Consider the following 56989-nt stretch of genomic DNA (forward strand, 5'->3'; position numbering starts at 1 on the left):
TAACGCGCTCTGTGGAACACGTTAGCTCCCTACCGCCGAAGATACTGGTGATTACTGCAGAGCTTCTGCGGTTCTCTAGCCGGGAGGTCGGAGAGCTTCTTCATGACGTAGGCCATCGTGATATCGAGGAACATCTCGTCAACGAACTGCTCGAGTTCACAAAGGGACAGCCAGCACTCTTGGTTCTCTGCATCCCGTACGTCCTTTGCCTGCAATCGACAGGCGAGCTGAAGCAACAGCAGGAGTGGCGCTTCTCAAGTGTTGCTTCCCACCTGCGTTGGCTGGCCAACTGTCAGCTTGAGCGAGATGATCGCATCGTGCTGTATGCGGCGGCACTTCTAGGTAAGGGAAGCATAGGGCAGCTCTGCAAGATTACGAACCTTGCAGACAGGGTGCGCCTCAAGAGGATTGCTGAGGTTGTGCCCCTTGTGACTCTTGCTAGCGATAGTACGTATTCTATGCATTCTCTTGCCCAGGACGCTTTCATGTCAGTCGAGTTTGTGCTATTGACACTGGATGAACAGCATCATCTCATAAAGTCTGTCCTCCGAGAGCTTCTTGTCGAGGGCCGATACGTTCGACTACTGGCCATTCTGAGATTCTGCCCCGACCCTTACGAGCGCTGCGCGATGCTCTCAGAGTACGGCGATGTTCTGTTCGCTCGAGGCCTACTTACCGGAATGAGGGATTGTTTGGAGCAACTGCCACCTGCTGTCCTGCTTTCTTCGCCACATGCTATCTACTTGCTGGCTCAGATTCTTCAAGAACAGGGTTGGAATGAGGAAGCTCAATCGAAAGCTGCTGTGGCGAAGAGCCTGGCAGAAGCAGGAGAGAATGATGCTCTCGTGGGTGAGATAACTCTGTACATGGCCATGTCTTGGATGGACTCTGGCCGCTTACTGCAAGCCGTGGAAGCGTTTTCGGCCTTTCTTCAGAGACCAGACTCCACTGTGCCAACGGAGGTTAGAGTTCTTGTTCTCAGTCTGCATGCTGTCTGCGCGGCACTCATCGGGCAGAGGGTAGCATCGGAGGTCAGTCTGGCGCGGATTCAGGAACTCTCAATGCGTGGTGATGCAACCCTCGCCGACGACATTGTAGCCCGTGTGCACCTGTCCCGCGGACTAATCTCTGCACTAGCGGATGGGTTCTGGAGTGAAGCGAGCAAGGAGTGGACGAGAGCCTTAGAGAGCCCTCGAATCGCAGAAGCCCTGCGATTGAGCATAATGGGCAACTTGGGATGTAGCTACTGTGAGGTAGGACGACTGCGTTGTGCAGAGTCTGTGATATCTGATGTGTTGGCGAGATCACGCGAGCTGGGCTTCGTCGGACACTACAACTGCTTTCTTGCCGATAAGGGCATGGTTGCTGCTGCTCGATGTGAGTATGAGCAGGCAATCTCGTATGTTAGGGAGTCTATTCGTGAGTGTGAAATGGCTGGCGGCGACAGTTATGGCCATCAAGGACGGCTGTATCTTGTTGCAATCCTTAGGGCAATGGGCGAGACAGAGGATGCGGTACTCGAATGTGACCTCCTGCTCCAGAAGCTGGCTAGTCACCCTAATGTAGTCTTTCGCAACTCTGCCTTCCTTGAGACAGCAGCTTCGCTGGCTGTCTGCGGAGAATACGAGTCTGCTAGGAAGCTTGTTGATCGTCTGACCGATGAAGTCGGCGAGTCGATTGGGCTGCTGCAAAGGCTCAAGGCGGAGCTGATTCTGGCAGTTTGTGAATCGGTCAAGAGTGGCAAGGACATCAGGATCAACGGTTATGGCAAGCTGAGTGAGTACGTTGAGTCCGGGAGTGCGAACTGGCAACTGACGATGTACTTGCGGGCGTTCCCCGGACTTGTTGAGGCTCTTGCGGACTCATGTGGTGGTCTTCACGCGCTGCCCATAGGGCTCCTCAGGATGCTGGCACTCGATGGGTGTTCAGTCGTTGGCCGAAGGGTGCGGCAGCATCTGGATGCCCGGAAGTGTACACATGCATTCTTGGCAAGTACGGGGTTTCATCCTCGTCGTGTCTGCATAATCAGCGTTCTTGGTGCCTGCGAGGTCGTCACTCCCCAAGGTCCCGTCCCTGCCCGTGCCTGGCGTAAGCGCAAGGCGCGCGTGCTCTTCGCGATGCTCGTCGTCAAACGGGGCCAGGACGTTCCTCGGGACCAGATTCTCGAACACCTGTGGCGGGACATGGACGAAGTGCGCGCTCGCAACAACTTCTACGTGGTATGGAGCGCGATGAAGTCGGCCCTCATGGGAGTAGTATCGCGGAGTGAGCCCTGCCCCTATGTGGAGAGCATCGGCGGCGTTTGTCGGGTCGTCCGGGAGAACCTGCACACCGACCTCGACGATTTCGACGAGCAGCTCGAGCAGGCGCGCGTCGCCGAGGGTTCGGGACGTCCTTCGGAGGCCATCGCGGCGTACGAGGCTCTGATGGGCATCTACCGTGGCGATCTGCTCCCCGGTGACCTCTACGACGACTGGTTCAGTTCCGCACGTGAGCACTATCGCCAGGAGTTCACCGACGCGATGCTCAGGGGAGCGGCTCTCCACGAGCAGCATGGCATGCCCGATCAGGCGTTGCGGATGGTGCGAGCGGCACTAGCGTTCAACAGCTGGCGGGAGGACCTCTACCGGGCGGCGATCCGGTACCAGATGGCCACCGGACAGCGAGGCGCGGCGATCGAGACATACGTCGCCTGTCGCACGAAGCTCTCGGAGGACCTCGGACTGGATCCTTCTGCAGAGACGCGGAGGCTCTACGAGGACATCCTTGCCATGGAGGAAGCGTCGGACAACGCGTTCGCGTGACGCCGGAGGGACCGGTCGCCGACTCGAAGGTAGTATCGGTAAGTAGCTGTACAGATCTGGGTAAGTCCGTGGGGCTACGCTCGTCGTGTCCTCGCCCGGCCGCTAAGCGCCGACGGGGACCGGCGGTTCGTCGGGCTTCCCGGACAAGGGACACCGCGACTGCGCGGGTACAGGCCCATAGGTGAGGAGACGGGAGACTCCTGAGGGGCACCGTATGAGGCTGAGGCGACCTGCCTGTCGAGCCCGCTGGGCTGTCGGGAAGGGAGCCGGGGAGGGCATCCTCCTCGGCTCCCTCCATCGTGCGAGCCGCGTACGCTGCGGCCCTGCTCGTCCCACTGCCCGCCGCGGCCCGCGAGCGGCTCGCTACGGCACGCTCTATGCTAGAATCGGGAGGTTCGGCCGAGGACTTTTCTTGCTGGCTACCAGCTACTTCTTGAGGTGTTGACACTCATGGCCAACGTGCTCACGCGGCTGCTCACGATGGGCGAGGGCCGCCAGCTCCGCGAATACCAGGGGACCGTGGCTCGCGTCAACGAGCTCGAACCCGACATACAGAAGCTCTCCGATGAGGCGCTGAGGGGCAAGACCGAGGAGTTCCGCCGCCGGGTGGCCGACGGCGAGACCCTCGACGACCTGCTCCCCGAAGCGTTCGCGGTATGTCGCGAGGCAGCCTGGCGCTCGCTCGGGATGCGCCACTTCGACGTGCAGCTCATCGGCGCAATGGTGCTGCACAGCGGCCAGATCGCAGAGATGAAGACCGGTGAGGGCAAGACGCTGGTCGCCACGCTGGCAGTCTACCTCAACGCGCTCGCGGGCGACGGCGTGCACGTCGTCACGGTCAACGACTACCTGGCCAAGCGCGACTCCGAGTGGATGGGGCGGGTCTACCGCTTCCTCGGCATGGACGTCGGCCTGATCCAGGCGCAGATGCCGAACTCCCAGCGCGTGCCGGCCTACCGCGCGGACGTCACGTATGGCACGAACAGCGAGTTCGGCTTCGACTACCTGCGCGACAACATGGTCGTGCACCCCGGCGACCGAGTGCAGCGGGGCCATCACTACGCCATCGTGGACGAGGTGGACTCGATCCTGATCGACGAGGCGCGCACCCCGCTGATCATCTCCGGCGCCGGTACCAAGTCGGCCGACACCTACAAGCAGTTCGCCAGGGTCGTTCCTCGGCTGCGCCTAGACGTCGACTTCGAGCTCGACGAGGCGAAGCGCACCGTCGCCGTTACCGAGGAGGGTCTGGCCAAGGTCGAGCGCGAACTGGGCATCGAGGACCTCTACATGGACCCGTCGGGCCAGCTCGTGAACCACCTCCAGCAGGCGCTGCGCGCGCAGTTCCTGTTCAAGAAGGACGTGGAGTACGTCGTCAAGGACGGCGAGGTGCTCATCGTAGACGAGTTCACCGGCCGCCTGATGTACGGCCGACGCTACTCGGAGGGCCTCCACCAGGCTATCGAGGCCAAGGAGAAGCAGCACGTCCGCGAGGAGAACCAGACGCTCGCCACGATCACCCTGCAGAACTACTTCCGCCTCTACGGCAAGCTCGCCGGAATGACGGGCACCGCGGTCACGGAGGACGCCGAGTTCCGCGAGATCTACAAGCTGCCCGTGATGGTCATCCCGACACACATGCCGATGATCCGCGACGACCGCGACGACCTCATCTACCGCACGGTGGAGGCCAAGTTCGAAGCCGTCGTGAACGAGGTAGCCGAGCGGCACGCCGCCGGGCAGCCGTGTCTGGTCGGCACGATATCGATCGAGAACTCCGAGCGCCTCTCGCGTATGCTCGCCAAGCGGGGTATCAAGCACAACGTGCTCAACGCCAAGTTCCACGAGATGGAAGCGCACATAATCGCGCAGGCCGGACGGCTGGGCGCGGTGACGATCGCCACGAACATGGCGGGCCGAGGTACCGACATCGTTCTCGGCGGCAACCCCGAGACGCTCGTCGACGACCTGCTGATCGAGCGGGGCATCAAACCCGAGGAGGCCACCGAGGAGCAGCGCGCCGAGGCCCTCGAAAGCGCGAAGCGCGTCACCGCCGAGGAGCACGTCAAGGTGGTCGAGGCCGGCGGACTCGCCGTCATCGGCACGGAGCGGCACGACTCGCGGCGCATCGACAACCAGCTCCGGGGGCGCTCGGGCCGTCAGGGCGATCCCGGCTTGAGCCAGTTCTATCTCTCGCTGGGCGACGACCTGATGAGGCTCTTCGGCGGAGACCGTATGGACCGCATCTCGCGGTTGATGGAGCGCACGCAGATCCCCGACGACATGCCGATACAGGCCGGGCTCGTCAGCAAGGCGATCGAGAGCGCGCAGCGCCAGGTCGAGGCGATGAACTTCGCCGCGCGCAAGCACGTGCTCGAGTACGACGACGTCATGAACCGGCAGCGAGAGGTCATCTACGGCGAGCGCAACCGTGTGCTGGACGGCAAGGACATCCATGGGCGGGTGCAGGAGATGATCCGGGAGCGCGTGGAGGCGGGCGTGCTCGAGTTCTGTCCGGAGCGCGTGTACCCCGAGGAGTGGGACTGGGACGGTGTGGAGGGCTGGCTGCACGAGCTGACGGGTACCGAGGGGCTGGCCGCCCGGATGCGGGACGCTTCGGGCGACACCGACAACCCCCACGAGCTGGCCGACCTGCTGGCCGAGGAGGTGCAGCGCCTCTACGGCGCCAAGGAGGAGGAACTGGGGCCGGAGAACCTGCGCGAGCTCGAGCGCCAGGTCATGCTGCGCGTCATCGACACGCGCTGGATGGACCACCTGCTGGAGATGGACTACCTGAAGGAGGGCATCGGGCTCCGGGCGATGGCCCAGGTGGATCCGCTGGTGGCGTACAAGGGTGAGGCGTTCGAGATGTTCGGCTCGCTGGTCGCCAGCGTCAACGAGGACTTCCTCCGCACGCTCATGCGCATCCAGGTCGTGCGCGAGGAGCGGCCCGAACCGGCCGTGCGAGACGTGTCCTACTCCGCCCCCAGCGAGCAGAGCATCTTCGCGGGCGCCCAGCGGGCTGCCGCTTCGGCGGTCAGCGGGCCGAGCCCCGATGCGATCTCCGCGGCCTCGGCTGCGGCCGGCGGGTCCGCGGCGGCGGCGACGATCGTCAAGGACAAGGAAGACCCGTTCGCCGACGTGGGGCGCAACGATCCGTGCCCCTGCGGCAGCGGCAAGAAGTACAAGAAGTGCCACGGCGCGATCGCGTAGAGGCACGGAGGGCACAGGCGAGACATGGCCGAAGACCGCCACAACGACATAGCCGTTCTGCGCGAGCGGGTCCAGCGGATGGGCGAGTACCTTCATCTGGGCGACAAGCGCGTCGAGGTCGAGGCGCTGGAGGTCCGGGCCTCAGAGCCCGGCTTCTGGGACGACCAGTCGGCGGCCCAGGCGACGATGGCCAAGGCCGCCGAGCTGCGGGATGAGATCGCGGCGTACGAGTCGATCGTGGCGGAGCTCGAGGAGGCCGAGGTCGCCAACGAGCTCGCTGTGAGCGAGGACGACGAGGACTTGGCGACCGAGACCTTGCGAATGCTGCGCGAACTCGTCCGACGCATCGACGACCTCGAGGTCTCGACGTGGTTCAGCGGCGAGTTCGACTCGCGTGACGCGATCGTCACGATCATCCCGGGGGCGGGGGGCCTGGAGGCGCAGGACTGGGCCGAGATGCTCATGAAGATGCTCGTCAAGTATGGCGAGTCCCGTCGCTGGAAGGTGGACCTGCACGAGGCGCCACCGGGAGTGGAGCTGGGCATCGAGCGGGCGGTCTTCACAGTGCACGGCCGGAACGCCTACGGCATGCTCCAATCCGAGATGGGGGTGCACCGGCTCGTCCGCATCAGCCCCACTGACGAGAGGAAGCGGCGCCACACGACCTTCGCCAAGGTCGACGTCCTGCCGGTGCTGCCCGCCGAGATCGAGGTCGAGATCCGTGACGAGGACCTTCGAGTCGACGTCTACCGTTCGTCGGGTCCGGGAGGTCAGTCGGTGAACACGACCGACTCGGCCGTCCGCATAACACACTCGCCGACCGGCATAGTCGTGACCTGCCAGAACGAGAAGAGCCAGACCAAGAACAAGGAGACCGCCCTGACGATCCTGCGGGCGAGGGTGTACGAGCTGGAGAAGGCTAAGCGTGAAGCTGAACTAGAGGAATTGCGCGGGGAGAAGCGCGACATCGCGTTCGGCAGCCAGATCCGCAGCTACGTGCTGTACCCGTACCAGATGGTCAAGGACCACCGCACGGAGATCGAGACGGGCAACGTGAGCGCCGTGCTGGACGGCGAGCTGGAGGAGTTCGTCGTGGGCTTCCACCGGTGGCGTGTGGGGGAGGAGGGCATCCGTCCGACCGCCCCCGCGGCTGCGGGGAGCGGCGAGTGATGCGCGTCCTGGCAGACCTGCACACCCACACCGTCGCGTCCGGACACGCTTACTCCACGGTGGCGGAGCTGGCGGCGAGTGCCGCCGCCAAGGGGCTCGAGCTGATAGCGGTGACCGACCACGGGCCCGGCTGCCCCGGCGGCGCTCATCCGTACCACTTCTGGAACCTGAAGGCGCTGCCGTCTGTCCTGGGCGGGGTGCGGCTGCTCAAGGGCGTGGAGACGAACCTCGTCGACAGCGACAACGGTCTCGACCTGCCCGACGAGATCCTCGCCCAGCTCGACTACGTCGCGGTCGGCTTCCACCCTGCCGGCGGTTTCGACGACGGGGACGCCGGGCGTAACACGCGGGCACTCGTGCGCGTGATGGAGAACCCTCTGGTGGATGCGGTGACGCACCCGGGTAACGGCCACTACCCGGTCGACGTACACGAAGTCGTGGAGGCCGCAGTCCGTCACCGCGTCGCGCTCGAGCTCAACGACTGGACCTTCTCGGGCACGAGCTCACGGACGCAGTTCGCCGAGGGTGAGCTGGAGGTCGCTCGGCTGGCCAAGGCGGCCGGCGCCAAGGTGGTGGTCGGCTCGGACGCGCACTTCCACTTGCACGTCGGTCGCTTCGACGCGGCGCTGGCCGCCGCCGAGGCGGCGGGGCTGACCGAGGACGACGTCGTGAACACGACGGCCGATCGCGTGCTGGCCCATCTGCTCGAGAAGCGGGAGCGGCCGCGACTGGATGCGGGGGGCGAGTGGTGACCGCGGGGTAGCGGTGCGGCCGGATTCGCGGGGTAGCGTTCAGCCGGAGCGGCCAGAGGAGCCTGCTCCGCCGGGCGACCGGCTTCGCGTGTCTCGGGGGCTCGTACCCAGCGGGAACGGGGTCGTACTGTATACTCGCGTCGCCGACGATCGACACCGGGGAGGTCTTCGATGACGACGACCGTGGACGTGCCGAGCATCGAGCAGACCGCGCGGCGCGTGCGATGCCTCATCGTCGAGATGACCGCCGCGGCCGGTTCAGGCCACCCGGGCGGCTCGCTGTCGGCCGCCGACATCGCGGCGACGCTGTACCTCGGCGTCATGCGCCACGACCCCGCCTGCCCGGACTGGCCGGAGCGCGATCGCTTCATCCTGTCGAAGGGGCATGCGGCGCCGCTCATCTACGCGGTGCTCGCCGAGGCCGGCTACCTCCCGGTCGAGGAGCTCTCCTCGCTGCGCAAGCTCGGTTCCCGCCTGCAAGGCCATCCCGACAGCACGAAGCTGCCCGGCATCGAGGTCTCCACCGGCTCGCTCGGCCAGGGACTGTCCGTAGCCGCCGGGATCGCCCTCGGCTTGCGCCTGCAGGGCAACGTCGCGTCTCGCGTGTACTGTCTGCTCGGCGACGGCGAGTTGCAGGAGGGGTCGATCTGGGAAGCCGCCATGTTCGCCGCTCACCACGGCCTCGACAGCGTCACGGCCGTCGTGGACGCGAACGGGCTGCAGATCGACGGTCCCGTGGACGAGATCGTGCGCGTGCAGCCCATCGCCGAGAAGTTCCGCGCGTTCGGCTGGGAGGCCATCCCGGTCGACGGCCACGACATCGCCGCACTGCTGGAGGCATTCGCGCGCGCGAGGAAGACGGTAGGTCGGCCGACGGTGCTCGTCGCGGACACGGTCAAGGGCGCCGGCGTGTCCTTCATGGAGGGCAGGTGCGAGTGGCACGGCGTCGCGCCGACGGCTGAGCAGGCGGAGCGGGCGCTGGCCGAGCTCTGGGGCGCGGAGCCCCCGGGAGAGGAGGCCGGCAGGTGAGCGGGGCGCGCGCCACGCGGGAGGCCCTCGGACAGACGCTGCTCGAGCTCGCCGAGGAGGGGCGCGACGATGTCGTGGCGGTGGACGCCGACCTCGCAAGGTCCACCACCACGGCCAAGTTCGCGGCGGTCCACCCCGAGCGCTTCTTCGACGCCGGAGTCGCCGAGCAGAACATGATCGGCGTCGCCGCGGGGCTGGCGGCGGCAGGGCTGACGCCGTTCACCGGAAGCTTCGCCGTCTTCGCCGCGGGCCGCGCGTATGACCAGGTGCGCAACACCGTGTGCTACTCGAACCTCGGGGTGAAGCTCTGCCCTACTCACGCCGGGGTCACGGTGGGTCCTGACGGAGGCAGCCACCAGATGCTGGAGGACATCGCGCTGATGAGCGTCCTGCCTCGCATGCGCGTGCTCGTGCCGGCCGACTATCATGCCGCACGGGCGGCGATACGGCTCGCCGCATCGACGCCGGGTCCGTTCTACGTCCGTCTCGGGCGAACCGCGGTCCCGTACATCTACGAAGAGAGCGTCGAGATCGAGCTCGGGCGAGCGCACGTGCTGCGAGAGGGAAGCGACGTCTCGCTGGTGGCGTGCGGCGTGATGGTGGCCGCGGCTCTGCAGGCAGCCGACGAGCTCGCCGACGAGGGGGTCTCCGCCGAGGTCATCGACGCCGTCAGCGTCAAGCCCCTGGACGCCGAGACGATCGCAGGCTCCGCGGGCAGGACCGGAGGAGTCGTCGTCTGCGAGGAACACTCCGTCATCGGGGGCCTGGGCTCGGCCGTGGCGACCGTGCTGGGAGAGAGGGTCCCCGTCCCGTTGCGCCGGATCGGCGTGCGCGACGTCTTCGGCATCTCGGGCGAGCCGGCCGAGCTGCTGTCGCACTTCGGCCTCACCGCCGAGGACGTGGCGCGTGCGGCAAGAGAGGTGCTGGCGGCGAGGAGTTGAGCGCTTCCCCTCCGGGTCGTGAAGGCCGGCGGGGAGCCGGCAGGCGTGGGGGTCGCGCCGCGAGAGCGGCTTGAGGGTACACATCCGTCTTGTATCGCAGGGGCGTCTCGGGACGGAGTGTGCGTTCCCGAACAGCCTCCGCTGATGAGTCGAGCTTACTCGAGGTAGACAGTGTAAGATTCTGGCGGATAAACGCGAGCGTGATGGGGAGAAGGACGTCCTTATGGGTCTCGAACCGGACATCCCCGTCTATTCGATCAACGCGGTCAGCGAGACGACGGGCGTCCCCGTCGCCGCGCTGCGATACTGGGAGAAGGCCTACGGCCTCATCAAGCCCGTCCGCACCGAGGGCGGGCACCGCCTCTACAGCCGCGAGGACGTCGAGCGCATCAAGTGGCTGAAGGCCAAGATCGACGAAGAGGGACTGCAGGCCGGCGCCTGAACGACCTGGAGTACAGCTCGCCGAGTCCGGCGCGTTTCCGGGACTACATGTACTCCCTGGTCCAGTCGATGGCGGTCAGGGGCGTGTCGGTGTTCATGACGAGCGAGGTGCGTAACCTGTTCTCGACGTCCGTGCTCACCGAGTTCGGCATCAGCCACATGTCGGACAACGTGGTCCTCATCCACTACCTACGGGAACAATCGAGGATAAAGCGCGCCATATCGGTGGTGAAGACGAGGGCCAGCGGTCACGACCCTCGCATCAGGGAGTTCGAGATCTCCGCTGAAGGTCTGCAGATCGGCGAGCCGTTCGCGGGAGAGGTGTTCGCGGCCTCGGAGTGACGAGCGGAGGCGGCGGCGTTGGCGTCACGTGTCGAGGACAGGAACCGGCGTCGCACCGACGAACATCTGCCGGTCTCGATGCGTCCACTGCAGGAGGCGGTCGAGTCGATCGTCGAGGTCGTGAAGGCGATCTCCGAGCGCGGCCGCCTCAGCATACTGTCCGTGGACCCCTCCACCGGTACCCTCTCCGTATCCGCCTCGCTGGGAGAGCCCGCGTTGCCCGCAGGCCGGTCCCTCCGGCTGGAGCCCGGCAGCGGGCTTGCTCGCATGCTGTCGGAGGCGCGTGAGCTCGTGATCGGCGTCGATGACGGGGCGCTGCCGGAGGAGGTCAGGAGCCTCTCGCGCTCCTTCGGCTTCAGGACATCCTTCCTCGTCCCGCTGACACCGCTTGGGCGGCTCGTCGGATGGGCCGTGATAGACGAGCCGGACAGCGAGCGCGCCTTCGGCGAGCGGGAACGGCGACTGCTCTCCGCGGCGGTGCGGCAAGCGAGCACGCTGTTGGAGAACCTGGAGCTGCGCGATCGGGTCTCCTCGCGTCAGAGGACCTTCGAGGGGATCGCGCACCTCGGGGTGGTGCTGACCTCGACTCTGCGCCTGGATGAGGCCGCGCGCCAGGTGGTCGAGTACGGTTCGATCCTCACGGGCCTGCGCGCGTTCATCCTCCTCTACCGCCCGGAGGGCGCCGCCGAGTTCGCGGTGCTGGCAGGTGAGGGCGTCTCCGAGCGGGTCACCAACTGCGTGTTGGAACCGATCGAGGTCGCGGCGATCGACCTGGAGCGGATACGCGTGTACACGACCGCCGACCTGCGGTCGATCACTCGGTCGAAGCTCTTCGACCACTGCGAGCTCGAGGGCTTCGCCTACGCGCTCGTCGCCCCGTTGAGCACGGAGGGCGGCAGGCTCAAAGGGATGCTGATCGGACTGGACAGACGGGTCCTGCAGCTCGACGAGGAACAGGAAGTGGCGTTCCACCTGCTCGTGATGCAGGCGACCAATGCAGTATGGAACGCCGAGCGCTACGAGGAACAGATGCGAGCACAGCGGGAACTGGCCACGCAGCTCGCGCGTAGCACGACCCTGCGGGAAGCGGCGGTGGCCGCGACCTCGAGCGCGGATGTGGACGAAGTCGCGCGGGGCGTGCTGGAGGCGCTCAGGGAACACCTCGGGCACCGCGCCGGCGACATCAGGCTTCTCGAGGCGGACGGCGTCCACCTGACGCTGATCGCCGCGTTCGGCTATCCCGAGCCCACCGTGCGGCGGATCGCGCGGGCGCGCACGGACGACCCCTCGCTGCTGGCGTTGCGCGCTGTGCGGGAGGATCGCCTGCTCACGCATGACGACGATGTCCTGTCGCCGGAGCGTCTGGCCTTCCTTCGCGGGTCCGGCGTGCTCGAGGAGCGCCATGCCTCCGTTCCCATCCGAAGCCGGGGTGCCGTGCTCGGCACGCTCACGCTCGTGTTCGAGGTTCGCAGGCCGTTCGCGCCCGAGGAACTGGCCCTCATGCAGACGGTTGCGGACGTCGTTGGTCAGGCGTTCGAGAACATGCGCGTCTACCAGGCCGAGCACGACCTCGCCGAGACGCTGCAGAGCTCCCTGCTCATCCTGCCGGAACGGGTGCCGGGCGTCGTGTTCGAGCACCTCTACCACTCGGCGGCGGAGGCCGCTCGGGTGGGAGGCGACTTCTACGACGTCTTCGAGCTGGAGCACGGGCGGCTCGGCATCGTCATCGGCGACGTATCGGGCAAGGGGGTGGACGCCGCCGCGCTGACGATGGTGACCCGCAATGCCATACGGGCGTATGCCTACGAGGGCGCCTCGCCCGCCCGGACCCTCGCCAAGGTGAACGAGATGGTGTTGCGGATGAGCGATCCGAGCTCCTTCGTCACCGCGCTCTTCGGCGTGCTCGACCCGGCTCGTCGCGACCTCGTGTATTGCGCTGCCGGCCATCCTCCGGGCCTCGTCAGGCGCAGGGATGGCCGGCTGGAAGCGACCGCCAGCTCCTCTCCGTTCCTCGGCGCGTTCGACTCCCTCGAGTTCGTGGACGAGTCGGCTCTCCTCGGCTCCGGCGACATCCTCTTCCTGTACACCGACGGCGTGCTGGAAGCTCGCAGGGGCGACCGCGAGCTCTTCGGCGAGGAGCGTCTCTTCGAGGCGCTCTCGGGTGCGAGCACGCCGGTGCGGGCGGTCACGGAGGTGTTCGAGCGGCTGACGGCCTTCGCCGGCGGCGAGCTGTCCGACGACGTCGCGTTGCTCGCCGTGATGCCGGCGCCGCCTCCGGCCTGACGGCCGGCGGCTGTGTCGCTTGCATGGAGAATCCCGGTCGGCAGACGTCGGTGGCTCGCCGTCTGCTAAGATATGCCGTTGGGAATCGTCGGCTCGACCTGCCAGCACATCCCAGCCAAGAAGGAGCCACATCACATGATCACCATGCGCAACGTGAGCAAGAGCTACGTTGCCGACAAGCCCGCTGCTCTCATCGACGTCGACGTGGAGATCGGCCACGGGGAGTTCGTCTTCCTCGTCGGACACTCCGGTTCGGGGAAGTCCACCTTCATCAACCTGCTGCTGCGCCAGATCCTGCCGAGCCGGGGACAGATCGCGGTCGCCGGACAGGACCTGGTGAAGATGAAGGGCTGGAAGGTGCCCTACCTTCGCCGCAACATCGGCTGCGTCTTCCAGGACTTCAAGCTGCTGCCCAACAAGACGACGTACGAGAACGTGGCCTTCGCGCTCGAGGTGATCGGGCGCTCCAGGCACGTGATCCGTACGCAGGTGCCCGAGGTCCTGCGCCTCGTCGGGCTCGAGGACAAGTTCGCCTCCTATCCCGACGAGCTCTCCGGGGGCGAGCAGCAGCGGGTCTCGATCGCGCGTGCCTTCGTCAACCGCCCGCCGCTGCTGCTTGCCGACGAGCCCACCGGCAACCTCGACCCGGCGACGTCGCTGGGCATCATGAGTCTGCTCAACCGCATCAACAAGACCGGCACCACCGTGCTGGTGGCCACGCACGACCGCGAGATGGTCGACTCCATGCGCAAGCGCGTCATCGCGCTGGAGGGCGGCCGCATCATCCGCGACCAGCACAGAGGGGTCTACGGCTATGGCGATTAGCGTCGGCTACTTCCTGAGAGAGGGGATGGTCAACTTCCGCCGCAACTGGGTGATGAGCCTGGGTGCGGTGATCACCATCTACCTCTCGCTGCTGCTCGTGGGCGTGTCGCTCGCCACAGGCGTCGTCGTCGACAACCTCGTCAAGGCGATGGAGGCCAAGGTCACGATCCAGGTCTTCCTCAAGGACGGCGCCGCCGAGGAGGACGTGACGGAGCTTCAGCGTGCGGTCTCGACGGATCCGATGACCAAGAGCGTGCAGTACGTGAGCAAGGACGAGGCGCTCAAGCGCTTCACCAAGAGCATGGCCGCCGAGGGGCCCGAGATCGTGCAGCAGCTCCAGGGCAACCCGCTGCCGGCCTCGCTGGACATCGAGCTCAACGACCCGCGGCAGGTCGACCAGATGGTGGAGAAGATACGGAATCACCCCAGATTCACCTCGGTGATCGACCGCCCGGACGACCCCGACAAGTCGCTCAACTGGGGACAGCAGGTCGTGGAGCGCCTGTTCTCGGTCACGCGCGTCATCCGCGTCACCGAGGTCGTCTTCATAGTGATGCTCGCGGTCGTCTCGTTCATCTTCATCAACAACACGATCCGCCTGGCCATCTACGCGCGGCGCAAGGAGATCGGCATCATGCGGCTGGTCGGCGCATCGAACTGGTTCATCCGGGTCCCGTTCCTCCTCGAGGGACTGACGCAGGGCCTGATCGGCGCGGGGCTGGCGATACTGACGCTCGTCGTCATCCAGGCGGCGGTCATGCCGCAGGTCCAGGAGACTCTGCGCTTCCTGCCGTTCAGCCTCACGCCCTCCTCGAGCGCCCAGATCGGGCTGGTGCTCGTCTTCTTCGGTATGCTCATAGGGCTCAGTGGCTCGGGATTCGCTCTGCGCCGGTACCTGAAGGTCTAGGCGCCTCGGCGACGCCTTCGTCGAACACCCGCGACACGGAGGGTCGATGGACCGTCTCACCACGCGTGTCATAGGCATCGCTCTCGCGGCCGCCGTAGTCTCGGCGGCCTTCATCGGCGGCTTCGTGCTCGGGCACGCGCGGACCGGCATCGTCCCGAGCATCGCCCCGTCGGCGCGCAGCGACGCCGAGCGCGCGGTGAGCGAGGTGCGCAGGATCCTGCGGCGTCAGGCGCTGAAGCCCTCCACCGAGGAGTCCATGACCGTGGGCGTGGTCGAAGGCATCCTGGAGTCCCTCGACGACGACTACGCCATGTACTTCGACCCGCGCCACTTCGAGTACTTCCAGGAGCAGAACCAGGGCGAGTTCTACGGCATCGGCATCACGATCGCCGGCAAGGACGGCACCGCGTACATCGTCAGCGTCATCGAGGACACCCCGGCCGAGAGAGCCGGTCTGAAAGCCGAGGACCGCATCGTCGGGATCGACGGCGACGAGCGCGAGAAGTGGGACATCGACGACGTCGTCAAGCGCATCCGCGGCCCCGAGGGCACCGAGGTCACCGTGAGCGTGCGCCGCGGCGACGAGGAGGAGCTGCGGGACTTCAGGATCGAGCGCGCCAAGATCGACTACCCCAACCTGATGAAGCGCAAGGTCGGCGACGACGTCGGCTACATCAGGCTGCTGTCCTTCAACGGCAAGGCCGCCGAGGACATCTCCAAGGCGATGCGCGACCTTCGGAAAGACGGAGCGAAGGGCTTCGTGCTGGACCTGCGCAACAACCCCGGGGGGATGCTCGACGAGTCCGTCGACGTCGCCTCGCTCTTCATCGAGGACGGCGTGATCGTCCGCGTCGAGAAGCGCAACGGACCCGAGGAGACGCACCGGGCGCGCCGCGGCAAGGCCACCGACGCGCCGCTGGTGGTGCTAGTGAACGAGAACTCCGCATCGGCCTCCGAGATCGTGGCCGGCGCGCTGCAGGACTACGGCCGCGCGCCGCTCGTCGGGGCCAAGACGTTCGGCAAGGGCAGCGTCCAGACCGTCGAGGAGCTCTCCACCGGCGGGGCGGTCAAGTTCACCATCGCTCACTACCTCACGCCCAAGAGCCGTGTCATCGACGGCAAGGGCCTGACGCCGGACGTGGCGGTGGACATGAAGCACGAGGACGCCGCCGACGAGGAGACCGACGTGCAGCTCAAGCGCGCCGTCGAGGAGCTGCGCAAGCTGCTGTAGCGGGGGCCGGCGGGGGTCGCCGGACGGCGGAGCGGCGCCAGCGCGGCCTTTCACGCCCGGCGGCGCTACTCGTCGTCCTCGTCGTCGTCGAGCACGACGAACGTCTCGCAGTCGTACGCGTCCTCTTCGAGCAGGTGGATGCCCAGCGGTCGGGCCGGGCGCTCCTCGGGGTCGTCGATCGAGACGAGAGTGAGCCGCGACCCGTCGCCGAAGAGCTCGAAGCGGTGCTCGCCGTCCTGCTCCCCGAAGGTCATGTAGCGGAAGCTCGCCACGTTCAGGAACAGGCACGCGTTCACCAGCAGTGTGGCCGAGGACGCGTCCGCCATCAGCTTCACGAGCCCCGCTCGGCCCTGCGCGATCGTCTCGCCGTCGACCTCGTAGACGTAGTGGAATCCCTCGATCGTCTCCAGCGCGCGCACCATGTCGCGCGGCCGGGCCAGCGTGCCCGATCCTATGAAGCAAGGGGTGAGGCGGCGGGAGTGCATGGCGGCGGGCTCTCCGAACGTCGGCTGCTCTGTGGCGTCTTCGATTCTACCATTGCCGGCCGCCTCTCGACGCGGCGCCCGGGGCGTCGAGCGGGATCGCGGAGTGGGGGCGCAGGCACGTGGAATCGGGTACCTTCGTCGCTGTGGACGCGGCACGCGCTCGATGTCGGGAGCGGAGGCTCGTGAAGATCGAGAAGCAGGTGCTGAAGGCGCTGCGGCGCACCGGGCATCCGATGACGCCCGAACAACTCGCACGGGAGCTGGACGACGGGGTCCCCGTGCGACGGGTCGCGCAGATGCTCGAGGCGTTCGTCCGCGGCGGCTCCGCGATCGACGCCGGCGGCGGGCGCTACCTCGCGCTGCGCGAGCGCGGCATCCTGGTCGGCCGTATCCAGATGACGCGCAAGGGCTACGGGTTCGTCTCGGCCCATGGTGGCGACGTCTACGTGGCGGGCCGGGACACCGCAGGCGCGATGCACGGCGACACGGTGGCCTGCAGGCTTCACGCCAAGCGCGCGCGCCAGGGGCTCTCCGGCCACGTCGTCGAGATCCTCGAGCGCGCCAACCAGGTGCTCGTGGGCGTCTACGAGCGTCACGGCAAGGTCGGCCTGGTCGTGCCCACGGACCCGCGCGTGCGCAGGGACGTGTTCGTCCCGCGTGAGGAGTCGATGGACGCACGCAACGGCGAGGCCGTGCTCGTGCGCCTGACCGTCTTCCCGACCGGGACGCAGGCCGCTCAGGGCGTGATCGAGGAGGTCCTCGGCATGCCGCACGACCCGGGCGTGGACATCGAGATGATCATCCGCGAGCACGGGCTGCGCACGCGCTTCCCCGAGGAGGTCCGCCGCGAGGCTGCGGAGGTGCGCCTGGACGTGGAGGAGGTGCTGGCGGGCGACCCGTCGCGCGAGGACGTGCGCGGCTGGTTCACCGTCACCATCGACCCCGCGGACGCCAAGGACTTCGACGACGCCATCACGCTCGAGCGCGTCGGCGAGGGCTTCCGTCTCGGCGTTCACATCGCGGACGTCTCGCACTACGTCCCGTGGGGCTCGCCCACAGACGTCGAGGCCCGCACGCGCGCGACCTCGGTCTACCTGGTCGACCGCGTGCTGCCGATGCTGCCCCACGAGCTCTCCACCGACGTCTGCTCGCTCAAGCCCGCCGAGGACCGGCTGTCCTTCAGCGTGGTGATGGAGCTGGACAGGGCCGGCGCGGTGCGGTCGTACCGCCTCTTCCCGAGCGCGATGCGCTCGGACCGCAGGCTCGACTACGACCAGGTCGACGAGTGGATCGACACCGGCACCGGCTTCCCCGACGAACTCACGCGCGACCTGCTGCTGGACTTAGAGAAGGTCGCGCACGCCCTGCGCGAGCGCAGGCTCGCGCGCGGGGGACTGGACTTCGAGACGGTCGAGGCGAAGGTGATCCTCGCCGAGGATCGCCGAACGCCCGTGGAAGTCCGCGTGCGCCAACGCACCAACGCCACCGGCATGATCGAGGAGGCGATGATACTGGCCAACGAGGTCGTGGCCGGGCATATGTCCTCGGTGGGGGCCCCGATGGTCTACCGCATACACGAGGACCCCGACCCCGACGCGCTGGCGCAGGTCGCGGTGATCCTGAAGGAGTTCGACTACCCGGTCAAAGACATCGGCGGCGCGAGCCCGCAGACGTTCCAGCGCATCATCCGCTTCGCGCACAACCGACCGGAGAAGCTGCTCATCAACTCGCTGCTGCTGCGCGCGCTGCAGCGGGCGCGCTACACCGACTACCTCGGTCCGCACTTCGGGCTGGCCAGCGAGGCCTACACGCACTTCACCTCGCCGATCCGGCGCTACCCGGATCTGATCGCGCACCGGCTGCTGCGCGCGCAGCTCGCCGGGGCGCTCGAGGCCGAACCGACGGCCTCCATGGTGCCGGAGCTGCACTGGCTCGCCGACCACTCCTCCACGATGGAGCGCGAGGCCGAGGCCGCCGAGGACGAGTCCACCCGCGTCAAGCTGACCGAGCTCATGGCGGCGCATGTCGGCGAGGCCTTCGAGGGCATCATCACGAGCGTGAACACCTTCGGGCTGTTCGTTCAGCTGCCCAACACGGCCGAGGGTCTAGTGCACGTCAGCGCGATGAAGGACGACTACTACCGGCTGGACGCCGAGCGCTTCCTGCTCTACGGCGAGCGCAAGGGGCGGGTCTTCCGGCTGGGCGATACGCTCCGGGTGCGGCTGGTCGACGCCGTGGTCGGCGAGCGGCGGCTGGACTTCGAGCTCGCGTAGGACGCGGGGCCCCTTTGCGTACCTCAGCTACGATGGGGTGGTGGACCCGCACGAGCGCATAGCCGGATACGCCGAGGTCGCCCGCAAGGGGAGCGAGGCGTTCTGGCAACGCGTCAAGAAGTGGTTCCTCGTGACGGCGGTCCTCGGCGCGGTCGTCGGCCTCGGCGTCACAGTGCTCCATGCGATCGTCTTCGGCCTGCTGTGGGAACGGTTCCTCCCGTTGCTGAACCCGGTGACCGTCGTGCTGTTCCCCGTGGCCGGTCTCGGGCTCTCGGGGCTCATCCTGCAGCGGTTCACCGCCGATCCCGGGGTGCACGGCACAGAGGAGGTCATCGAGGCCTACCACGAGCGCGAGGGGCGTTTCCGCCTGAGGTCGTTCCCCGGCAAGGTCGCCGCTGCCGTCGCCACCGTCGGTTTCGGCGGCAGCGCCGGCCTCGAGGGCCCGAGCATCTACATCGGGGGGTCGCTCGGCTCCCTGCTGCTGCGGCGCGCGAAGTCGCTGCTCGGTTTCACCGACGAGGACGTCCGGACGCTGATGGTCGCCGGCTCGGCCGCCGGCATCAGCGCGATCTTCAAGGCGCCGCTCACCGGCATCGTCTTCGCGCTGGAGGTCCCCTACATGGACGACCTCGCGCGTGAGTCGCTGATCCCTTCGCTCATAGCGTCGGTCTCCAGCTACCTGGTCCTCGTGCAGTTCCTCGGGGTCAGGCCGCTGTTCCTCGTGGAGCAGCGGTACAGTCTCTCGCCGACCGACCTTCCGTACTCCATGCTGGTCGGCGTGCTCGTAGGCCTGGTGGCGCGCGCCTTCATCATGTCCTTCCGCGCCGCGGAGAGGCTCGGTCACGCGTCGGGCCTGCCGCTGTGGGCCCGGACCTCCCTCGGAGGTCTCGTGACCGGGCTGCTCGGTCTCGCCAGCCTGCTGCTCCTCGGCGGACCGTTCGTGCTCGGGACCGGGTACGAGGCGATCGAGGGGCTGGTCTCCGGAAGCTTCGCTCCGGCGGCCGCGCTGGCGCTGCTGCTGCTCAAGACGGGCGCTACGATCTCCACCCTCGGCTCGGGCGCGGCCGGGGGCGTGTTCATCCCGATGATCATGCTCGGCGCGGCGAGCGGGGCGGTCATCGGCGGGCTGCTGCCCGCGGAGCGCGGCGCCCTCTTCCCGGTCGTGGGCATGGCCGCCTTCCTCGCGGCCGGATACAACACCCCGCTCGCCGCCGCCGTCTTCATCGCGGAGTCGACGGGCGGAGCCGGCTACCTCATCCCCGGGCTGGTCGGCGCAGCGGTGGCCTACACGGTCGCGGGACGGCTCTCGGTGTCGGAGAAGCAGCGTTGGCGGCGGGAGACGCGGCTCGACGCACTGATGCGGACGCTCGTCGGCGACATCATGACGCGCGACGTCGTCGCAGTGCCGCCCGAGACGACTCTCGCGGCGTTCCTGAGCGACTACGTCGTGAAGCTCCGGCACAAGAGCTTCCCGGTCGCCGAGGGCGGGCGGCTGGTCGGGATGGTCGCGCTGAGCGACGTCCGCGAGGTTCCGCGTGCGAGCTGGGACGAGTCGAGCGTCGGGGAGCTGGCGGTCCGCGACGTGGTCACGATCTCTCCTCGGGAAGCGGTGGGACATGCGATCGAGAGGATGGCTGCCGGCGACTTCGACCGGTTGCCCGTGGTGGACCCGGCGCGCCCGGACCGGCTCGTCGGGATCGTGTCGTACACCGACGTGCTGGCGCTGGACGCCATGCGCGAAGAGTGGCGCAAGCACCGCGGGAGACGCCCGCCGCTCGCCTAGCGCCGCCTACATCGACTCCCTGCTCGCCTCCTCCAGCGCGCGGTCGATCTGACGGCGCAGCGCCGGGGGCAGTCCCGGGATCTCGAGATCGAGGAAGCCGCGCGTGATCATGGACACGGCCTCGTCCTTCGGCACGCCGCGCGACATAAGGTAGTAGACCTCCTCCTCGGCTATGGGGGAGATGGCGGCCTCGTGCGAGAGCTCCGCGCCGGGCGCCCCCTCGCTCGCGAGGTCGGGGATCGCCCACTGCGTGCTCTCGGGCGAGCGCACGATGCCGCGGCAGTCCAAGTGCGCCTTGCAGTCGTCGGTCCTGCCGACCAGCCGCCCGCGCGAGTACACGACGGAGCGGTCGCGCGAGACGGTGCGCGCGATAGCCTCCGAGCGCGAGCCCTCGCCGATGAGCTGTGTCTCCGTACCGAGGTCGATGACGGAGTCGGCAAGGCCGGTGACGATGGTGTTGAACACCGCCCGGGAGCGCGCGCCCTCAAGCCGCGCGACGGGGAAGGCCTGGATGCTCTTGACCGGCCTCATCAGCACGTAGTTGTTGACGTACGTCCCGTCGTCCTCCACTATCACGCCGGTCCTCGGGCGCACCGAGAAGTCCTCGGCCCAGTTGTGGATCATCGTGAAGATGAGCGTCGCTCCCTTGCCGACGTAGAACTCGGAGATACCGGCGTGCAGGCCCTCGCGCACCTCCGCGTGGATGTTGCAGCCGGTGATGACATTCGCCTCGGCGCCGTCCTCGACGATGATGACGTTGTGGACGTTCTGCGAGACGTTCGACTCGCTGATGAACAGGCAGGCCTGGATGGGCTTCTCGACCTTGGCGCCGGCCTTCACCCGGATGAAGTAGCCCTCCGTCTGGTGCAGCGCCACCAGCGCCGTGTACTTGTCCTTGTCCGGCGCCACCGCTCTCCACCAGTAGCGCTCGACCATCTCCTCGGGGTGGGCGGCCATGGCCTCCTCGGTGCCCGTCACCTCGACCGCTCCGCCGAAGGCGTCCATGACGCGTTCGTAGATGGGGGTGCGGTCCATCTGGAAGAAGGACGCCGATCTCTCGGCCTCCTCCTCGGCGGTGAAACCGCTCATCAGCACGGTCTCGCGGACCTGCTTCTCGAGCGAGGCGATCGACTCGACGCGCCGGCGCTCCGAGACGGTGCGGAAGCGCGAGACGTCCACGTCCGGGCCGAGCGCGGCGGGCTTGTCCGACGCGGCCTCCGCCAGGCGGCGGATCTCGGCCAGGCGCTCGCGCACCGGCGCGCTGAGCTTGGACTCGTCCATCGTCATCGACATCTTCGGCGCTCCTGACCTCGGGACGGGATCCCGGTGGAACGGGGTGGGCCGGAGGCTCACCGGCAGAGCTGGCACTCCACACACTTCTCGTAACCCTGCCGCCCGATCTCCTCGAGGAGGTCGAGCGGGTTGGCCTGACAGGCGATCCTGCCCTCGTAGAGCACGTGGCCCACGTCGGCGTTCACGTAGCGCAGGATGTGCCCGGTGTGGGTCACGATCAGGCCGGCTGAGCCGGTGTCGGCCGCGCGGCGGCCCTTGAGCAGCGCGTTCATCGCCTCGCCGACTACCGCGATGTTGTCCAGGTCGACGCCGCTCTCCGGCTCGTCGAAGAGGGCGAGCGCGGGGCGCTGCGCCAGCAGCTGCGCCATCTCCGAGCGCTTCATCTCGCCGCCGGAGAAGCCGGCGTTCACGTCGCGGTCGATCATCGGCCCCAGGTCCAGCTCGTCGGTGAGCTCGCCGACGAGGTCCGCGTGCTCCCCGCCGCCGGCGGCCACGCCGATGAGCTGCCGCAGCCTCACGCCGCGCACGCTCGGCGGCCGCTGGAACGCCATCCCGATGCCCAGCCTGGCTCGCTCGTCCAGCGGCATGCCGAGGAGCCCGCGCCCGCGGAACCGCACGCTGCCCTCGGTCACCTCGTACCCGGGCATGCCGAGGACCGCGTTGAGCAGCGTGGTCTTCCCGCTGCCGTTCGGCCCGAGGAGCACGTGCGTCTCGCCCTCGGCGATCGTCAGGTCCACACCCCGCAGCACCTCCCGGCCTCCGACATCCACGTGCAGGCCCTCCACCGCCAGCAGCGCTTCTTCGGCCACGCCTACCCCCATGGGTCGGACGCCCTGAGAACGGGGCGCAGGAACGCGTTTCCATGAGGAATCTACCCGATGGCCCGCCGCTGCGGAAACGCCGGATGCTCCGGGGGCAGGTGTGCCCCGGCGGCGCCCGGTCCCCGAGGATGTGGACAGGACCAGGACAGGTACGGGTTAGGGTAGACTGGCAGGGTCGTGGGGGAGGGTGGTCCGAGGACGGGGGGATTCCGCGCATGCGCGAAGAGTCGTTGCAGTTCCTGAGGAAGCTGGTCGAGGCGCCGTCGCCGTCGGGCTACGAGCAGCCTGCCTCGCGGGTGTACCGCGACTACGTCTCGGACCTGGCCGACGAGGTCCGCACCGACGTCATGGGCAACGTCGTCGCCTGGCTCAAGCCCAAGGGCAAGGGCGGGGCGCCCAGCGTGATGCTGGCCGGGCACGTCGACGAGATCGGCTTCATGGTGACCTACATCACCGACAAGGGGTTCGTCGCCTTCAAGCCCATCGGCGGCTGGGACGCGCACAACCTCCCGGGCAGGCGGGTACGGGTGCACACCACCGAGGGCCCGCTCCTCGGCGTTCTGGGGCGGCTGCCGGTCCACCTGCTCGAGGAGGACGAGCGCAAGGCCGTGGTCAAGATGCACAAGCTCTTCATCGACCTCGGCCTGCCGGCCGCCGAGGTGAAGAAGCGCGTTCGCATCGGCGACCCGGTCACTGTGGAGGAAGGCCTCGAGACGTTCGGTGACGGGATGGCGGTCAGCCGGGCGTTCGACGACAAGATGGGCGCTTTCGCCGTCGCCGAGGTCCTGCGCCTCGTCAAGGAGGCGGGCGGGGCGAAGGCGCCGCTCTTCGCCGTCGCCACCGTGCAGGAGGAGGTAGGCCTGCGCGGCGCGATCACCTCATGCTTCCACGTGGACCCCGAGATCGGCGTCGCCGTGGAGGTCGGGCACGCGACGGACTACCCGGACGTGGACAAGCGCAAGCACGGCGAGGCGGACTGCGGGAAGGGCCCGATCATCGCCCGAGGACCGAACGTCAACCCGCGCGTCTTCGAGTTGCTCCTCGAGACGGCCGAGGCCGAGAAGATCCCGCACCAGGTCGGCGGCGAGCCGCGTGGCACGGGGACCGACGCCAACGCGATGCAGGTCAGCAAGGGTGGGCGCGCTGCCGGCCTGGTGAGCGTGCCGCTGCGGTACATGCACACGCCGAGCGAGGTGCTCTCGCTGGCCGACCTGGAGAACGCGGCCAAGCTGCTCGCGGCGTTCGTCCGCCGCCTGAGACCGGGGATCGACTTCACGCCATAGCGCTGCGGGCGAGCGGCCGCCGACGGCGGGTCGCGAGCGCGGGACGTCCGAAGCCGCCTCCACTCGGATAGAATGAACGGTACGGTCGTCGTCGGCCGGATCCCCACTGCACGGAAACGGCGGAGGACCGGATGGCCCGCGAGCAACGCGTGGTCGCCACGAACAAGAAGGCGTTCCACGACTACTTCATAGACGAGACCTTCGAGGCCGGCATCTCGCTCACCGGCACCGAGGTCAAGTCCCTGCGCGAGAGCGGCGCGTCCCTGCGCGAGAGCTTCGCCACCGTGCGCCGGGGCGAGGTCTGGCTCCATGGCGTCCACATCTCGCCGTACAGCCACGGCAACCGCAGCAACGTCGACCCGGACCGTCCTCGGAAGCTGCTGCTCCACAAGCGCGAGATCCGGTACCTGCTGGGCAAGACCAAGGAGAAGGGGCTCACGCTCATCCCCCTGAAGCTCTATTTCAGCCCGAGCAACCTCGCCAAGGTCGAGCTCGGGCTCGCACGGGGCAAGAAGCTCTTCGACAAGCGGGCGGCCATCGCCGAGCGCGACCAGCGCCGGGACGTCGAGCGCGCTCTGCGCGAGCGCCAGAAGGGGTAAGGTGGTCGCACGACAGCGCTCGCGCACAGGAGGTCTCACGTGAAGCCCGGCAAGAGCATCGTGATCGCGACGTTCGCCGCTGCGGTGCTCGCCGCAGGCGTCGCGGGCTGCGGCATCACCGGCGGGGGCCGGGACGGCACCGGGCGGACGGGTGAGCGCTCCTCGGAGGGCACGGCTTCCGCCCCGCGGCGCGACCGGGAGCGGCAGGCCGACGACCTGGAGGATGTGGACGCCGCTCGCGTGCTGGGCGTCGAGGCGACGTACGCGCGGACCGGTATGGAAGAGGCCTCGGACGGAGAGCCGCACGCCCTCGCGACCGTCGCCACGGGAGGGCCGGCGCCCGAGGAGAGGCTCGTGTTCGCGCTCCTGGCGCGCATGATCTCGGCCGCGCCGGACGCGCCGTCCGTCACTGTGGTGCTGTGGCTGCGCGCGGAGCCCGACGCCCGCTTCGCGCAGTACGTCTGGAACCGCCCCGACCTGCGGCTGGAACGCTTCGAGGCGTCGATCCCCGCCTCCGAGTACGACCGCTACGCGCCAAAGGCGGCGGATGCCCCCGGATCCGAGCCCGAGGGGGGCCCGCCGGGCTTCGAGCCCGGACGGACCGGAGTGATCACCGGCATCGGGGCCGCCCAGCTCGAGGACCTCGCCGAGGGCGGGACGCCCTCGTGGGAGTCGAACGTGCCGTAGGGCGCCGGCGGGCAGCGGGGCCGGACGGCCTCAGCTGGCAGGCCGCTGCGGGCCGCAGCCCGGAGAGGCCTCGTGCAGCTCGTCCAGGCCCTCCAACTCCACGCCGTAGTACAGCTCGGTCTCCCGGTCCCGGTGCCCCGAGACCCTCACCGTCGCGAAGCCCTCGAGGTCGCCGGCGTGCTGCGTGCGCATCCACAGCCTGACGCGCTGGCGCGGGTCCCGTCGCAGCATGTGCGCGGCCTGCAGGGTGAGCTCCCACGTCTGCGCCAGTGTCCCGTCGACGGTGCGCAGGGTCGCGTTGCCGAACGGCACCCGCTCGCCGTCGATACACAACTCGCTCACCTGGAACTCCGCCATCCCGGGCCCTCCCTCGGATCGCCTCGCCCTGCCGCCGGGACCTACTGCCGGAGCAGCACGCGGGCCGGCGCGCCTTCGGCGCCGGCGAGTCGCAGCGGCAGGCAGTACACCTCGCAGCTCCCAGCCCGCGCGTCGCTCAGGTCGAGACCCTCGATGAGGTAGATTCCCGCTCCGAGCAATGCGCGGTGCACCTCGCGGCCGTTGGACCGGTAGCCGCCCACCGACAGGTAGTCCACGCCGAGGAGGGCGATCCGCCTGTCGGCCAGCAGCTCCGCGGCCTCGGTCGTGAGGTGGACGTAGTCGGGCCGGAACCCCTCGGACGACCACAGCGCCGAGTTGCGCGTCTTGAGCAGGAGCCGCTCCGCCGGTCGGGGGTCGTGCCGGGCTAGCTCGTCCGCCGTGACCGCTCGCTCGTCGGCGATCTCGATCACCCGCGCCGCTCCCACCATGACCTCGCCCGGCATTTCGTCGATCCCCGGCGCGCCCGCGCCCAGGAAGTGCATCGGGGCGTCGACGTGCGTGCCGGTGTGCGTGCCCATGCACAGGCGGGAGAGCGTGGAGGGGGCGCCGCCCTCCACCTCGCGAACGCGCTCGACGGTCACGGCGGGGTTGTCGGGGTAGACGGGCATCCCCTCGCGCACGGGGACCGTCACGTCGACGAGCCTGGTCATCGGGCCCCTCCTCGGTAGGTGTCACCTCCGGTTGATACCCGCGGCACGACGCTTGCACGACGAGGGCGGGGGAGTCCGCGCGACACGGCGGTCGAGCCCGGGCAAGGGTCGCGCCGGAGCGCGCGGAGGGGGTATGATACTGTCCCGCGACCGGAACCTTGACACGTCGTTCCGGCCCCTTACGGGGGCGACTGGATTCGACACGACAGTCCTGAGGGAAGAAGCAGGCCGAGGTCTCCTCGCCTCGTTAAACAGGGGTACAAGACGCCAAGCGTCGACAACGATCTTGCTCTCGCTGCCTAGACTAGGCTAGCGACGTCGCCCGGGAGTGCGTCCCCGTTCCCGGACCCGACGCCATCAAGGGGACTCACCCCGCAGCCGACGACGGTAGGCCGCAGGGGAAACCCACCGTCTAGGGACGGGCACGCGTGTCACCGAGCGTCGCCCCGACCGAAACCCAAACGGTGACTGAGCCTGGAGATGCTTCCCAGGGGTCTGCCGTGGACCGGAGTTCGATTCTCCGCGCCTCCACCATCAGCGAACCGGGTGATGATCCGCCCGGATGACACCGAAGAGGCCCGCCTCGCCGCGCCGGCGACGGCGGGCTTCCTCCTTCGCGCGGCGTTCCACGCCCGATGGGCGGGAATGATGCCCGGCGAGAACCGCGCCGAGGAGGGAGCCGCCGAGAGCATGCCTTCCCCGTCCGAGACCGATCACGGCGGGCTGGTGCCGCCGCTCTCCGAGCTGCCCCTCCCTGCGTGGATCGCCGACGAGCAGGGGAGACTCTCCTCGGCGAACGACGAGTGGCTCGCCCTCGCAGGCCCCTCCGACGAGTCGGGGTTCCCCGCCGCGCTGCCACCCGAGGACCTGCAACGCCTCCGGAGCGCGTTGCGCCATACCCCGCCCGGGGACTCGGCGACCGTCGAGCTGCACGTCCGAGGCGTCGAGGGGCGCGTCCGGACCTTCGACTGCGCCATCCGCGGACTCTCTGCCCAGGCCGGCGGGGGGCACATCGGCGTCTGTTACGACGTCACCGAGGTCCGCATGCAGGAGCGGCGCCTCTCGTACATGGCCACGCACGACGCGCTCACCGGCCTGGCCAACCGCTGGCTGTTCGAGGAGGAGGTGAAGCGGGCGATACCCCGGGCGCGCCGGGGGATGCCCGGTGTGGTGATGCTCATGGACGTCGACGGGTTCAAGGCGTACAACGACACTTTCGGCCACTTGGAGGGCGACCAGGCGCTCGTGAACCTCGCGCTGCTGCTGCAGACGCAGGCGCGCGCCTCCGACGTGCTGGCCCGCTTCGGCGGCGACGAGTTCGGCGTGCTGCTGGAAGGAGCGACGGTCGAGGAGGCGTGCGAGGTCGCAGGCCGGATGCGCGACGTGGCGGCGGGCGAGTTCGTGGCGGGAGCCCGGGAGGCGGGACTGGGTCTCAGCATCGGGATCATCCCGGTCGACGGCTCTGCCGACCTGGAGGCCGTCCTTAGGGAGGCGGACGTCGCCCTGTACCGCGCCAAGGAGCGGGGACGCGGCGGCATCGTGCTCGCGTAGCGCCACGACACGCTGGGCATCGGCGAGAGGGGCTCGTGCTCGAGGCGCCTTGCGCCTCTCTCCGGTCGTGTACACTCTCCCGGACCGTGTGAGCCGAGAACCTCGCGGAGACCGCATGCTTCAGGACCTGCCGCCGTATCTCAAGTACGTCGTCCTCACCCTGGTGCCCTGGGTGGAGCTGCGCGGCGCCGTCCCGCTCGCGTTCCAGCAGCGCGAGCTCGCCTACCTGCCGCTCATCCTGGTCGCCAACGCGCTCATCTTCCTGCCCACGTACTGGGGACTCGAACTCGTCTACGAACTCCTCCCGGAAGGCGGCTGGATCCACCGCAAGCTCGAGTCGATCCGGAGGAGGGCGCACCCGTTCGTGGAGAGGTACGGCTTCTTCGGGCTCGCCGTGTTCGTCGCGATCCCGCTGCCCGGCACGGGTGCGTACTCGGGCTCGGCGGCCGCGTGGCTGCTCGACATGGAGTGGAAGCGGGGCTTCGCAGCGGTGGCGCTCGGCGTCGCGATCGCGTTCGGGCTCGTGGGAGCGGTCTCCGCGCTCGTCGCGGCAGGCGTCGCGCGTCTCTAGCCGCTCGGTCCCTCACCCGTGCCGCGGCCGGGCGGAGGGAAGCCTACCAGCTCGCCTTCAGGCTCTCCCGGACGCCGGCGGTCGTGGTGGCGCCCATCCCGCTCCCGGCTGCCCCATCCGCGTCGGGTCCGCCGGCACGCGTGCGCTCGAAGCACTCCGCCACCCGCTCCGGCATGAAGCGCGTGAGCTGGGAGTAACCGTGAACGTCGGTGCCGGGGCGCCCGGCCAGGTAGTAGCGCAGCGGGTGGCACACGTAGAGGCGGTCGCGGGCGCGCGTGCACGCCACGTAGAAGAGCCGCCGCTCCTCCTCGATCTCCTCGGCCGATCCGGCGGCCATGTCGGAGGGGATGTTGCCGTCCGCGGCGTGTATGACGAACACCGCGTCGAACTCCAGGCCCTTGGCCGAGTGCATCGTCGAGAGGTTCAGCCAGTCGTCGTCCAGCCCCGGTGTCCCGGCAGGGTCCTCCGTCCACGACGGCGGGTCGAGCGCGAGCTCGGCGATGAACCGCCCGCGCTCGCCGGATCGTGCCGAGGATGCCTCGAGCTGCTCCAGGTCCCGGAGGCGTGATGCCGCGTCGCCCCGGCGCGCGACGATCGCGGGCCCGAAGGCGTGCCGGACGGCGTGGAGCTGCGCGGGCAGCTCGAGCGGAGGGGCGCCGGCCAGCGTGCGCATCAGCGCCAGAAGAGCCGGCCAGGCTTCCCGGGCGGCGGTGGGCGGCTCGACCCGCTCCCATGCCGCGAACGACCCGCCCGCTTCGACCAGCGCTCCGGTCAGCCGGCGTGATGTGGCGGGTCCGACGCCGGGCACGAGCGCCAGCACGCGCGCCGCCGCCACCTCGTCCAGCGGGTTCTCGGCCAGCCGCAGGAACGCCAAGGCGTTCTTCACGTGGGCCGTCTCGGCGAAGCGCAGCCCTCCGTACTTGCGGAACGGGATGTCGCGCCGCGCCAGCTCCAGCTCGAGCGCGAGGCTGTGGTGTGCGGCGCGGAAGAGCACCGCCTGGTCGCGAAGGGCCGTCCCGCACTCCCGCAGCCGCAACGCCTCCGTGGCGACGAACGCGGCCTGCTCGTCCTCGTCTTGGCAGGTCACGAGGCGGGGCCGCTCGCCCGCGGGCCGGGTCGCGGTCAGCTCCTTGGGGTAGCGCTCCGACGCGAGCTCGATCACGCGGTTCGTCGCGGCGAGGACCTGCGGCGTGCTTCGGTAGTTGCGGTGAAGCGTCACCACCGCCGTTCCCGGGAAGCGCTTCGGGAAGTCGAGGATGTTGCGAACCGTGGCGGCACGGAACGAGTAGATCGCTTGGGCGTCGTCGCCGACGGCGGTGAGACCGCGCCCCTCTGGCGCCAGCAGGGAGAGGATCTCGGCCTGGACGGCGTTGGTGTCCTGGTACTCGTCGACGAGCACCGCGTCGAAGCGCGAGCGCACCTCGGGACCGGCGAACGGGTCGGCGAGCAGCGCGCGCCAGAAGACCAGCAGATCGTCGTAGTCGAGCACGCGCTGCCGTTCCTTGCGGTCCACGTAGGCCTCGAAGAGCAGCCGCAGGTCCTCGGCGTGCTCCCGGCACCAGGGGAACGCCGACGAGAGGACGTCGGCGAGGCGCGAGCCCGAGTTCACGCAGCGGCTGTACACGTCCGAGCATGCCGAGGCGGACGGGAAGCGGCGCTCCGTCTTGGCCGGCCCCGACTCCGTGCGCACCACGCCGAGGAGGTCCTGCGAGTCGCCGCGGTCGAGGATGGTGAAGGCGGGGTGCAACCCGATCGCCCCGCCGTGCAGGCGCAGCAGCCTCGCTGCCGTGGCGTGGAACGTCCCGCCCCACACCCGCCCGGCCGTCCGTGCCTCCGCGGCCTCCTCGGCGAGGATCGCGTCGACGCGGCGGAGCATGCCGGCGGCCGCGCGGCGCGTGAAGGTGAGCAGCAGGATCCGTGAGGGCGCGGTGCCGCACCGGATGAGGTGCGCGACGCGATGAGCGAGGGTGGCGGTCTTGCCCGTTCCCGCGCCCGCCACGACCAGCAGCGGCCCATCTCCGTGCGTGGCCGCCGCGAGCTGTTCGGGATTGAGGGAGGCGAACGCCATCGAGGACCTCGCGAGGGGTCGGTGCCCTGCCGTCGCGCCGAGGCTACCATGTCCGGCGTGGGCGAACAAGTGTTCGCTCCTCTTGCGCCCGCCCGCCGTTAGGCCGGGACCGAGCGCGGGAAAGAGAACCCGCCGTCACGCGGATCGGACGCGAGCGACGCGGTCGCCCATTCCCCGCAGCTCCGTCCGGGCGGTCATGGGGGGTACCGGCGCGTGACGGCAGCGCAAGGGCCGCCGCGGCGGCCGCCGGCGGGGAACGCGGCGGCCGGACGCGGCGGCTCGCGCACGTAGCGGGGGGTCCCGCCCGTCAGGCATCCGCCGAGCGGCGGTACAATCCTGTCATGTCGCCACCTCGTGCCGGTTCTCGGTTCGCCAGAGCGCTGGCGGGTGCGCCGGACGCGCCCGTCGCGGTCGGGCTGACGTTCGCCCCTCCGGAGGTGCTGCTCGCCCTGGGCGGCTCCCGAGAGCCGGTCGAGGCGCTCCCCGGGGCCTGCGAGAAGCTCGACCTCGACTTCGTCTTCGTGCCCCCGGGGTCCGAGGCCGCGATGCCGGTCGTGGCCGAGCGCGCCTGCGAGCCCATCGCAGAGGTGGCGGCGCCTTTGGGTCGCGTGCTCCACCAGCTCGGATGGACCGACGGCCTGCGCGCCACGGCGGAGGACCCTTCCTCGCTTCGTCCCGCACTCGACGAGGCGGAGAAGAGCGCCGCGGAAGCGGTGCGAGTAGCGGCGGCCGCGGGCGCGGGTGCCGTCGTGCTCGCCGAGGACCTTACCGGATCGAGTGGCCCGCTGGTGCCGCCGGACTTCGCGTTCGCCGAGGTGTTCCCCCGCCTCCAGCGCCTCGCCGAGGCCGCCGCCGCGGGCGGGCTGCCGGCGCTGCTGCACACGGACGGGGACGCCCGCGCGTTCGTGTCGTCGGCGGCCCGCGCCGGCTTCGCCGGCGTACACGGGGGCGGCGGCCTCGAGCCCGAGGGAGTCGCGTCGCTGGTGGCGGCGGTGCGGCGCGCCAGACTCTCGTTCGTCGGCGGTATCCCGACCGTCGAGCTCGCCTCCGGGCCGATGCGCGCGGTGGCCGCCGGTTCCCGCGTGGGTCTGATCGCGCGCGCGGGCGGCGTCCTGCTCGCCGACGACGGCGGCATGTCGAGCGCCGCCGAGGCCTCCTCGTTCGTGAGCGCGCTCCAAGCGGCGCGGGAAGCGGCCGGGCGCGGCGATGCCTAGCATCGGCGGCTACGTGGTGAACGGGCCCGCCGCGCCGCGCCCGGCGGTCGCCGCAGGACTGCTCGACGGGCTCGTCTCGCTGGCCGTCACGATGCTCGCCTGGCCGTTCCCCGTCATGCGGGCGGCCGTCCCGGTGCCGGCGCACGCCGTGGCGCTGCTCGCGACGCTCATGCTCGTGGACATGACCTACCGCGGACTCGCCGCGCGCCTGTGGGGACGCACCCTGCTCATGTACGTGTACGACCTCGCACTCAGCGGGCCCGAGCGCCCGTTCCCTCCGAGCATCTCGCTCGCCTGGGGGCTGGGGTGGACCGTCGCCTACGTGCCGGGTCTTCTCGGGGCGCGCGGCCTGCTGCACCCCGATACCGGGCTTCCGGCGCGGCTCTCGGGGCTCATCACCGTCGCCGCGAGGTAGGACCGGGATGCATGGCGGGGGCGGCGGGCGCGCGTCGTGCTCCACGCCCAACGGGTAGATAGCGCGAGATGCGAGCATGCGCACCCGAGCCGGTGCGCCGATCCCAGGGAGGCGGCGGCCTATGCCGGTCTACATCATGTTGACGAAGCTCACGGACAAGGGAGCGGAGACGATCAGGGAGAACCCGGAGCGCATCCTCGAGGTCGACAGGGAGATCCAGGAGATGGGAGCGACCGTGCGCGAGCAGTACGCGACGCTCGGGGAGTACGACTTCGTGAACATCCTGGAGGCGCCGGACAACGTGACGGCCGAGAAGGTCTCTCTCGCCCTCGCTTCCCGAGGGACGATACGCATCGAGACCTTGCCGGGGATACCCGTCGCCGAGCTGGTCGACAGGCTGAGCTCCGAGAGGATGGCGGGTTCCGGGGCGTACGCCGGGTACTGACCCTCGCGTCGGGGGGAGCATCCGCGAGCGACGGGGGCCGCTCGTCGAGCGGCCCCCGGGGTCGAGATGGCAGAGCCCCTCTCACGCCGGCATCTCGGGCCGGTAGGTCACGCAGTCCGCGTGCTGCTCGTGCGATCCGACGGTGATCCCGGCGGCGTCGCAATCCCGGTTCGAGTTGAAGTGGCACTGCGTCATGTCGCAGGCGCCCACCTCTCCCTCGTCGCGAGCCCTCTCGATCGCACCGGAGGTCGTGAAGGTATCGCACGTGGCGTGCCCGGCGCCGACTTGGATCTCCTCGGCATGGCACTCCTCGGCCTGATTGTACGAGCACTGAGTGACCATGCACGTCAGTACGGACCCTTCTTCCTGCATGAACTTCATACCGTCCTCACACTCCTCGTCCTCGGCCGGCCGCTGCTGCCTTCTCTTCCCTCGTCGCGCCGCGAGCTAAACGACGTCGCTCTGGCCGCCGGGCCTCCCGGCACCCCGCCTCCTTCTGGTAGCATGCCCAGTCATGAGGATCCTCCAGGTCGGCCCGGTGCCACCCGAGGCCGGCGGCGTGTCCGCGGGCGGGATCCCTTCACACCTGTGGGGCCTCGCCCGCGCTCTTCGCGATCGCGGTCACGAGGTCGCGGTGCTCGCCGACAACGTCCCCTACGTCGAGCCCTGGCCGCGCCTCCGTGACGGCGTCGCCGTCTTCGGCACCGCCGGGTTCCGCGGCCCTCGACGCTCTCGTGCCCTCGCGGGGCCCACGGCGCTCGCGGTCCCCCGGCTCAAGGCGCACTTCGGCACGGCCTGGTCCTGGCGCTGGGTGGCCTCCAAGGCCGCGGCCTTCTCCGAGGCGCGCTCGGCCTTCGCCCCCGAGGTCGCCCACGTCCACGCCCCCGAGGCCCGCTTCCCGTTCGCCGCGATGCTCGCTCGAGTACCGGTGGTCTCCACCGTGCACTCGACCCACTACATCGAGTTCGCCGAACCCGCCCGCGAGGAGGCGCACCGGGCGCTGGTGCGCCGAAACGTGGCGCTCGCGCGCGACCTGGTCTTCGTGAGCCGGTTCGTCGAGGGCCGGTACGAGCGGCTCTTCGGCGACTCGATGCGACGGGTCCGCCGCCACGTACTGCCCAATCCGCTGGACGCCTCGGCGTTCAGGCCGGTGCCGCGTCGCGAGGCCCGCGCCCGCCTGTGCGTCGATGCCGACGAACCGGTGCTGCTCTTCGTGGGGGCGCTCATCCCGCGCAAGGACCCCGCTTCCCTGCTTGAGGCCGCCGCCCTGCTGCACGAACGCGGGACCTCACCGCGCGTGCTTCTCGTCGGCGAGGGCCCCGAGGAGGCGGCCCTGCGCGACCTCGCCCGCAGCCGCGGGATCGACGGGCGGGTGCGCTTCGAGGGGGTCAAGCCCTCCGCCGCGCTTTCCGACTACTACAGCGCGGCGGATCTCTTCGTCCTGCCCAGCCTGATGGAGAGCTTCGGGCTCGTGTTCGTGGAGGCCATGCTGTGCGGTTGTCCGGTCGTCGGCACCCCGGACGTCCTCGGAGAGGTGCTTCCCGGGGACGCGTACGGCATCCAGGCGCCTTCCGGAGACCCCGCAGCGCTGGCCGGCGCCATCTCCGCGGCGATGGACCGCCGGTGGGATCGAGAGGCGCTGCGCCGGTGGGGCGAGGGCTTCGACTGGGGGAGCAGGATCGCCGGCTTCGAGCGGCTCTACGAGGGGTTGCTCGAGCGCGGGGGCGGCGTGCGCCGCTAGGACCGGACACCGCCGCCCTACCAAGGGGTCGTGGGCGATGCTAGCATTCGTACTGCGCCCGCGGACGAGTCCGGACGCACCGCTCGGTGCGCGCGCACGCTTTCCGGCCCTGCGACGGCAGCCGTCCCACACGGCTCGGAGGTGACCGTTGGCACTGGAGGGAAACCTCAGGGATTTCTCGCTCCCGGACATGTTCCGCCTGCTCGCGTCCGGGAGGAAGACCGGGACCCTTTACATGGAGAACGGCGAGGCGACCGGCAAGGTCTGCTTCGACTCGGGCAGGGTCTTCTTCGCCTCGTCCAACTGGAACCGGGAGTCGCTCGGCCGCCGGCTCGCGCGAGCGGGGGTGATCTCGGAGAAGCAGCTCCGCCAGGCCCTGGGCCTCCAGAAGATCCAGAAGAAGGAGAAGGCGGGGCGCCGCCTCGGCCAGATCCTCGTGGACGAGGGCTACCTGGAGGCCAAGGTGCTCGAGAGCTTCATCCAGGAGCAGATCAACGATACGCTGTTCGACCTCTTCAGGTGGGAGGAGGGTCAGCTGCGCTTCGAGCCGGAGGACACGTGTGAGGAGGAGGACATCGGCATCTCGGTCTCGGTCGAGAACGTCATCATGGAGTCCTCGCGCCGGCTCGAGCTGTGGAACCGCATCAGGCAGAAGATCCCCACACTGGAGACCGAGTTCGTGATGGCGGCAGGGCCCGGCGACAAGTCCATGGAGATCCACCTGAAGCCCAAAGAGTGGATGCTCCTGTGCTACCTGCACGGCGGGCGCTCGGTACGGGAACTGGCGCAGCTCACCGGCTACAACGACTTCGAGACAGCGAAGATCCTCTTCGGCATGTACTCGGCGGGGCTGATCGAGAAGGCCTTCGACGAGGAGTCGGCGGCGGAGCTCTAACCGATGCTGGAGCCCCTCGGCCTGCCAAAGGACCTCACCGCCGATGAGTTCACCCGCTTCCGGGACTACATCAACGGCCACTCAGGCATCTACCTGGAGGACAGCAAGCGGGATTCGCTGCGGATCTCGCTGGTGACCCGTACCACCCGCCGCGGTTTCGAGAGCTTCGACGAGTACTTCCGCATCCTCACGGCCGACGAGGACGAGTTCAAGGAACTCATGAACCTCGTCACCATCAACGAGACGAGCTTCTTCCGGTTCCCGGCTCAGTTCGAGGCGCTGCGCGACCACGTGCTCCCGGAAGTGATGCGCTCGCGGCCGCAAGGGAGGCAGCACGCGATCCGGATCTGGTCGGCGGGGTGCTCCACGGGCGAGGAGCCGTACTCGATCGCGATAACGCTGGCCGAAGCGGGGCTGGAGGGCCTCGGCCGGCAGCCGCACGTGCTGGGGACGGACGTGTCGACCGCCGCTCTGAACGTGGCCCGCCGCGCGGTCTACTCAACGAAGTCGCTGCTCAACGTCCCGCCGGAGGTGGTCAGAAGGCACTTCGAGGAGACCGAGGCGGGGCAGCGCGTCCGCAGGCAGACGCGCTCGATGGTGGAGTTCTCGTATCACAACCTCATCAAGGAGCCGTACCCGCTGTCCCTCATGGGAGCATGGGACGCCGTCTTCTGCCGCAACGTCACCATCTACTTCAAGCTCGAGTCGACCCGCCGTGTCGTCGAGAACTTCTACCGGATGCTCAACCCCGGCGGCTACCTCTTCGTCGGGCACTCCGAGACGCTCACCAACATCTCCTCGGCGTTCGAGCCGCTCGAGGTCGGAGGCGTGTTCCTCTACCGGAGACCCGTCGCGAGGCCCTTCGCGGTCGCGCCGCTCCAGGTCCCGCCGGCCGCTCCCGACGGCAAGGCACGGCCGGACGGCGCCGGGACGACGAAGCGGTGCGCCGTCGCGAAGGCCGAGAGCGGTACGTCCCGGCCGGAGCCCGCCGACGGGGCGAGCGAGGTCGAGGCATCCTCCGAGACCGAGGCCCTCTTCGAGGAGGCTCGCCGGCTCGCCGGAACGGGGCGGCCAGAGGAGGTCCTGGCCGTGGTCGAACGGCTCGAGGAGGCGGACCCCGAGGGGGCGGAGGCCCACCTGCTCGCCGCGTACGTGCATGCCGACCTCGGTGATTACGCCGAGGCGCTCGCCGCTTGCCGCCGCGCGCTGGCGGTGAACCCGTTGCTGCCTTCGGCGCGATTCATCCTCGGCATCATCCACCAGCGCCAAGGGGACGTCCCCAGCGCGGTGTCGGAGCTGAAGAAGACGATCTACATCGACGCCGACTTCGCCCTGGCGCACTTGAACCTCGGCAACCTCTACAAGTCCCAGCGCAAGTGGGATGCGGCGTCCCGCAGCTACGAGAACGCGCTGAGGGCGCTGTCCGTTGAACCTCGCGGCGAGTGGTCGGTGTTCATGGGCGGCTTCCAGACCGATCTGCTCGTCAAGACGGTCGAGCGTTCTCTGCTAGAGTGTCGGAAGGCGTCCTCGGACGGCTAGGCGTTGTGCGTCGGACGCCTAAAGCGAGCCGTGCCACACGACCGATACAGTAGTGACGCGCACGTCGGGTGTGGAGGGAGTCCTGATGGCGAACGCGCGCATCCTCGCGGTCGACGACAGCCCAACGGTCCTCGAGATGATCAAGGCCATCCTGGTCGGGGGCGGCTACGAGGTGATCACCGCCGCGGACGGCGCCGAGGCGCTGGAGACCGCGCGGGCGGAGATGCCCGACCTGATCCTGCTCGACGTGATGCTGCCGAAGCTGGACGGCTACCGCGTCTGCCGGCTGCTCAAGTTCGACGCCAAGTACAAGGCGATCCCGATCGTCATGCTGACGGCCAAGACCGAGGAGCAGTCGATGGCAACGGGCATCCGCACCGGAGCGAACCAGTACCTCACTAAGCCGATCGAGCCCGAGAAGCTGCTCTCGGCGGTCGCCGAGGAACTGTCCAAGGTCCAGGGGTAGGCGGGTCCGGCGTGGGCGCGAACACCATGACCGGAAGGGTGCTCGACACCCTCGTGGCCGCCGGGTCGCTGACCGCCGAACAGCTCGTCTCCGTGCGGGAGACGGCGGAGGCGCAAGCCAAGGACCCCGGCGCCCTGTTGCTCGAGCGCGGGCTGGTGACGGAGGCCGACGTCCGTGCCGTGCTCGAGGAGGAGATGGGGATACCGCAGGTCGACCTCTCGAGCTACGCGCCGGAGGAGTCCGCTCTGGCCCTCGTGCCCGCCGGCGTGGCGCGCGAGCGGCGCTTCCTGCCGCTCTTCGAGATCGAGGGGATGCTGACCATCGCGATCGGCGGTCCCACCGACGTGTTCACGCTGGACTCCGTCGCCGCCGAGCTCGGCGTGGACCTGGAGCCCGTGTTGGCCGACCCCGCGTCGGTCCTCGGCGCGCTCGCCCAGTACTACGGCGCGCAGCCGGCGCCCGAGGCGGCGCCCGCGTCCGAGCCCGTCCCCGCGGCCGAGCCCTCGCCCGAGCTCGCGGCGGCACTCGAGCCCGAGCCCGAGCCGGAGCCCGCCGTGCCGGCCGAGGCGGAGCCGGCCGCGGCACCCGAGCCGGACGAGTCCGCCGAGGAAGAGATCGTGTTCAGCGCCGAGGACCTGTTCGAGGTCCCCGTCGCCGAAGAGCCCGTCGCCGTCCCCGAGCCTGAGACCCGGGTCGCCGGCGCCGAGCCCGCCGCGGAGGCCGAGGAGGCGCCGACGGCAGGCGAGACGATCGACCGCGTGGCCGTCTCCGCCGCGCCCGAGGGCGCGCCCTCGATCGACCTGGACGTCCTTGCGGTCGCGGATGCCGGCAAGGTCGCGGTTCTCGTGGCGGAGATCCTGGAGCAGGCCGTCCGCCGCAGGGCCAGCGGGATCCACCTCCTTCCGTACAAGGACGACTTCTTCCTGGTCTTCAGGATCGAGGGGAGACTGGAGAAGGTGTCCAGCGCGCCGTTGTCGATGCAGCAGCCCCTGATCGAGGGCTTCAAGAGCTTCGCGCATCTGGGCTCCGTCGGAGCCGGGGTCCCGGCGTTCGGGCGCCTGCACGCGCGACTCGCGGACAGGGACCTGGTCGTCACCCTCTCCACCGTGCCGACCGTGGCGGGCCAGCGGATGGTGATATCCCTGGCCTCGGCCGAGCCTACGCCTCGCACGCTGCACGAACTGGGCATGAGCGAGGCCGAGGCGCGCGCGCTGCACGCGATGGTGGAACGCGGGCGCGGCATGCTGCTCGTCTGCGCGCCCGTGGCGGCTGGCGCCTCGTCCACCTACTACGCGCTGCTCGCCCACGCCGCCCACGCGGGCAAGACCGTCTACTCCGTGGAGCGCGCGATCGAGTACGAGCTCCCTGCCGTGGCGCAGGTGCTCGTCAACCCGGGGTCGCCCGTCGGCGCCTCCTCCTATTTCGCCGCGGGGATGCGGCAGGACACGGACGTGATGGCGATCGACTCCCTGCAATCCGTCGAGGAGGTGCATCTCGCGATCGAGGCCGCCGGGCTGGGCAAGCTCGTCATCGCCACTTACGCCGCCGGCGACATCGTCTCCGGCGTACGCCGCATGTTGGACATCGGAGCCGAGCCCAACAGCCTCGCGTCGGCGCTCACCCTCGGGGTCGGTCAGCGTCTCGTCCGGACGAACTGCGCCCGTTGCGTCGCCGAGGAGGCCTCGAGCCTCGCGGCGGGGATCCCCGGCGCCCCCAAGGGGCTCGAGACCAGGGCCGGTGCCGGGTGCCCCGCATGCGCGATGACCGGGTTCGCGGGCGTGACGGGGGTCTTCGAGGTACTTCCCTTCACCGAGCCCGTCCGTGCCTCCGTCGCAGCCGGCTCCGCCGCCGCCGGGATCGGTGCGACCGCGCAGGCCGCCGGGATGCGCCCACTCTCCGCCTCGGGTCTCGAGAAGGTGAAGGACGGGCTGGTCAGCGCCGAAGAACTGGACCGAGTGCTGAGGTTCTCGTGATCGTGCACCGACGGACGGACCGCCGATGAGCCCACGCAAGAGCACGAGCGACGGGCCCGCCGCAGGCAAGCGGCGGAAGTCGCGCGCGCCCTCGGGGGAGCGGGCGGGCCGGGAACCCGCCGCCGCGGTGGCGGAGGAGGTCCCGGCGGCGCCCGGCGAGCCGGCTCCCACCGCCCCCTCGCCCCTCCTTTCGGAGAGGCTCGTGGTGTTCCGTCTGGAGGGCCAGCGCTACGCGCTCCCGATCGAGTGCGTCCAGGAGATCCAGCACCTGGTCGCGTACACCGACGTACCCGACCCGATGCCGGCGCTCGTGGGCATGGTGAACCTGCGCGGCGTGGTCGTCCCGCTCGTCGACCTTCGCATCCTCCTCGGCATGGAGCCGCGGCCCTTCACGCTGGAGACACCGATGATCATCGGGCGGCTGGACGAGGCGCTCGTCGCGCTCGCCGTGGACGAGGTCGAGGATGTCGTCTCGGTCACGCCGGGCTGCGTCCAGGATCCTCCCCGGCTGCACGCCCTCACCTCGAAGATGCTCGGCGTGTGCCGGATGGAGCCCGACCTGGTCTTCGTGCTCGACCTTCGCGCGGTCGTGCCCGATCTCGGTCTGGTCGCGGGTGACGTCGCATGAGCGGCGATCCCGCGCTGGGGTCCGCCCTGGACGCCGCGGCCCTCGAGGAGTTGAAGCGCCGGGCGCTGTCGCTCGCGCAGGAGGCCGAGGAGGAGCACGGCGAGGAGTCCCTCACGCTGCTGCTGTTCGAACTCGGCGAGGAGTGCTACGCGGTGCGCGTGACGGAGGTGCGAGAGATCTACCAGGAGTACTCGCTGACACCGATACCCTGCGTCCCCGATCACGTCCTCGGCGTGGTCAACATACGGGGCGAGATCGTGTCCGTGACGGACCTTGCTCGCCTGATGAAGCTTCCGTCGGGCGGATCCACCGAGTGCCTGCCGGCGATCGTGCTGCAGGGGGAGTCGGCGGTCACCGCGGCTGTGGTGGACGCCATAGGCGACATCGTCGAAGTGCCCAAGGACGCGCTGGAACCGCCGGTGAGCATCGTCGGCAAGGTCCACGCCGACTACATCTCCGGTTCAGTGTACGTGGACGACAGGCTCGTGGGGCTGGTGAACCTGGAGCGCGTGCTCCAGCCGGTGGGAGCAGCGGACTGAGGCATCGGAGGAGAGGCGACGTACGATGAAGGGGCTCCTGGACAAGGTCAGGTCGAAGTTCCTGTACAAGTACTCGCTGGTCAACATCGGCCTGGTCATCATGCTCAACGTCATCCAGATGTGGGTGATGTGGTCGCTCTTCGGCGACGCGGTGCGCGGCACCGCCGGCTTCTGGTCGGACGTGCTCATCCTCGGCGCTACCTTCGTCGCTCTCGGCGTCGTGTGGGTCGTCCTCTTCGTCACGATCGGCTCGCGCTTCATGACGCCGCTGGACCGCGTCGTAGACAGTGTGAAGGCGGCATGCCAGGGCGAGGTGGGACGCAAGGTCGCCGTCGAGACCGCGGACGAGTTCGGCACGCTCGCCCACTCGTACAACCAGATGATCGACCTCATCGTCTACCTGATCAAACAGACGCAGGAGTCGTCACGCCGGCTGGCGGAGTCCTCGACCGAGATCCTGACCGCTACCGAGCAGCAGGCGTCGGGCTCGGCGGAGCAGGCCGCCTCGATCAGCCAGACCACCGCGACGATGGAGGAGCTCGCCGCGACGTACCGCCAGATAGCCGACAACGCCGACCAGGTCGTGCGGATGGCCGAGGCGAGTCTCGGCAGCGCCGAGAGCGGGCAGCAGGCCGTGCTCAACACACTCTCGGCCATGGAGGAGATCAAATCGCGCGCCCAGACCTCGGCGAACAAGATCCTCGCGCTGGGCGAGCGCAGCCAGCAGATCGGCCAGGTGCTCTCGATGATCAACTCCATCGCGGACCAGACCAAGATCCTCGCACTCAACGCCGCGATCGAAGCCGCGCGCGCCGGCGAGGCGGGCAAGGGGTTCTCGGTCGTCGCCGTCGAGATCCGCAAGCTGGCCGAGTCGGTGGTGGACTCGACCGGGGAGATCTCGACGATCATGACGGAGATCCAATCGGCGGCCAACGACCTCGTCATCTCCACGGAGCAGGAGCTGAAGCAGGTCCAGGGCGGGGTGGACCTCGCGCACGTGACCGGGGGGAGCCTGGACCAGATCCTCGAGATGGTCGAACAGACCACCGTGGCGGCCAAGGAGATCTCCGCGGCCACGCAGCAGCAGAAGAGCGCCACCGACCAGGTCGTGAAAGCGATGCGGGAGGTCGCCTCGGTCGCGCAGCAGACGGCAGCCGGGAGCAAGCAGGTCGCATCCTCCGCGGAGCAGCTCTCCACGCTGGCTAACGAGTCGAGCCAGGTAGGCGCGGCGTTCAAGATCGTCGGGTAAGGCCCGGCGAGGACCGCCTGCAGCGAAGGGACCGCGAGGATGGTCGAGTTCGACCGCTCGGCGTTCATATCGAAGTTCCAGGAGGAGGCCACCGACCTCCTGCAGCGCCTGAACGAGGGCGTCATCATGCTGGAGAGTGAGCCCGGCGACGCGGCGCTCGTCGACCGGATGCTGCGCGACGCCCACACGCTCAAGGGCAGCTCGCGAATGGTCGGGCTGCTCGAGATCAGCGACATCGCCCACCGCCTCGAGGACATCATGGTGAGGGTGCGCGATAAGGACATGGCGTACTCCGCCGAGCTCTCGGAGTGCTTCTTCGAGGCGCTCGACGCCATGGTGTACCTCTCGGACAACGCCGGCGGCGACACGTCGGCGTTGGACCCGGAAGACCTGCTCGCGCGCCTGGCAGCCCTGACAGGTGGCGGCCGGCGCGAGGCAGCGGAGGGCGTAGCGCATGCGGTGGCCGCCGGGCTCGCCGCGGAGCTCAAGGCGGCTCCGCCGGCCCGGGCGGAGGAGGGAGCGGCGGGTGCTTCTCCGCTTACACTCCCCGGAGGCGAGCCGGATAGAGCGCAGCGCGAAGAGACGCTGCACAAGCGCGAGCAGACCACTGTGCGGATACGCACTCAGCAGGTCGATGCGCTCCTGAACCTCATCAGCGAGGTCGTCATCACGCAGATCAAGGCGGAGCAGCGTGCCAGCGAGCTGCGCGCAGCCGCGACGGAGATGAGCGACATCTGGCAGTCGTGGGTTCGTCTCAAGGCGGGGCTGTCGGCGGTCCAGATGGAGGACGAGAGCCTGCTGTCGACGCTCTCGGACGACATCGAGCTGCTGGATGCGCTGCTGGTCGAGCGAAAGCGCGCCCACGCGGCGTTCACGAAGGACTACGGGGACGACACCTCCCGCTCCTCCACCGTCGTCACGGACCTGCAGGAGCAGGGCATGCGGTTACGCATGTTGCCGGTCTCGACGGTCTTCAACACGTTCCCGCGGGCGATGCGAGAGCTTGCCCGGTCGTACAGGAAGGACGTCGACCTGATCATCGAGGGCGGCGACACCGAGCTGGACAAGAAGGTGCTCGAGGAGATAAACGACCCGCTCATCCACATCATGCGCAACGCCGTGGATCACGGTCTCGAACCGGCCGAGGAGCGGCGCGCGCTGGGCAAGTCGGCCAAGGGCACGATCAGGATGTCGGCCCGCCAGGAGGGCGATCACATCGTGATCGAGGTGGCCGACGACGGACAGGGTATCGACGCCGACGCCGTCCGGGCCACGGCCGTCCGCAAGGGTTACGTGACGGAGAACGAGGCGGCCTCGATGAGCGACCGCGAGGCCACCTACCTCATCTTCGAGAAGGGCTTCTCCACGAGCCCGATCATCACCGAGATCTCCGGCCGGGGCGTCGGCATGGACGTGGTGCGCGAGTTCATCGTCGAGAAGCTCAAGGGCTCGCTGGACGTCGAGTCCACGTCCGGCGAGGGCACCCGGTTCCGCCTCACGATCCCGCTGACGCTAGCGATCATCCGGGCCCTGATGTTGCAGGTCGGCGGGCAGGTCTTCGCGCTGCCGACGGCGTCGGTCGAGGAGACGCTGCGCATCGATCCGTCGAGCATGCTCAAGGTCGAGGGCCGCGAGGTGATCAGGCGGCAGCGCCGAACCGTACCGCTCGTGCGCCTCGGCGACATCCTCGCACTGCCCTCGGAGGCGGCGGCTCCCGGCTCGAAGGTGCCGATAGCCACGGTGGGCTTCTCGGGCCACAGGATGGGCTTCATCGTCGACGCGCTGCTGGGGGAGCAGCAGATCGTGATCAAGAACCTCGGTACGCACCTGTGCAAGGTGGACAACGTCGCCGGGGTCACGATACTGGGGGCAGGGGAGGTCGTGCCGATCCTGAACGTCCCGGACCTGATGGCCAACGCCCGCACGCTCACCGGCGCGCGTCGCAGGGAGTCCGCCGCTGAGGAGAGCAGGGGGCCGCGGCGCGTGTTGATATGCGAGGACTCGTTCACGACGCGCGAGCTCGAGCGGTCCATCTTCGAGGCCGCCGGCTACGAGGTGGAGGTCGCCATGGACGGCGCGGCGGGACTCACCAAGCTGCGGGAGGGCTTGAAGGTCGATGCCGTGGTGACGGACGTGCAGATGCCCAATCTGACCGGCTTCGAGCTCACCCGCGCGATCAAGGGCGACCCGGTGTTGGAGCAGATCCCGGTCGTGATCGTCACCTCGCTGGAGCGCGACGAGGAGAAGGCCGAGGGCATCGAGGCCGGGGCTGACGCCTACATCACCAAGTCCGTCTTCAACCAGGACACGCTGCTGGACACGGTCGAGCGGCTCATCCACTGAAGCAGGGGGGCGCGTTGCCGCACGACAAGCCGATCCGCGTGCTGATCGTGGACGACTCCCTGGTCGCTCGCGAGATGCTCTCGCAGATCCTGGCCAGCGACCCCTCGATCGAAGTCGCGGACACGGCGCGTGACGGCGCCGAGGGCGTCGAGAAGTGTGCCCGGTTGCGCCCGGACCTCGTCACCATGGACATCCACATGCCCAGGATGGACGGGCTTGAGGCCACCGAGCGCATCATGGCCTACACGCCCACCCCGATCCTCGTGGTCTCCTCGTCGGTGTACGGTCCGGGCATAGGGCGCGCCTTCGACGCGCTCGCGGCCGGCGCGCTCGAGGTCATCAAGAAGCCCGAGCCGCGGGACTGGGCGGACCTCCAGCGCATCGGCGCCGACGTGATACGCAAGGTGCGCATCCTCTCGCGCGTGCCGGTGATAACGCACGTGCTCGGGCGCCGGCGGACAGCCGCCGCGCACGCGGTCGCCGACGCGCCGCTCGCCTCGCCGGGCGGGCTCGCCGTCGTGGCGGTCGCCTCGTCCACCGGCGGGCCGTCGGCGCTGCAGACGGTGCTGGGCGAGCTGCGGGAGGACCTGCCCGTGCCGATCGTCGTGGCGCAGCACATCGCCGACGGTTTCGTGCCCGGGCTCGTGGCGTGGCTCCAGGCGGGCTGCGCCATCCGGATGCGAGCCGCCGAGGACGGGGAGCGCATGGTGCCGGGCGTCGTGTACTTCGCCGTCACGGGCTGCAACACGCGTGTCGACGGACTGACGTTGCGCTTCGCCCAGCCCGGTCCCGAACAGCTCTACGTCCCCTCGGCCGACACGCTCTTCGAGTCCGTGGCCGACAGTCACGGCAAGCGGGCGCTCGGTGTGATCCTGACGGGCATGGGAGCCGACGGGGCGGCCGGGCTGAAGCGGCTGCGGGGGGCCGGAGCCCCCACCATCGCCCAGGACGAGGGCTCCTCGACCGTCTTCGGGATGCCCAGGGCGGCCGTCGAGGCCGGGGCGGCCGCGGCGGTGATGCCCGTCACCGTCATCGCCGAGGAGATCGAACGCCTGGTGATGGGCCACCGCGAAGCCGGAGAGGCGTCCTGACACGTCGGTCCCGCTCCCGCGTCGGGCGCTCTCGGAGGCCCCCTTTCGTCCTCTCGGCGAGGTGCGGTTCGCTCCCTGCTATCAAGACCGCCGCGAACAGGGCCGATATCTGATTCCAAGAGGACCCGCCGCCGATCGTCCGGCAGACGCGGCGCGGGCGCCCGTCGGGGAAGGGGTGAGGGCCGTGACTCTCGCTGTATACCTGTCGCGTTGTCGCGGCAGGATCGGTCCCGCGCTGGACCTCGATGCGCTGGCCGGGGAGCTCACGGGGCAGGCGGAGGTCGTCGCTGTCGTCGAGGACCTGTTCGACCCCGAGACGACGTCCCGGATGCGCCGCGACGTCAGCGCGCACGGGCTGGACTCGGTAGTGCTGGGCGGCAACTCGTTCGACCACTACCGGCGCAGCCTGTCGGGACAGCACCTGCGCGAGGCGCTGGTCGCGTGCGGCGTCGACTCGAACCGCATCATCACGGCGAACCTGCTCGAGCAGGTGGCTCTCCCGCACGGCGACGACCCGGCGGGCGCTCGGGGCAAGGCCCTGGCGCTCGTCCGGGTGGCGATGCTGCGAGCGTCGGTGGCGCGACCGACCCCGGCCGAGCAGATCGCCCCTCGCCGCTCCGTGCTCGTGCTCGGCGCCTCCACCGAGGGCTTCGTCGCGGCGGAGCGGCTCCTGCGGCTCGGGTACGAGGTCACGTTGGCCGACAGGGGCGATGCCGCGATCCGCGCTCGCGCAAGCACGCTCGCCGCGACGAGGTCCTACGTGGTGGGCCACCCGGCCACCCGCCTCGTGAGCGAGGCGCGGATCGCCGACGGGACGGGCTGGCTGGGCGACTTCGAGATCGTGCTCGCGACGCCGGACGCGGAGATGCGCGTGGCCGCGGGCGGGCTCTTGCTCGCCGAGCCGCACGAGCCGGCGTGGGCGGCCGAACTGCGCGGGCGTTTCCGGATCGACGTGGACGACGAGGGGTACGCCCGGTCGCTCGACCCACGGACGCATCCGGCCGAGACGGTGGAGCCCGGGGTCATGGTCGTGCCCGTGCGCGCCGACGGCTCGAACGGACGCGACAAGGTGCAGGCGGCCGACGCCGCCTCCCTGGCGCTCGTGCTCGCTCTCACCCGCTCCACCGTGCCGCACGTGCACGACGTCTCGATGGTGGACGACACGCTGTGCGGCGGTTGCGCCTCGTGCGTGAAGACGTGCGCGTTCGAGGCCTGCTCGATCGATGCGGACGGGTTGTCGCACGTGGACGAACGGCGCTGCCGCGGCTGCGGGAAGTGCGTGGTGGGATGCCCCGTCGGTGCTCGCGACGTGCTCAACTCGCCGCACGCGTACCTCACGGGCGCCATCGCCGAGCTCTCCGTCGCGCGCGTGCCGGGCCCCAAGGTGCTCGGCTTCCTCTGCGGCGGCTGCGGCTACCCCGCGGCGGATCGCGCGGGGGAGGACGCCGCGGCCGGGGCGGGAGGCTACCCGGCGTCCTTCCTGCCCCTGCGCATCCCGTGCGGCGGACGGCTCGACACGCTATACGTGCTGGAGGCGTTCCGGGCGGGCTTCGAAGCGGTCACCGTGTTCCGCTGCCGCGAGGGTCACTGCCACAACGTGATCGGCAACCTGGACATGGACCGGCGCGTGAACCTCCTGCGTACGGTGCTGCGCTCGCGCGGCATCGACGACGGCCGGCTGCGGATAGCGGACGTATCGCCCGACGAGGGCGGGGGTTTCGTCGGCCACCTGGAGGCCGTGTTCGCGGCGCTGCCGGAGCTCTCGGCGACCGGAGGTGCCCGATGAGCGGGAACGGGCCGGACCGGCCGACGCTGGCCACGATCGTGCTGGGCGGGTGCATGGGATGCCACCTCTCGCTGCTGGACGCCCACGAGGCGCTGTTGGACCTCCTCGGCGAGGTCGACCTGGTGCACTCACCGCTGACGTGCGGCGACGAGCTGCCCGCCTGCGACGTGCTGCTCGTCGAGGGGGCCGTCGGCAGCGCCGAGGACGAGCGGCGTCTGCGCGAGGCCCGCGGCAGGGCGACGACGCTGGTGGCGCTGGGTACCTGCGCGGCGCACGGCGGCATAGCGGGACTGCGCAACCTCAGCAGGCTGGACGACGTGTTGGCGACCGCGTACGGAGACGGCGCTCCAGCCGGCGAGGGGGTGCCCGCGCTGGCCGAGCGGGTGCGCCCGCTCTCCGCGGTGGTGGACGTGGACCTGGAGGTCCCGGGGTGTTCGCCCAACACCGAGCTCGTGCTGCACGGGGTCGAGGCGGCGCTGGGCCGACGGGAGCCCGATGCGAGGCGCCGCAACCTGTGCGCCGAGTGCGAGCGGGTGCACGAGACGATGCTGCACCCTTCGCGCGAGTTCGTCTCCGACGCCGTCTACGCGCTCATGGAGCTCGAGGCGATCGACCCTGGGCGGTGCTTCCTCGAGCAGGGCGTGCTGTGCATGGGGCCGATGACGCGGGAGGGGTGCGGGGTTCGCTGCGCCAAGGCCAACGTGCCCTGCCGTGGATGCGCCGGCCCGTCACGGCGGGAGTTCGAGCAGGGCGGGAAGGCCATAGACGCGCTGGCCGCCGTCCTGCCGGCGGGCGCGATCATGTTCCTCGACGACCTGATCGGGACCGGCTATCGGTTCACGCTGCCCGTGTCCATCCTGCCCGGGCTCCTCGGATCGGCCGGGGGCGAGCCGGCGCGGGAGGACGCGGAGGACGCGGAGGGAGGCGGTCTCGTTGCCTGAGACGGTGCGCCTGGCGCCGCTGAAGCGTCTCGAGGGGCACGGCCGCGTCACGCTCCACCTCGCCGAGGACGGTACCGTTGGCTCGGCCCACTTCGACGTGACGGAGTTCCGAGGCTTCGAGCGGCTCGTCGAGGGCCGCATGGCGTGGGAGATGCCGCTGGTCACGAGCCGCGTCTGCGGCATCTGCCCGGTGAGCCATCACGTGGCCGCCGTCAAGGCCGTCGAAGCGATGCTGGGCGTGCAGCCGCCCCGGGCGGGCAGGCTGCTGCGCGAGCTGCTCCACCTGGCGGGCTTCGTCCACGACCACGCGCTGCACTTCTTCTTCCTCGCCGGACCGGACTTCCTCACCGGCGATGGCGCCGGCAGCCGCGACATCCTCGGGGTCGTCGAGGGGCGGCCGGACCTCGCCCGCGCCGCCATCGCGCTGCGCAGGACGGGCCAGACGATCGTCGAGACCGTGGGCGGCCAAGGACACCCGGTGACGGCGATACCGGGTGGCATGAGCCGGGGGATCTCCGACGAGACCCGCCTCGAGCTCCTCGGCCTCGTGCGGGAAGCTGTCCCGGAGGCGGCAGCCGCCGAGCGGGTCGCCAGGGAGAGCACGCTGCGCCTGCTCGACGAGCATCCCGGTTTCGGGTCGTCCGCCACGCCGTACGTCGGCCTTCTCGCCGAGGACGGCCGGCTGGACCTGTACGACGGCGCGCTGTCCGTGGTCCTGCCGAGCGGGGCGCTCACGTCGTTCCCCCCGTCCGAGTACCCCGAACACATCGCGGAGCGCACGCTTCAGCACAGCTTCGCGAAAGTGCCGTACCTGCGAGCCGGCGGGGACCGGGGGGTCGTCTACCGCGTGGGGCCGCTCGCGCGGCTGAACCTCGCCGCTTCGACGGGCGGCGAGCGGGCCGACGCGCTCCTGGCCGAGTGCCGGGAGACGCTGGGCGCTCCCGTGCATCACACACTCGCGTACCACTGGGCGCGCATGATCGAGCTGGTCGCGGTGCTGGAACGCATGGAGGCCGTCCTCGGCGACGCCGAGGTGGCCTCGCCGGAGGTGCGCGTACGCGTCTCGCGCGGCGGCGGCAGCGGCGTCGGGGTCGTCGAGGCCCCCCGAGGGACGCTCATCCACCGCTACGAGGCCGACGAGGTCGGCCGTGTCACCGCCGCGGAGCTCATCGTGGCCACGACGCACAACAACGCCGCCATCGACGCCGCGGTAGCCGAGGCGGTCGGCGGAGCCGACGCACGCTCGGGGTTGGACGACGCCGCGCGGCGCCGCATGGAGCTCGGCATCCGCGCCTACGACCCCTGCTTGTCGTGCGCGACCCACGAGGTCGGGCGCATGCCGCTCGAGGTCCGCGTCGTCTCGCCGGAGGGTTGGCCCCCGGGGACGGAGGGGGCGGCGTAGATGGAGCTGAAGCCGCTGATCGACGGGCAGGTGCGGCGCAAGCTGGAGGACACGTTCGGCAGCGCCGTCGCCGTGATGATCATGGCTTCGGCGACCAACGCCGCCGCGGTGCCGATCATGGATCCCTCCCGCGAGGACTTCCTGCGTCTGGTGGACGCGGTCTGCCGCGACCAGAGGGTCCTGGACATGTGGGGCAAGGCCGGCGCGGAGGACGCCGCACGCGCCTGGAAGGAGCTCGTGGGCTGAGCCGGGAGCCTGAGCGACGGGCGAGCGGGAGGTCAGCCGTCACCGCGCCGGCACGGCGCGCGTCTACCCCTCCTCGAGGCGCCCTGCGCCGCGGGGGAGCATCGCCTCCGCCATGGCGGCCGCCAGGGCGGCCACCGGCGAGAGCCCTTCGGCGTGCTCCATCTCCGGCGCGGCCAGCGTGAGGATCTCGGCGGCCGGCGCGCGGCCGTAGAGCGCCTCGGCGAGCGCGAGGAGCCCGGCGGGGTCCAGCGTGTGCGTCGTCGGCCCGGCGAGGAAGGGGGCGGGAAGCACCTCGCGGCGCTCGACGGGGGGCGCGCCGCGCCGCTCGGCGTCCACGAACGTCACGCGGTTCGCGGACGCGATCTCGGCGGCCATCGCCACGTCGAGCTGCGGAGCGGAGAGCACGCGGAGGGCGGGCAGGCCGTCCAGGCGTCGCGCGACCTCGCAGGCGACTCCGTCGTCGCCGCGTGCCTCGTTCCCGATGCAGATCACCAACTCCATCGCAGTCGAGTATATAACGGCGTGCGGCAGGCGACCGCCGCGCGTCCCACGGCGGGCCCGGCCGGACGATGCCGCCGGGTATACTGCTCCCTATGGATGAACGCCCCATCGGCATGTTCGACTCGGGCCTCGGCGGGCTCACCGTGGCACGCGCCGTCGCGGACGCGCTGCCCGGCGAGGACATCGTGTACTTCGGCGACACCGCGCGCTGCCCGTACGGCCCGAGGGACCTGGCCGAGGTCCGCGGCTTCGTGCTCCAGATCGGCACCTGGCTGGCCGCCCGCGACGTCAAGCTGATCGTCGTCGCGTGCAACACCGGCACCGCCGCGGGTCTGGCGCTGGCGCAGCGCGTGTTCGACGTGCCCGTCATCGGCGTGGTGGAGCCGGGGGCGCGCGCCGCGGTGAAGGCCACGGTCAACCGCAAAGTAGGCGTCATCGGCACCGTAGGGACGATCGAATCCGAGGCCTACCCTCGCGCCGTGAGGGCCATCGACGCGGGGGTCACCGTCTTCTCGATGGCCACGCCCAAGTTCGTCGAGGCGGCCGAGGCGGGCATCAGGACCGGCATCTACGAGGTCTCCCGCAGCTACCTCGACCCTCTCAGGCGGACGGGCATCGACACGCTCATCCTGGGGTGCACCCACTTCCCGCTCATCGACACGGCGATCCGCAACGGGATCGGGCGGGGCGTGCAGCTGATCTCGTCGGCCGAGGAGGTCGCCGCCGAGGTGGTCGACACGCTCGAGCGCCGAGGACAGCTCGCGTCGGCCGGCAGGACGGGGCGGCACCGCTTCGCGACCACCGGGGACCCGGGCGAGTTCCAGCGGCCGGGCGGGAGCGTCTTCGGAGGCTCGCTCGGTCACGCGGAACGCGTGGAGCTCGCGGCGCTCGAGTCGCTGATGGACGAGCGCCTGCGCGCAGCGCTGGTCGAGGCCGCGGACGCCGACGCCCGGGAGGTGGCCGCGTGCGAGTGACCGTGCTGGGCTCGGCCGCCTCGTACGCGGGGCCGGGGCAGGCTTGCGCGGGCTACCTGATCCGCTCCGGGGAGGCGCTCGTGCTGACGGATTGCGGCAACGGGGTGCTGGCGAACCTGGGGCGGGTGGCGGACCCTCTCGCCCTGGACGCGGTGATCGTGACGCATCGCCACCCGGACCACGTCCTCGACCTGTTCTCGCTCCAGTCCCTGCTGCGCTACGCGCCCCAGGGCCCGGCGCCGGCGCTTCCGCTGTACGGGCCGCCCGGGTTGATGGAGATGCTGGGCTGCATGCACGACGAGAAGGGTCGCGCCGAGCTCGCCGCGTCCTTCGAGTTCGAGCCGCTCCGCGACGGCGAGGAGTCGCTCTTCGGCGCGCTGTCCGTCCGCCCGGTCGAGGTCGACCACGTCGACCCCACCTTCGCGCTCCGCCTCGCCGACGACGGCGGGACGATGTGCTACACCTCCGACACGCGGTACGGCGAGGCGGTGCTGGACGCGGCGCGAGGCTGCGACCTGCTGCTCGCCGACGCTACGATGCCGGAGGCCTACGCGGGCCGAGCGCCGCACATGAGCGCAGGGGAGTGCGGGCGCCTCGCGAGCGAGGCGGGGGCCGGCAGGCTGGTGCTGACGCACGTCTGGCCGACGAACGACCGCATCGAGATGGCCGCGCAGGCGCGACGCGCCTTCGGCGGTCCGGTGGAGGTCGCCGAGGAGCTCGCCGACTACGACGTCGGCTGATACGCCGACGTCGGCCGGGCGACGACGAGCGGCTCGCGGGAGGGCCGCGGAGGGAGGAGCCGATGCAGCGCGCGGAAGGCCGGGCCGACGACGCCTTGCGGACGGTGCGGATGACGCGGCGCTACCTGCGGCACGCGCACGGCAGCTGCCTGTTCGAGCTGGGCGACACGCGGGTGCTGTGCGCCGCGTCGCTGACCGAGGGCGTCGCGGCGTGGCGGCGGGGCTCGGGCCTGGGCTGGGTCACGGCAGAGTATGCCCTGCTGCCCGCCTCCACGCACACCCGCTCCCGCCGCGAGACGGGGGCAGGCGGCCTGGGCGGGCGCACGCACGAGATCCAGCGGCTCATCGGCCGCTCGCTGCGGGCGGTGATCGACATGTCGGGCTTGGGCGGCGAGTACACGATGAACGTGGACTGCGACGTGATCCAGGCCGACGGCGGTACCCGGACCGCGGCGATCACCGGCGCCTTCGTGGCCGCGCACGACGCGCTGTCCACGTGGCGTGACGCCGGCAGGATCGCCGAGATCCCGCTGGTCGAGCACGTGGCGGGCATCTCGGTGGGCATGGTCGACGGGGTGGCCAAGCTCGACCTGGACTACGCCGAGGACAGCGTCGCCGAGGTGGACATGAACGTGGTCATGGACGGGCGTGACCGCTTCATCGAGGTGCAGGGCACCGGCGAGAAGGCGCCGTTCGACCGCGCCCGGCTCGACGCGCTTCTGGACCTCGGGTCGGCGGGCGTCGAGCGGCTGGTGCGCATGCAGCGCGAGGTCCTCGTGCGCGACCTCGAGAGCTTCGAGGGCTGAGCCGTGGACGCCGGCGTCAGGCGGATAGCGGTGGCCACCTCCAACACCGGCAAGCTCGCCGAGATACGCACAGCGCTGGCCGTGCCCGGCTGGCGCTTCGTCTCCGTCTCCGAGCTGGGCCTGTGGCCCGAGGTACCCGAGACCGGCGAGAGCTTCTTCGCCAACGCGCTCATCAAGGCCGAGGCGGCCCGGGAGCGGTTCGGCCTCGCGGCTCTGGCCGACGACAGCGGGCTGGAGGTCGACGCGTTGGGCGGGGCGCCGGGCGTCCGCTCGTCGCGCTACGCCGGCGAGCCCTCCTCGGACGCCCGGAACAACGAGAAGCTCCTCGCGGAGCTGGCCGACGTCCCCGAGGAGCGCCGGACGGCACGCTTCCGCAGCGTGGTCGTGCTGCTCGACGAGGACGGGACGATGCACCTCGGCGAGGGGACCTGCGAGGGGCGCATCGCGTCCGAGCCCAGGGGCGAGGGCGGCTTCGGGTACGACCCGATCTTCCTTCCCGACGACGCGCCCGGACGCACGATGGCCGAGCTCGGGATGGAGGAGAAGAACGCCGTCAGCCACCGCGGCGCGGCGCTCAGGGCGCTGCGCGAGGGCCTGGCCCCCTTCCGCTAGGGGCGGCGGCCGGACGCACGGCCCGCGGGGGCGTCGGGGCGGCGGGCCGAGCCGCGGAAGACGGGAGAGTACCGCAAGGTCCGCGGGGGAAGACACGTTTGCGAGCCCCGGTGGGCACGGCCTATACTTAACGGGCTCCGAGGGGGCCCGGCAGGTGACGTGCGGGACCCGGCGTCGGGCCGTGGCGCAGCTTGGCAGCGCACCTGCTTTGGGAGCAGGGGGTCGCCGGTTCGAATCCGGCCGGCCCGACCATGAGCGGCCGTAGTTCAATCGGTAGAGCATCAGCCTTCCAAGCTGATTGTTGCGGGTTCGAGTCCCGTCGGCCGCTCCAGGAACGACCCCACCGCCGGGTGGTTGACATAGGCGCCCGTAGCTCAGCTGGATAGAGCAAGAGACTTCTAATCTCTAGGTCGGGGGTTCGAATCCCTCCGGGCGTGCCAGACCTTGCCGAGGGGCCCCGCCGCCCGGGTCCCTCTCTCCTCTTCCGGGTCGCGCGGTCACGTTGACAACCGCTTGCCGGCGCGGGTACCGTGTCACTTCGCGGCACGCAGGCGTGCCGTTCCATGGTGGGTGTAGCTCAGCCGGTTAGAGCGTCGGACTGTGGCTCCGAAGGTCGCGGGTTCGAGTCCCGTTACCCACCCCAGAGAGGTTCCGAAGGCCCGCCGGGGAGATCGGCGGGCCTTCCGCGTGCCGCATCACCTCCCCGCGCCGAGGACCGCCAGCAACGCGAATGCGGCGGCGAGCGCGAGGAAGACCGTGCCCGCGACGTTCCACGCCGTAGCTCGGTCCTCGGCGATCGCGAGCGGCCGGAGCACCCTCGCCAGCGGGGCGGGACGAGCGGGCACGGTCTCCGGAGGCGCGGCCTCGCCGGGCCGGCGCAGCAGCGCGGCGAGGCGCGCGGCGGCCGGCTCGAAGAGCGCGAGCAGGTCCCCCGCGGGGATCGAGCCCTCGAAGCGGGCGAGCGCGCCGCGGGCGGAGAAGGCGGCGGCGGCCAGGGCGAGACCGAGCGCCGGGGCCCACACCGCCGGCAGGAGGTACTCGGCGTCCAGCGCGTGGGCGACCGCGTAACGTGCCGCCTCGCCCGGGAGCAGCCACGGCGCCGCGGCGACCCCCGCGAGCAGCGCGACCCAGGCGGCGATCGCGCCGCTCTGCGGGGCGCCTCCTGCCTCCGGCGGCCGGGCGGCCGCCAGCCAGAGGAACCGCGCCATCAGCAGCGTGGTGCCCGCCGCGGCCAGCGTCAGCAGCGTCACGACGGGGTCGTGCCAGGCCTCCGGCAACGCTTGCGCGCCGCTCTTGAGCGCGGCTTTGGACAGCGCGCCGCCCGTGAGCGGGAGGCCGGCCAGCGCCGCGGCGGGCAGCGCGAGCGCGGCCAGGGAGGACGTCCTCGGCCGGCCGTGAAGGGATCGGGAGAGGTCCTCCCCGAGGAACAGCGCCGCCTTCGACAGGGCATGATGCAGCGCGTAGAGGGCCACCGCGCCCACGGCGAGCACGGCTCCCCCCGAGTACGCCGCGACGCCGACGGCGACGGTCACAAGCCCGAGCTGGCTGATGCTCGAATAGGCGAGCACGTGCCGCGTCTCGCGCTGCATCACGCCCACGGCGGCCCCGAAGTACGCCGCGAGGAGACCCGTGGCCACGAGCATGCCCGCCGACGGTCCCGCCGCCGCGGGCGTCGCGAAGCGCAGCAGTCCGAGGATGCCGGCCTTGCTCGTCGCTCCGGCCAGCGCCGCGGCGGCCGAGGCGGGGGCCGCGGCGTAGGCCAGAGGCATCCATCCGCCGAGCGGGGGCGTGCCCGCCTTCACGCCGAAGCCGGCGAGAGCGAACAGCGCGACGGCCGGCGCGAAGGGCGAGGCGGCCAGCGCGGCGGGCAGCTCGGCGAAGGAGGCGCCGGGCGCGGCGGCGGCAGTCAGCGCGACGGCGGCGAGCACGAGGGCCTCGCCGAGCACGGTGTAGGCGATGTAGACGCGGGCGGCGTGGGGGGGATCCGATGCGTCAGGCGCCGCGCGCGCACCTTCGCGGCCCGCGAGCACCAGCGCGTAGCCGGGCAGCGCCATCAAGGCGAAGCCGGCGTAGAAGGTGATCGGGTCCGCCGCCACGGCGGCGGCCACGTTGCCGGCCATCGAGAGCATCGCCGCCGCCCACGTCGCCGGCCCGCCGAGGTCCTTGCGCGCAAGCGCGTAGAGCACCGCCGCGAGCCACACCGCCCCGGTCAGACCGAGGAAGACGCGCCCGGTGCCGTCCAGCCACACTGCGGCGCCGGCCAGCGCCCAGGGCAGGCGCGTGACCGGGACCGCGGGAAGGGCGACGGCGGCCGCCAGCGCTGCGGCGGCCGGCAGCGGTGAGACGATGCGGGCCGCGCGGCGCAGACCGGCCGGCACGAAGGCCGCCGCGCAGGCCAGAGGGAAGGCCACGAGGCCCACCAGGGCGAGCGCCGCGCCGCTCACGGCAGCGCTCCGAACGCCGGCGCCACGGCTTCGCGTGCCCAGGACAGGGGGCTGAACGGGGCGCCGGCGAGGATCCCGGCCGCGAGCGCCAGCGCGGCGGTCAGCAGTATCGGCACGAGGAGGCGCCAGTCGCTCTCCAGCCCGCGCCGGCGCGGGAGGTCCTCGGCGGGCGGACGGAAGAAGGCGGCGCCGACGATCGGGAGGAGGTACACGGCTGAGAGCAGGCCGGAGGTGGCCAGCAGCACGACGACCCACGCCGCGCCCGAGGAGGCGCCTCCGGCGGAGAGCACGTACTTCGTGGCGAAGCCCGCGCCCGGCGGGATCCCCATGATGCCGAGCGAGGCGAGCGTGAAGGCGGTCATCGTCACGGGCATGCGACGGCCCACGCCGCCGAGCTCGCTCACCTTGTAGACGTGCAGCGTCTCGGCCAGCGAGCCGGCGGTGAAGAACAGCGTGATCTTCATGAGCGCGTGGTGCGCGAGGTGCGCGACCGCCGCCGTGGCGGCGGCGGCGCCGGGCAGCGCGACGCCGAGCACGATGTAGGAGAGCTGCCCCACGGTCGAGAAGGCCAGCCGGCGCTTCAGGTCGTCCTGGGCCATGGCGCGCACGGAGGCGAACACGATCGTGAAGGCGGCGGCTGCCGCCAGGGGGCCGGTGACGCCGAGCTCGGCCGCCCGAGCGGAGCCGTAGACCTCCAGCACGAGGCGCACGATCGCGAAGGCACCGGCCTTGACGACCGCGACGGCGTGGAGCAGCGCGCTCACCGGCGCCGGCGCGACCATCGCCTGGGGCAGCCACCCGTGCAGCGGGAACACGGCGGCCTTCACCGCGAAGCCGGCCGCCAGGAGCGCGAAGATCGCTACCAGCGGGCCGCGCGCCCCCTCCACTCCCGCCAGAGAGCCGCCGGGCACGAACGGGACCGCACCGGCCACCGCGTAGAGCCACACGGTACCGGCGAGCAGGGCGCCGCCGGCCCCTATCGCGTAGCGCAGGTAGACCCTGCCGGCCCGCAACGCCTCCGGGGTCCCGGAGTGAGCGACGAGCGGCCAGGTCGCCAGCGTGAGCACCTCGTAGGCGATCAGGAGCGTGAGCAGGTTCGCCGCGAGCGCCACCCCGATCGCAGACGCGATGCACAGCGCGAAGAAGCCGAAGAACCGTCCCCGGTCGCGGCCGTGCTCCATGTACCCGATCGCGTACACCGTCGTCACGAGCCACAACCCTGACGCTACGGCGGCGAACGTCAGCCCCAGCGGGTCCGCGCGCAGCGCGAGCTCGAGGCCCGGTCCGAGCTGTGGGACCAGGGGCGCCGAGACGCGGGCGGCGTCGCCCGCCGCCGCGGCCGACAGCAGCGCCGCCACGGAGGCCGCCGTGAGCGTCGCGCCAAGGAGGTTCGCCGCGTCGCGGAGGCGGGCGCGGCCCTCCCCGGCTGCCATCGAGCCCGCGGCGGTGGCGGCGGGCAGGGCCACCGCGGCGATCAGGGCGGCGACGGTCATCGGACCGCTCCCGAGACCAGCGCCCCGACCTCGAGCAGCCGCAGCGGGACGGCCGTGCCCAGACCCAGCGCCAGAGACGCCACCGCGAGCGTGAGCGGCACCCAATCCAGCGCCGCGGCGACGGGC

Annotated in this window: 50 protein-coding genes, 4 tRNA genes and 1 other RNA gene; 45 read left to right on the forward strand and 10 right to left on the reverse strand. The window is 70.2% G+C overall.

Features of this window, described 5'->3' with window-relative positions; all coding sequences use genetic code 11:
• Positions 1-47: 47 nt before the first annotated feature.
• The 12 genes from IBX62_01930 to IBX62_01985 all read left to right on the forward strand — a co-directional run bounded on the left by IBX62_01930 (position 48) and on the right by IBX62_01985 (position 15938).
• Entirely contained in the window at positions 48-2804 is a 2757-nt protein-coding gene (locus IBX62_01930; GenBank protein MBE0475844.1) for a hypothetical protein, read from the forward strand.
• Positions 2805-3254: 450 nt separating this feature from the next.
• Positions 3255-6017 (forward strand): preprotein translocase subunit SecA, encoded by a 2763-nt coding sequence (gene secA / locus IBX62_01935; protein MBE0475845.1) that lies wholly within the window; start codon positions 3255-3257, stop codon positions 6015-6017.
• Between the two features lie 24 nt (positions 6018-6041).
• Positions 6042-7187 (forward strand): peptide chain release factor 2, encoded by a 1146-nt coding sequence (gene prfB, locus IBX62_01940; protein MBE0475846.1) that lies wholly within the window; start codon positions 6042-6044, stop codon positions 7185-7187.
• Positions 7187-7939, forward strand: coding sequence for a PHP domain-containing protein (locus IBX62_01945; protein MBE0475847.1), 753 nt, complete (start codon positions 7187-7189; stop codon positions 7937-7939). The genes prfB and IBX62_01945 overlap by 1 nt, the downstream gene beginning before the upstream one ends.
• Before the next feature lie 171 nt (positions 7940-8110).
• Positions 8111-8968, forward strand: a complete 858-nt coding sequence (locus IBX62_01950) for a transketolase (protein MBE0475848.1) — start codon at positions 8111-8113, stop codon at positions 8966-8968.
• A complete protein-coding gene (locus tag IBX62_01955) occupies positions 8965-9909 on the forward strand; it encodes a transketolase family protein (protein MBE0475849.1) in 945 nt (314 codons plus the stop codon). The genes IBX62_01950 and IBX62_01955 overlap by 4 nt, the downstream gene beginning before the upstream one ends.
• Before the next feature lie 223 nt (positions 9910-10132).
• The gene (locus tag IBX62_01960; protein MBE0475850.1) at positions 10133-10351 is read left to right on the forward strand and encodes a MerR family transcriptional regulator; all 219 of its coding nucleotides are present in this window, start codon (positions 10133-10135) and stop codon (positions 10349-10351) included.
• A complete protein-coding gene (locus IBX62_01965) occupies positions 10303-10692 on the forward strand; it encodes a hypothetical protein (GenBank protein MBE0475851.1) in 390 nt (129 codons plus the stop codon). Before IBX62_01960 ends, IBX62_01965 begins: the two co-directional genes overlap by 49 nt.
• Before the next feature lie 18 nt (positions 10693-10710).
• Entirely contained in the window at positions 10711-12975 is a 2265-nt protein-coding gene (locus IBX62_01970; protein MBE0475852.1) for a SpoIIE family protein phosphatase, read from the forward strand.
• Positions 12976-13047: 72 nt separating this feature from the next.
• The gene (ftsE, locus tag IBX62_01975) at positions 13048-13800 is read left to right on the forward strand and encodes a cell division ATP-binding protein FtsE (GenBank protein MBE0475853.1); all 753 of its coding nucleotides are present in this window, start codon (positions 13048-13050) and stop codon (positions 13798-13800) included.
• A complete protein-coding gene (locus IBX62_01980) occupies positions 13790-14707 on the forward strand; it encodes an ABC transporter permease (protein ID MBE0475854.1) in 918 nt (305 codons plus the stop codon). The genes ftsE and IBX62_01980 overlap by 11 nt, the downstream gene beginning before the upstream one ends.
• 46 nt (positions 14708-14753) lie before the next feature.
• On the forward strand, positions 14754-15938 hold the full coding sequence (locus IBX62_01985; protein ID MBE0475855.1) for a S41 family peptidase: 1185 nt from the start codon (positions 14754-14756) through the stop codon (positions 15936-15938).
• A 65-nt stretch (positions 15939-16003) separates the two neighbouring features.
• Here the strand turns inward: IBX62_01985 and IBX62_01990 are convergent, their stop codons facing one another.
• The gene (locus IBX62_01990; GenBank protein ID MBE0475856.1) at positions 16004-16423 is read right to left on the reverse strand and encodes a hypothetical protein; all 420 of its coding nucleotides are present in this window, start codon (positions 16421-16423) and stop codon (positions 16004-16006) included.
• Positions 16424-16605: 182 nt separating this feature from the next.
• Between IBX62_01990 and rnr the strand changes: the two genes are divergently transcribed.
• Positions 16606-18696 carry a ribonuclease R gene (rnr, locus tag IBX62_01995; GenBank protein ID MBE0475857.1) on the forward strand — a complete coding sequence of 697 codons (2091 nt, stop codon included), beginning with the start codon at positions 16606-16608 and terminating at the stop codon, positions 18694-18696.
• A 40-nt stretch (positions 18697-18736) separates the two neighbouring features.
• Positions 18737-20479, forward strand: a complete 1743-nt coding sequence (locus IBX62_02000; protein ID MBE0475858.1) for a chloride channel protein — start codon at positions 18737-18739, stop codon at positions 20477-20479.
• A 6-nt stretch (positions 20480-20485) separates the two neighbouring features.
• On the opposite strand, the gene IBX62_02005 is transcribed toward IBX62_02000, so the two are convergent.
• Entirely contained in the window at positions 20486-21760 is a 1275-nt protein-coding gene (locus tag IBX62_02005) for a SufD family Fe-S cluster assembly protein (protein ID MBE0475859.1), read from the reverse strand.
• A gap of 68 nt (positions 21761-21828) precedes the next feature.
• Positions 21829-22581, reverse strand: coding sequence for an ABC transporter ATP-binding protein (locus IBX62_02010; GenBank protein MBE0475860.1), 753 nt, complete (start codon positions 22579-22581; stop codon positions 21829-21831).
• A 227-nt stretch (positions 22582-22808) separates the two neighbouring features.
• On the opposite strand from IBX62_02010, the gene IBX62_02015 reads away from it, so the two are divergent.
• From IBX62_02015 to IBX62_02025, 3 genes are all read left to right on the forward strand, one after another.
• Positions 22809-23876, forward strand: a complete 1068-nt coding sequence (locus IBX62_02015; protein ID MBE0475861.1) for a M42 family metallopeptidase — start codon at positions 22809-22811, stop codon at positions 23874-23876.
• Positions 23877-24007: 131 nt separating this feature from the next.
• On the forward strand, positions 24008-24475 hold the full coding sequence (gene smpB / locus IBX62_02020; GenBank protein ID MBE0475862.1) for an SsrA-binding protein SmpB: 468 nt from the start codon (positions 24008-24010) through the stop codon (positions 24473-24475).
• Positions 24476-24514: 39 nt separating this feature from the next.
• Positions 24515-25162 (forward strand): hypothetical protein, encoded by a 648-nt coding sequence (locus IBX62_02025; protein MBE0475863.1) that lies wholly within the window; start codon positions 24515-24517, stop codon positions 25160-25162.
• Between the two features lie 30 nt (positions 25163-25192).
• Here the strand turns inward: IBX62_02025 and IBX62_02030 are convergent, their stop codons facing one another.
• Both IBX62_02030 and IBX62_02035 read right to left on the reverse strand, forming a co-directional pair.
• Positions 25193-25519, reverse strand: a complete 327-nt coding sequence (locus IBX62_02030; GenBank protein ID MBE0475864.1) for a hypothetical protein — start codon at positions 25517-25519, stop codon at positions 25193-25195.
• 41 nt (positions 25520-25560) lie between these two features.
• Entirely contained in the window at positions 25561-26190 is a 630-nt protein-coding gene (locus IBX62_02035) for a cyclase family protein (GenBank protein MBE0475865.1), read from the reverse strand.
• 183 nt (positions 26191-26373) lie between these two features.
• On the opposite strand from IBX62_02035, the gene ssrA reads away from it, so the two are divergent.
• The 3 genes from ssrA to IBX62_02050 all read left to right on the forward strand — a co-directional run bounded on the left by ssrA (position 26374) and on the right by IBX62_02050 (position 28312).
• Positions 26374-26724: a transfer-messenger RNA gene (ssrA, locus tag IBX62_02040) on the forward strand.
• A 15-nt stretch (positions 26725-26739) separates the two neighbouring features.
• Complete coding sequence (locus IBX62_02045) at positions 26740-27741, forward strand: diguanylate cyclase (protein ID MBE0475866.1); 1002 nt, start codon at positions 26740-26742, stop codon at positions 27739-27741.
• A gap of 115 nt (positions 27742-27856) precedes the next feature.
• Positions 27857-28312, forward strand: coding sequence for a small multi-drug export protein (locus IBX62_02050; GenBank protein ID MBE0475867.1), 456 nt, complete (start codon positions 27857-27859; stop codon positions 28310-28312).
• A gap of 43 nt (positions 28313-28355) precedes the next feature.
• Here IBX62_02050 and IBX62_02055 read toward each other — a convergent pair whose 3' ends face one another.
• Positions 28356-30380, reverse strand: coding sequence for an ATP-dependent helicase (locus IBX62_02055; protein MBE0475868.1), 2025 nt, complete (start codon positions 30378-30380; stop codon positions 28356-28358).
• A gap of 341 nt (positions 30381-30721) precedes the next feature.
• On the opposite strand from IBX62_02055, the gene IBX62_02060 reads away from it, so the two are divergent.
• The 3 genes from IBX62_02060 (at position 30722) to IBX62_02070 (ending at position 32454) form a co-directional block, all read left to right on the forward strand.
• On the forward strand, positions 30722-31594 hold the full coding sequence (locus IBX62_02060) for a hypothetical protein (protein MBE0475869.1): 873 nt from the start codon (positions 30722-30724) through the stop codon (positions 31592-31594).
• Complete coding sequence (locus tag IBX62_02065) at positions 31587-32009, forward strand: hypothetical protein (protein MBE0475870.1); 423 nt, start codon at positions 31587-31589, stop codon at positions 32007-32009. The genes IBX62_02060 and IBX62_02065 overlap by 8 nt, the downstream gene beginning before the upstream one ends.
• Before the next feature lie 121 nt (positions 32010-32130).
• Positions 32131-32454: a GYD domain-containing protein gene (locus IBX62_02070; protein ID MBE0475871.1), complete on the forward strand. Its 324-nt coding sequence runs from the start codon at positions 32131-32133 to the stop codon at positions 32452-32454.
• An 81-nt stretch (positions 32455-32535) separates the two neighbouring features.
• On the opposite strand, the gene IBX62_02075 is transcribed toward IBX62_02070, so the two are convergent.
• A complete protein-coding gene (locus IBX62_02075; protein ID MBE0475872.1) occupies positions 32536-32826 on the reverse strand; it encodes a DUF1540 domain-containing protein in 291 nt (96 codons plus the stop codon).
• A gap of 142 nt (positions 32827-32968) precedes the next feature.
• Between IBX62_02075 and IBX62_02080 the strand changes: the two genes are divergently transcribed.
• The 14 genes from IBX62_02080 to IBX62_02145 all read left to right on the forward strand — a co-directional run bounded on the left by IBX62_02080 (position 32969) and on the right by IBX62_02145 (position 49293).
• The gene (locus IBX62_02080; protein MBE0475873.1) at positions 32969-34195 is read left to right on the forward strand and encodes a glycosyltransferase family 4 protein; all 1227 of its coding nucleotides are present in this window, start codon (positions 32969-32971) and stop codon (positions 34193-34195) included.
• Between the two features lie 148 nt (positions 34196-34343).
• Entirely contained in the window at positions 34344-35090 is a 747-nt protein-coding gene (locus tag IBX62_02085; protein MBE0475874.1) for a DUF4388 domain-containing protein, read from the forward strand.
• 3 nt (positions 35091-35093) lie between these two features.
• Positions 35094-36629 carry a tetratricopeptide repeat protein gene (locus tag IBX62_02090; GenBank protein MBE0475875.1) on the forward strand — a complete coding sequence of 512 codons (1536 nt, stop codon included), beginning with the start codon at positions 35094-35096 and terminating at the stop codon, positions 36627-36629.
• 85 nt (positions 36630-36714) lie between these two features.
• Positions 36715-37095, forward strand: coding sequence for a response regulator (locus IBX62_02095; protein ID MBE0475876.1), 381 nt, complete (start codon positions 36715-36717; stop codon positions 37093-37095).
• Positions 37096-37106: 11 nt separating this feature from the next.
• On the forward strand, positions 37107-39068 hold the full coding sequence (gene tadA / locus IBX62_02100; GenBank protein ID MBE0475877.1) for a Flp pilus assembly complex ATPase component TadA: 1962 nt from the start codon (positions 37107-37109) through the stop codon (positions 39066-39068).
• A 25-nt stretch (positions 39069-39093) separates the two neighbouring features.
• Positions 39094-39696, forward strand: coding sequence for a chemotaxis protein CheW (locus IBX62_02105; protein MBE0475878.1), 603 nt, complete (start codon positions 39094-39096; stop codon positions 39694-39696).
• A complete protein-coding gene (locus tag IBX62_02110; protein MBE0475879.1) occupies positions 39693-40235 on the forward strand; it encodes a purine-binding chemotaxis protein CheW in 543 nt (180 codons plus the stop codon). The genes IBX62_02105 and IBX62_02110 overlap by 4 nt, the downstream gene beginning before the upstream one ends.
• Before the next feature lie 25 nt (positions 40236-40260).
• Complete coding sequence (locus IBX62_02115) at positions 40261-41484, forward strand: methyl-accepting chemotaxis protein (GenBank protein MBE0475880.1); 1224 nt, start codon at positions 40261-40263, stop codon at positions 41482-41484.
• Between the two features lie 39 nt (positions 41485-41523).
• Complete coding sequence (locus tag IBX62_02120) at positions 41524-43827, forward strand: hybrid sensor histidine kinase/response regulator (protein ID MBE0475881.1); 2304 nt, start codon at positions 41524-41526, stop codon at positions 43825-43827.
• A gap of 14 nt (positions 43828-43841) precedes the next feature.
• Positions 43842-44918: a chemotaxis-specific protein-glutamate methyltransferase CheB gene (cheB, locus tag IBX62_02125; protein MBE0475882.1), complete on the forward strand. Its 1077-nt coding sequence runs from the start codon at positions 43842-43844 to the stop codon at positions 44916-44918.
• A 175-nt stretch (positions 44919-45093) separates the two neighbouring features.
• Complete coding sequence (locus IBX62_02130; GenBank protein ID MBE0475883.1) at positions 45094-46704, forward strand: hydrogenase iron-sulfur subunit; 1611 nt, start codon at positions 45094-45096, stop codon at positions 46702-46704.
• The gene (locus IBX62_02135) at positions 46701-47645 is read left to right on the forward strand and encodes a F420-nonreducing hydrogenase (protein ID MBE0475884.1); all 945 of its coding nucleotides are present in this window, start codon (positions 46701-46703) and stop codon (positions 47643-47645) included. Before IBX62_02130 ends, IBX62_02135 begins: the two co-directional genes overlap by 4 nt.
• Positions 47638-49047, forward strand: a complete 1410-nt coding sequence (locus IBX62_02140; protein MBE0475885.1) for a Ni/Fe hydrogenase subunit alpha — start codon at positions 47638-47640, stop codon at positions 49045-49047. Before IBX62_02135 ends, IBX62_02140 begins: the two co-directional genes overlap by 8 nt.
• Positions 49048-49293, forward strand: coding sequence for a hypothetical protein (locus tag IBX62_02145; protein MBE0475886.1), 246 nt, complete (start codon positions 49048-49050; stop codon positions 49291-49293).
• A 63-nt stretch (positions 49294-49356) separates the two neighbouring features.
• On the opposite strand, the gene IBX62_02150 is transcribed toward IBX62_02145, so the two are convergent.
• Positions 49357-49785 carry a hydrogenase maturation protease gene (locus IBX62_02150; GenBank protein ID MBE0475887.1) on the reverse strand — a complete coding sequence of 143 codons (429 nt, stop codon included), beginning with the start codon at positions 49783-49785 and terminating at the stop codon, positions 49357-49359.
• 77 nt (positions 49786-49862) lie between these two features.
• Between IBX62_02150 and IBX62_02155 the strand changes: the two genes are divergently transcribed.
• The 8 genes from IBX62_02155 to IBX62_02190 all read left to right on the forward strand — a co-directional run bounded on the left by IBX62_02155 (position 49863) and on the right by IBX62_02190 (position 53569).
• Positions 49863-50768 (forward strand): glutamate racemase, encoded by a 906-nt coding sequence (locus IBX62_02155; protein MBE0475888.1) that lies wholly within the window; start codon positions 49863-49865, stop codon positions 50766-50768.
• Positions 50759-51508 carry an MBL fold metallo-hydrolase gene (locus IBX62_02160; GenBank protein ID MBE0475889.1) on the forward strand — a complete coding sequence of 250 codons (750 nt, stop codon included), beginning with the start codon at positions 50759-50761 and terminating at the stop codon, positions 51506-51508. Before IBX62_02155 ends, IBX62_02160 begins: the two co-directional genes overlap by 10 nt.
• Positions 51509-51570: 62 nt before the next feature.
• Positions 51571-52314, forward strand: a complete 744-nt coding sequence (gene rph / locus IBX62_02165; protein MBE0475890.1) for a ribonuclease PH — start codon at positions 51571-51573, stop codon at positions 52312-52314.
• A 3-nt stretch (positions 52315-52317) separates the two neighbouring features.
• Positions 52318-52926, forward strand: coding sequence for an RdgB/HAM1 family non-canonical purine NTP pyrophosphatase (gene rdgB, locus IBX62_02170; GenBank protein ID MBE0475891.1), 609 nt, complete (start codon positions 52318-52320; stop codon positions 52924-52926).
• A 175-nt stretch (positions 52927-53101) separates the two neighbouring features.
• A tRNA-Pro gene (locus IBX62_02175) sits at positions 53102-53178 on the forward strand.
• Positions 53179-53181: 3 nt separating this feature from the next.
• A tRNA-Gly gene (locus IBX62_02180) sits at positions 53182-53257 on the forward strand.
• Positions 53258-53289: 32 nt separating this feature from the next.
• Positions 53290-53366, forward strand: a tRNA-Arg gene (locus IBX62_02185).
• Positions 53367-53492: 126 nt separating this feature from the next.
• A tRNA-His gene (locus IBX62_02190) sits at positions 53493-53569 on the forward strand.
• A 52-nt stretch (positions 53570-53621) separates the two neighbouring features.
• Here the strand turns inward: IBX62_02190 and IBX62_02195 are convergent.
• Both IBX62_02195 and IBX62_02200 read right to left on the reverse strand, forming a co-directional pair.
• A complete protein-coding gene (locus tag IBX62_02195; GenBank protein MBE0475892.1) occupies positions 53622-55370 on the reverse strand; it encodes an NADH/ubiquinone/plastoquinone (complex I) in 1749 nt (582 codons plus the stop codon).
• Positions 55367-56863, reverse strand: a complete 1497-nt coding sequence (locus IBX62_02200; GenBank protein ID MBE0475893.1) for a monovalent cation/H+ antiporter subunit D family protein — start codon at positions 56861-56863, stop codon at positions 55367-55369. The genes IBX62_02195 and IBX62_02200 overlap by 4 nt, the downstream gene beginning before the upstream one ends.
• Positions 56864-56989: the final 126 nt, after the last annotated feature.

The sequence above is a fragment of the Coriobacteriia bacterium genome, assembly GCA_014859305.1.
Taxonomy (GTDB): Bacteria; Actinomycetota; Coriobacteriia; order Anaerosomatales; family Kmv31; genus Kmv31.

What these genes read in the sequence shown, in the direction of transcription:
- secA (MBE0475845.1), top strand. Translation starts at nt 3,255, where the DNA reads ATGGCCAACGTGCTCACGCGGCTGCTCACGATGGGCGAGGGCCGCCAG.
- prfB (MBE0475846.1), top strand. Translation starts at nt 6,042, where the DNA reads ATGGCCGAAGACCGCCACAACGACATAGCCGTTCTGCGCGAGCGGGTC.
- IBX62_01945 (MBE0475847.1), top strand. Translation starts at nt 7,187, where the DNA reads ATGCGCGTCCTGGCAGACCTGCACACCCACACCGTCGCGTCCGGACAC.
- IBX62_01950 (MBE0475848.1), top strand. Translation starts at nt 8,111, where the DNA reads ATGACGACGACCGTGGACGTGCCGAGCATCGAGCAGACCGCGCGGCGC.
- IBX62_01960 (MBE0475850.1), top strand. Translation starts at nt 10,133, where the DNA reads ATGGGTCTCGAACCGGACATCCCCGTCTATTCGATCAACGCGGTCAGC.
- ftsE (MBE0475853.1), top strand. Translation starts at nt 13,048, where the DNA reads ATGCCGTTGGGAATCGTCGGCTCGACCTGCCAGCACATCCCAGCCAAG.
- IBX62_01980 (MBE0475854.1), top strand. Translation starts at nt 13,790, where the DNA reads ATGGCGATTAGCGTCGGCTACTTCCTGAGAGAGGGGATGGTCAACTTC.
- IBX62_01985 (MBE0475855.1), top strand. Translation starts at nt 14,754, where the DNA reads ATGGACCGTCTCACCACGCGTGTCATAGGCATCGCTCTCGCGGCCGCC.
- IBX62_01990 (MBE0475856.1), bottom strand. Translation starts at nt 16,423, where the DNA reads ATGCACTCCCGCCGCCTCACCCCTTGCTTCATAGGATCGGGCACGCTG.
- IBX62_02005 (MBE0475859.1), bottom strand. Translation starts at nt 21,760, where the DNA reads ATGGACGAGTCCAAGCTCAGCGCGCCGGTGCGCGAGCGCCTGGCCGAG.
- IBX62_02015 (MBE0475861.1), top strand. Translation starts at nt 22,809, where the DNA reads ATGCGCGAAGAGTCGTTGCAGTTCCTGAGGAAGCTGGTCGAGGCGCCG.
- smpB (MBE0475862.1), top strand. Translation starts at nt 24,008, where the DNA reads ATGGCCCGCGAGCAACGCGTGGTCGCCACGAACAAGAAGGCGTTCCAC.
- IBX62_02030 (MBE0475864.1), bottom strand. Translation starts at nt 25,519, where the DNA reads ATGGCGGAGTTCCAGGTGAGCGAGTTGTGTATCGACGGCGAGCGGGTG.
- IBX62_02035 (MBE0475865.1), bottom strand. Translation starts at nt 26,190, where the DNA reads ATGACCAGGCTCGTCGACGTGACGGTCCCCGTGCGCGAGGGGATGCCC.
- IBX62_02045 (MBE0475866.1), top strand. Translation starts at nt 26,740, where the DNA reads ATGATCCGCCCGGATGACACCGAAGAGGCCCGCCTCGCCGCGCCGGCG.
- IBX62_02050 (MBE0475867.1), top strand. Translation starts at nt 27,857, where the DNA reads ATGCTTCAGGACCTGCCGCCGTATCTCAAGTACGTCGTCCTCACCCTG.
- IBX62_02055 (MBE0475868.1), bottom strand. Translation starts at nt 30,380, where the DNA reads ATGGCGTTCGCCTCCCTCAATCCCGAACAGCTCGCGGCGGCCACGCAC.
- IBX62_02060 (MBE0475869.1), top strand. Translation starts at nt 30,722, where the DNA reads ATGTCGCCACCTCGTGCCGGTTCTCGGTTCGCCAGAGCGCTGGCGGGT.
- IBX62_02065 (MBE0475870.1), top strand. Translation starts at nt 31,587, where the DNA reads ATGCCTAGCATCGGCGGCTACGTGGTGAACGGGCCCGCCGCGCCGCGC.
- IBX62_02070 (MBE0475871.1), top strand. Translation starts at nt 32,131, where the DNA reads ATGCCGGTCTACATCATGTTGACGAAGCTCACGGACAAGGGAGCGGAG.
- IBX62_02075 (MBE0475872.1), bottom strand. Translation starts at nt 32,826, where the DNA reads ATGCAGGAAGAAGGGTCCGTACTGACGTGCATGGTCACTCAGTGCTCG.
- IBX62_02080 (MBE0475873.1), top strand. Translation starts at nt 32,969, where the DNA reads ATGAGGATCCTCCAGGTCGGCCCGGTGCCACCCGAGGCCGGCGGCGTG.
- IBX62_02090 (MBE0475875.1), top strand. Translation starts at nt 35,094, where the DNA reads ATGCTGGAGCCCCTCGGCCTGCCAAAGGACCTCACCGCCGATGAGTTC.
- IBX62_02095 (MBE0475876.1), top strand. Translation starts at nt 36,715, where the DNA reads ATGGCGAACGCGCGCATCCTCGCGGTCGACGACAGCCCAACGGTCCTC.
- IBX62_02105 (MBE0475878.1), top strand. Translation starts at nt 39,094, where the DNA reads ATGAGCCCACGCAAGAGCACGAGCGACGGGCCCGCCGCAGGCAAGCGG.
- IBX62_02110 (MBE0475879.1), top strand. Translation starts at nt 39,693, where the DNA reads ATGAGCGGCGATCCCGCGCTGGGGTCCGCCCTGGACGCCGCGGCCCTC.
- IBX62_02115 (MBE0475880.1), top strand. Translation starts at nt 40,261, where the DNA reads ATGAAGGGGCTCCTGGACAAGGTCAGGTCGAAGTTCCTGTACAAGTAC.
- IBX62_02120 (MBE0475881.1), top strand. Translation starts at nt 41,524, where the DNA reads ATGGTCGAGTTCGACCGCTCGGCGTTCATATCGAAGTTCCAGGAGGAG.
- IBX62_02135 (MBE0475884.1), top strand. Translation starts at nt 46,701, where the DNA reads ATGAGCGGGAACGGGCCGGACCGGCCGACGCTGGCCACGATCGTGCTG.
- IBX62_02145 (MBE0475886.1), top strand. Translation starts at nt 49,048, where the DNA reads ATGGAGCTGAAGCCGCTGATCGACGGGCAGGTGCGGCGCAAGCTGGAG.
- IBX62_02155 (MBE0475888.1), top strand. Translation starts at nt 49,863, where the DNA reads ATGCCGCCGGGTATACTGCTCCCTATGGATGAACGCCCCATCGGCATG.
- rph (MBE0475890.1), top strand. Translation starts at nt 51,571, where the DNA reads ATGCAGCGCGCGGAAGGCCGGGCCGACGACGCCTTGCGGACGGTGCGG.
- IBX62_02200 (MBE0475893.1), bottom strand. Translation starts at nt 56,863, where the DNA reads ATGACCGTCGCCGCCCTGATCGCCGCGGTGGCCCTGCCCGCCGCCACC.